This window comes from Burkholderia sp. L-4 (assembly GCF_056856535.1).
This window is the reverse complement of the sequence record NZ_JBXEOX010000002.1, coordinates 56,915-112,478: the sequence shown is the minus strand read 5'-3', so window position 1 is coordinate 112,478 and position 55,564 is coordinate 56,915. Positions and strand designations below refer to the sequence as shown.

General features: G+C 67.5%; 57 protein-coding genes and 2 pseudogenes (2 of these 59 cut by a window edge). 47 read left to right on the top strand and 12 right to left on the bottom strand.

Translation table 11 applies throughout. From position 1 onward, the window contains the following. The 7 genes in view from AC1VVG_RS17325 to AC1VVG_RS17295 are tightly spaced (at most 39 nt apart) and all read left to right on the top strand, a layout consistent with a single transcriptional unit that may run on beyond the window. Positions 1–798: the 3' portion of an amine dehydrogenase large subunit gene (locus AC1VVG_RS17325; RefSeq protein WP_482835935.1), read on the top strand. It extends 360 nt beyond the left edge of the window; the window shows 798 of its 1,158 coding nt (coding positions 361–1,158); its start codon lies off the left edge, out of view; it ends in the stop codon at positions 796–798. Between the two features lie 7 nt (positions 799–805). Continuing rightward, entirely contained in the window at positions 806–1,360 is a 555-nt protein-coding gene (locus AC1VVG_RS17320) for a MauE/DoxX family redox-associated membrane protein (RefSeq protein WP_034186111.1), read from the top strand. Continuing rightward, positions 1,357–1,983, top strand: a complete 627-nt coding sequence (gene mauD, locus AC1VVG_RS17315; protein WP_059556895.1) for a methylamine dehydrogenase accessory protein MauD — start codon at positions 1,357–1,359, stop codon at positions 1,981–1,983. Before AC1VVG_RS17320 ends, mauD begins: the two co-directional genes overlap by 4 nt. A 39-nt stretch (positions 1,984–2,022) precedes the next feature. Then, on the top strand, positions 2,023–2,556 hold the full coding sequence (locus AC1VVG_RS17310; RefSeq protein ID WP_034186113.1) for a methylamine dehydrogenase light chain: 534 nt from the start codon (positions 2,023–2,025) through the stop codon (positions 2,554–2,556). Next, positions 2,553–3,053 (top strand): c-type cytochrome, encoded by a 501-nt coding sequence (locus AC1VVG_RS17305; protein WP_034186114.1) that lies wholly within the window; start codon positions 2,553–2,555, stop codon positions 3,051–3,053. The genes AC1VVG_RS17310 and AC1VVG_RS17305 overlap by 4 nt, the downstream gene beginning before the upstream one ends. Continuing rightward, positions 3,050–3,592: a c-type cytochrome gene (locus tag AC1VVG_RS17300; RefSeq protein WP_049029095.1), complete on the top strand. Its 543-nt coding sequence runs from the start codon at positions 3,050–3,052 to the stop codon at positions 3,590–3,592. The genes AC1VVG_RS17305 and AC1VVG_RS17300 overlap by 4 nt, the downstream gene beginning before the upstream one ends. 33 nt (positions 3,593–3,625) lie before the next feature. Beyond that, on the top strand, positions 3,626–5,131 hold the full coding sequence (locus AC1VVG_RS17295) for an aldehyde dehydrogenase family protein (RefSeq protein WP_301742250.1): 1,506 nt from the start codon (positions 3,626–3,628) through the stop codon (positions 5,129–5,131). Between the two features lie 65 nt (positions 5,132–5,196). On the opposite strand, the gene AC1VVG_RS17290 is transcribed toward AC1VVG_RS17295, so the two are convergent. After that, positions 5,197–5,640: a DMT family transporter gene (locus AC1VVG_RS17290; RefSeq protein WP_034186116.1), complete on the bottom strand. Its 444-nt coding sequence runs from the start codon at positions 5,638–5,640 to the stop codon at positions 5,197–5,199. Positions 5,641–5,761: 121 nt separating this feature from the next. Between AC1VVG_RS17290 and AC1VVG_RS17285 the strand changes: the two genes are divergently transcribed. Then, positions 5,762–6,643 (top strand): LysR family transcriptional regulator, encoded by an 882-nt coding sequence (locus AC1VVG_RS17285; protein WP_034186117.1) that lies wholly within the window; start codon positions 5,762–5,764, stop codon positions 6,641–6,643. Between the two features lie 36 nt (positions 6,644–6,679). Here AC1VVG_RS17285 and AC1VVG_RS17280 read toward each other — a convergent pair whose 3' ends face one another. After that, entirely contained in the window at positions 6,680–6,847 is a 168-nt protein-coding gene (locus AC1VVG_RS17280; RefSeq protein ID WP_154233701.1) for a hypothetical protein, read from the bottom strand. Between the two features lie 336 nt (positions 6,848–7,183). On the opposite strand from AC1VVG_RS17280, the gene AC1VVG_RS17275 reads away from it, so the two are divergent. From AC1VVG_RS17275 to AC1VVG_RS17250, 6 genes are all read left to right on the top strand, one after another. Beyond that, positions 7,184–8,137 carry a choline ABC transporter substrate-binding protein gene (locus tag AC1VVG_RS17275; protein WP_034186118.1) on the top strand — a complete coding sequence of 318 codons (954 nt, stop codon included), beginning with the start codon at positions 7,184–7,186 and terminating at the stop codon, positions 8,135–8,137. A gap of 61 nt (positions 8,138–8,198) precedes the next feature. Further along, positions 8,199–9,128, top strand: a complete 930-nt coding sequence (cdhC, locus tag AC1VVG_RS17270; protein WP_034186119.1) for a 3-dehydrocarnitine:acetyl-CoA trimethylamine transferase CdhC — start codon at positions 8,199–8,201, stop codon at positions 9,126–9,128. Positions 9,129–9,213: 85 nt separating this feature from the next. Next, on the top strand, positions 9,214–10,179 hold the full coding sequence (locus AC1VVG_RS17265; protein ID WP_482835934.1) for an L-carnitine dehydrogenase: 966 nt from the start codon (positions 9,214–9,216) through the stop codon (positions 10,177–10,179). Positions 10,180–10,189: 10 nt separating this feature from the next. Next, positions 10,190–10,678 carry a thioesterase family protein gene (locus AC1VVG_RS17260; protein WP_034186121.1) on the top strand — a complete coding sequence of 163 codons (489 nt, stop codon included), beginning with the start codon at positions 10,190–10,192 and terminating at the stop codon, positions 10,676–10,678. A gap of 43 nt (positions 10,679–10,721) precedes the next feature. Continuing rightward, on the top strand, positions 10,722–11,678 hold the full coding sequence (locus AC1VVG_RS17255) for an alpha/beta hydrolase (protein WP_482835933.1): 957 nt from the start codon (positions 10,722–10,724) through the stop codon (positions 11,676–11,678). 22 nt (positions 11,679–11,700) lie between these two features. Then, positions 11,701–12,900, top strand: coding sequence for a TauD/TfdA family dioxygenase (locus tag AC1VVG_RS17250; protein WP_034186123.1), 1,200 nt, complete (start codon positions 11,701–11,703; stop codon positions 12,898–12,900). Between the two features lie 196 nt (positions 12,901–13,096). Here the strand turns inward: AC1VVG_RS17250 and AC1VVG_RS17245 are convergent, their stop codons facing one another. From AC1VVG_RS17245 to AC1VVG_RS17235, 3 genes are all read right to left on the bottom strand, one after another. Then, a complete protein-coding gene (locus AC1VVG_RS17245; protein ID WP_034186124.1) occupies positions 13,097–13,396 on the bottom strand; it encodes a DUF4148 domain-containing protein in 300 nt (99 codons plus the stop codon). Positions 13,397–13,610: 214 nt separating this feature from the next. Then, positions 13,611–14,597: an oxidoreductase gene (locus AC1VVG_RS17240; RefSeq protein WP_482835932.1), complete on the bottom strand. Its 987-nt coding sequence runs from the start codon at positions 14,595–14,597 to the stop codon at positions 13,611–13,613. A gap of 166 nt (positions 14,598–14,763) precedes the next feature. Continuing rightward, positions 14,764–15,054 carry a DUF3331 domain-containing protein gene (locus tag AC1VVG_RS17235; protein WP_034186125.1) on the bottom strand — a complete coding sequence of 97 codons (291 nt, stop codon included), beginning with the start codon at positions 15,052–15,054 and terminating at the stop codon, positions 14,764–14,766. A 665-nt stretch (positions 15,055–15,719) separates the two neighbouring features. On the opposite strand from AC1VVG_RS17235, the gene AC1VVG_RS17230 reads away from it, so the two are divergent. The 9 genes from AC1VVG_RS17230 to AC1VVG_RS17190 all read left to right on the top strand — a co-directional run bounded on the left by AC1VVG_RS17230 (position 15,720) and on the right by AC1VVG_RS17190 (position 24,927). Further along, positions 15,720–16,484: an SDR family oxidoreductase gene (locus tag AC1VVG_RS17230; protein WP_034186126.1), complete on the top strand. Its 765-nt coding sequence runs from the start codon at positions 15,720–15,722 to the stop codon at positions 16,482–16,484. A 57-nt stretch (positions 16,485–16,541) separates the two neighbouring features. Further along, entirely contained in the window at positions 16,542–17,384 is an 843-nt protein-coding gene (locus AC1VVG_RS17225; RefSeq protein WP_034186127.1) for an ureidoglycolate lyase, read from the top strand. A gap of 23 nt (positions 17,385–17,407) precedes the next feature. After that, positions 17,408–18,685, top strand: a complete 1,278-nt coding sequence (locus tag AC1VVG_RS17220) for an L-fuconate dehydratase (protein WP_034186128.1) — start codon at positions 17,408–17,410, stop codon at positions 18,683–18,685. Between the two features lie 43 nt (positions 18,686–18,728). Next, positions 18,729–19,505, top strand: a complete 777-nt coding sequence (locus AC1VVG_RS17215; protein ID WP_482835931.1) for an SDR family oxidoreductase — start codon at positions 18,729–18,731, stop codon at positions 19,503–19,505. 12 nt (positions 19,506–19,517) lie between these two features. After that, positions 19,518–21,056: a sugar ABC transporter ATP-binding protein gene (locus tag AC1VVG_RS17210; protein WP_482835930.1), complete on the top strand. Its 1,539-nt coding sequence runs from the start codon at positions 19,518–19,520 to the stop codon at positions 21,054–21,056. A 14-nt stretch (positions 21,057–21,070) separates the two neighbouring features. Continuing rightward, positions 21,071–22,108 (top strand): ABC transporter permease, encoded by a 1,038-nt coding sequence (locus AC1VVG_RS17205; protein ID WP_034186131.1) that lies wholly within the window; start codon positions 21,071–21,073, stop codon positions 22,106–22,108. 77 nt (positions 22,109–22,185) lie between these two features. Then, positions 22,186–23,127 (top strand): ABC transporter substrate-binding protein, encoded by a 942-nt coding sequence (locus AC1VVG_RS17200; protein WP_049029304.1) that lies wholly within the window; start codon positions 22,186–22,188, stop codon positions 23,125–23,127. 67 nt (positions 23,128–23,194) lie between these two features. After that, positions 23,195–24,085, top strand: a complete 891-nt coding sequence (locus AC1VVG_RS17195; RefSeq protein WP_482835929.1) for an L-fucono-1,5-lactonase — start codon at positions 23,195–23,197, stop codon at positions 24,083–24,085. A gap of 68 nt (positions 24,086–24,153) precedes the next feature. Further along, positions 24,154–24,927 (top strand): FadR/GntR family transcriptional regulator, encoded by a 774-nt coding sequence (locus tag AC1VVG_RS17190; protein ID WP_034186133.1) that lies wholly within the window; start codon positions 24,154–24,156, stop codon positions 24,925–24,927. Positions 24,928–24,950: 23 nt separating this feature from the next. On the opposite strand, the gene AC1VVG_RS17185 is transcribed toward AC1VVG_RS17190, so the two are convergent. After that, complete coding sequence (locus AC1VVG_RS17185; protein WP_482835928.1) at positions 24,951–26,192, bottom strand: NAD(P)/FAD-dependent oxidoreductase; 1,242 nt, start codon at positions 26,190–26,192, stop codon at positions 24,951–24,953. Between the two features lie 167 nt (positions 26,193–26,359). Between AC1VVG_RS17185 and AC1VVG_RS17180 the strand changes: the two are divergent. The 4 genes and pseudogenes from AC1VVG_RS17180 to yfiB all read left to right on the top strand — a co-directional run. Next, positions 26,360–27,034 (top strand): annotated as a pseudogene (locus tag AC1VVG_RS17180) (molybdopterin cofactor-binding domain-containing protein); the annotation flags it as partial. Between the two features lie 280 nt (positions 27,035–27,314). Further along, a complete protein-coding gene (yfiR, locus tag AC1VVG_RS17175) occupies positions 27,315–28,031 on the top strand; it encodes a regulatory sequestration protein YfiR (RefSeq protein WP_482835927.1) in 717 nt (238 codons plus the stop codon). Beyond that, a complete protein-coding gene (gene dgcN, locus AC1VVG_RS17170) occupies positions 28,028–29,296 on the top strand; it encodes a diguanylate cyclase DgcN/YfiN (protein WP_482835926.1) in 1,269 nt (422 codons plus the stop codon). Before yfiR ends, dgcN begins: the two co-directional genes overlap by 4 nt. 87 nt (positions 29,297–29,383) lie before the next feature. After that, positions 29,384–29,902: an outer membrane lipoprotein YfiB gene (yfiB, locus tag AC1VVG_RS17165; protein ID WP_034186139.1), complete on the top strand. Its 519-nt coding sequence runs from the start codon at positions 29,384–29,386 to the stop codon at positions 29,900–29,902. Positions 29,903–30,091: 189 nt separating this feature from the next. On the opposite strand, the gene AC1VVG_RS17160 is transcribed toward yfiB, so the two are convergent. Continuing rightward, on the bottom strand, positions 30,092–30,802 hold the full coding sequence (locus AC1VVG_RS17160) for an IclR family transcriptional regulator (RefSeq protein WP_034186140.1): 711 nt from the start codon (positions 30,800–30,802) through the stop codon (positions 30,092–30,094). Positions 30,803–30,967: 165 nt separating this feature from the next. Between AC1VVG_RS17160 and AC1VVG_RS17155 the strand changes: the two genes are divergently transcribed. The 10 genes from AC1VVG_RS17155 (at position 30,968) to AC1VVG_RS17110 (ending at position 42,065) form a co-directional block, all read left to right on the top strand. After that, positions 30,968–31,666 carry an RraA family protein gene (locus tag AC1VVG_RS17155; RefSeq protein WP_034186141.1) on the top strand — a complete coding sequence of 233 codons (699 nt, stop codon included), beginning with the start codon at positions 30,968–30,970 and terminating at the stop codon, positions 31,664–31,666. Next, positions 31,666–32,613, top strand: a complete 948-nt coding sequence (locus AC1VVG_RS17150; RefSeq protein WP_482835925.1) for a hydroxyacid dehydrogenase — start codon at positions 31,666–31,668, stop codon at positions 32,611–32,613. Before AC1VVG_RS17155 ends, AC1VVG_RS17150 begins: the two co-directional genes overlap by 1 nt. 21 nt (positions 32,614–32,634) lie before the next feature. Next, positions 32,635–33,564 (top strand): SMP-30/gluconolactonase/LRE family protein, encoded by a 930-nt coding sequence (locus AC1VVG_RS17145; protein ID WP_034186142.1) that lies wholly within the window; start codon positions 32,635–32,637, stop codon positions 33,562–33,564. An 85-nt stretch (positions 33,565–33,649) separates the two neighbouring features. Continuing rightward, positions 33,650–35,029: an MFS transporter gene (locus AC1VVG_RS17140; RefSeq protein WP_059556966.1), complete on the top strand. Its 1,380-nt coding sequence runs from the start codon at positions 33,650–33,652 to the stop codon at positions 35,027–35,029. A 46-nt stretch (positions 35,030–35,075) separates the two neighbouring features. Next, positions 35,076–36,227, top strand: coding sequence for a porin (locus AC1VVG_RS17135; RefSeq protein ID WP_049031329.1), 1,152 nt, complete (start codon positions 35,076–35,078; stop codon positions 36,225–36,227). Positions 36,228–36,237: 10 nt separating this feature from the next. Further along, complete coding sequence (locus tag AC1VVG_RS17130) at positions 36,238–37,284, top strand: amidohydrolase family protein (protein WP_124607630.1); 1,047 nt, start codon at positions 36,238–36,240, stop codon at positions 37,282–37,284. Continuing rightward, the gene (locus AC1VVG_RS17125) at positions 37,281–38,561 is read left to right on the top strand and encodes an MFS transporter (RefSeq protein WP_482835924.1); all 1,281 of its coding nucleotides are present in this window, start codon (positions 37,281–37,283) and stop codon (positions 38,559–38,561) included. Before AC1VVG_RS17130 ends, AC1VVG_RS17125 begins: the two co-directional genes overlap by 4 nt. Further along, on the top strand, positions 38,558–39,796 hold the full coding sequence (locus tag AC1VVG_RS17120) for an MFS transporter (RefSeq protein WP_124669636.1): 1,239 nt from the start codon (positions 38,558–38,560) through the stop codon (positions 39,794–39,796). Before AC1VVG_RS17125 ends, AC1VVG_RS17120 begins: the two co-directional genes overlap by 4 nt. An 11-nt stretch (positions 39,797–39,807) precedes the next feature. Continuing rightward, positions 39,808–41,130 carry an MFS transporter gene (locus AC1VVG_RS17115; protein ID WP_034186147.1) on the top strand — a complete coding sequence of 441 codons (1,323 nt, stop codon included), beginning with the start codon at positions 39,808–39,810 and terminating at the stop codon, positions 41,128–41,130. A 2-nt stretch (positions 41,131–41,132) separates the two neighbouring features. Next, complete coding sequence (locus AC1VVG_RS17110) at positions 41,133–42,065, top strand: amidohydrolase family protein (RefSeq protein WP_175026785.1); 933 nt, start codon at positions 41,133–41,135, stop codon at positions 42,063–42,065. 78 nt (positions 42,066–42,143) lie between these two features. Here AC1VVG_RS17110 and AC1VVG_RS17105 read toward each other — a convergent pair whose 3' ends face one another. Continuing rightward, positions 42,144–42,743, bottom strand: a complete 600-nt coding sequence (locus AC1VVG_RS17105; protein WP_482835923.1) for a hypothetical protein — start codon at positions 42,741–42,743, stop codon at positions 42,144–42,146. An 833-nt stretch (positions 42,744–43,576) separates the two neighbouring features. On the opposite strand from AC1VVG_RS17105, the gene AC1VVG_RS17100 reads away from it, so the two are divergent. The 5 genes from AC1VVG_RS17100 (at position 43,577) to AC1VVG_RS17080 (ending at position 48,559) form a co-directional block, all read left to right on the top strand. Further along, positions 43,577–44,695: a branched-chain amino acid ABC transporter substrate-binding protein gene (locus AC1VVG_RS17100; protein WP_006484706.1), complete on the top strand. Its 1,119-nt coding sequence runs from the start codon at positions 43,577–43,579 to the stop codon at positions 44,693–44,695. A 183-nt stretch (positions 44,696–44,878) separates the two neighbouring features. Then, positions 44,879–45,805, top strand: a complete 927-nt coding sequence (livH, locus tag AC1VVG_RS17095) for a high-affinity branched-chain amino acid ABC transporter permease LivH (RefSeq protein ID WP_034186151.1) — start codon at positions 44,879–44,881, stop codon at positions 45,803–45,805. An 11-nt stretch (positions 45,806–45,816) separates the two neighbouring features. Beyond that, positions 45,817–47,088, top strand: coding sequence for a high-affinity branched-chain amino acid ABC transporter permease LivM (locus AC1VVG_RS17090; RefSeq protein WP_049035043.1), 1,272 nt, complete (start codon positions 45,817–45,819; stop codon positions 47,086–47,088). Beyond that, positions 47,085–47,858: a high-affinity branched-chain amino acid ABC transporter ATP-binding protein LivG gene (gene livG, locus AC1VVG_RS17085; RefSeq protein WP_034186153.1), complete on the top strand. Its 774-nt coding sequence runs from the start codon at positions 47,085–47,087 to the stop codon at positions 47,856–47,858. Before AC1VVG_RS17090 ends, livG begins: the two co-directional genes overlap by 4 nt. After that, positions 47,858–48,559, top strand: a complete 702-nt coding sequence (locus AC1VVG_RS17080) for an ABC transporter ATP-binding protein (RefSeq protein WP_006484776.1) — start codon at positions 47,858–47,860, stop codon at positions 48,557–48,559. The genes livG and AC1VVG_RS17080 overlap by 1 nt, the downstream gene beginning before the upstream one ends. 89 nt (positions 48,560–48,648) lie before the next feature. On the opposite strand, the gene AC1VVG_RS17075 is transcribed toward AC1VVG_RS17080, so the two are convergent. After that, a complete protein-coding gene (locus tag AC1VVG_RS17075; protein WP_034186154.1) occupies positions 48,649–49,500 on the bottom strand; it encodes a LysR substrate-binding domain-containing protein in 852 nt (283 codons plus the stop codon). Positions 49,501–49,633: 133 nt separating this feature from the next. On the opposite strand from AC1VVG_RS17075, the gene AC1VVG_RS17070 reads away from it, so the two are divergent. The 4 genes from AC1VVG_RS17070 (at position 49,634) to AC1VVG_RS17055 (ending at position 52,986) form a co-directional block, all read left to right on the top strand. Then, positions 49,634–50,614, top strand: a complete 981-nt coding sequence (locus tag AC1VVG_RS17070) for a hypothetical protein (RefSeq protein ID WP_069245987.1) — start codon at positions 49,634–49,636, stop codon at positions 50,612–50,614. A gap of 29 nt (positions 50,615–50,643) precedes the next feature. Further along, the gene (locus tag AC1VVG_RS17065) at positions 50,644–51,633 is read left to right on the top strand and encodes a 2OG-Fe(II) oxygenase (RefSeq protein ID WP_301742236.1); all 990 of its coding nucleotides are present in this window, start codon (positions 50,644–50,646) and stop codon (positions 51,631–51,633) included. Between the two features lie 13 nt (positions 51,634–51,646). Beyond that, positions 51,647–52,570, top strand: a complete 924-nt coding sequence (locus tag AC1VVG_RS17060) for a DMT family transporter (protein WP_034186156.1) — start codon at positions 51,647–51,649, stop codon at positions 52,568–52,570. Between the two features lie 65 nt (positions 52,571–52,635). Next, positions 52,636–52,986 (top strand): VOC family protein, encoded by a 351-nt coding sequence (locus AC1VVG_RS17055; RefSeq protein ID WP_034186157.1) that lies wholly within the window; start codon positions 52,636–52,638, stop codon positions 52,984–52,986. Positions 52,987–53,021: 35 nt separating this feature from the next. Here AC1VVG_RS17055 and AC1VVG_RS17050 read toward each other — a convergent pair whose 3' ends face one another. The 3 genes and pseudogenes from AC1VVG_RS17050 to AC1VVG_RS17040 all read right to left on the bottom strand — a co-directional run bounded on the left by AC1VVG_RS17050 (position 53,022) and on the right by AC1VVG_RS17040 (position 55,310). After that, positions 53,022–53,429, bottom strand: a complete 408-nt coding sequence (locus AC1VVG_RS17050) for a DUF2000 domain-containing protein (protein ID WP_034186158.1) — start codon at positions 53,427–53,429, stop codon at positions 53,022–53,024. A gap of 47 nt (positions 53,430–53,476) precedes the next feature. Then, positions 53,477–54,319: pseudogene (locus AC1VVG_RS17045) on the bottom strand (AraC family transcriptional regulator); the annotation flags it as partial. Positions 54,320–54,392: 73 nt separating this feature from the next. Beyond that, positions 54,393–55,310, bottom strand: coding sequence for an AraC family transcriptional regulator (locus tag AC1VVG_RS17040; protein WP_069245984.1), 918 nt, complete (start codon positions 55,308–55,310; stop codon positions 54,393–54,395). A 101-nt stretch (positions 55,311–55,411) separates the two neighbouring features. Here AC1VVG_RS17040 and AC1VVG_RS17035 point away from each other — a divergent pair, with 101 nt between their 5' ends. Further along, a protein-coding gene (locus tag AC1VVG_RS17035) for an SDR family oxidoreductase (RefSeq protein ID WP_034186161.1) crosses the window boundary here: on the top strand, positions 55,412–55,564 show its beginning. The gene runs 597 nt beyond the window's last position; 153 of the gene's 750 nt are visible here — the first part of the coding sequence; the start codon lies at positions 55,412–55,414; its stop codon lies beyond the right edge, outside the window.

Genomic DNA, 55,564 nt, shown 5'->3' with positions numbered 1-55,564 from the left:
CACGCGGGCGAGATCGTGATTCCGGCCAAGCATGCGCAGCATGTGCCGTCGCCGTACAACACCGCGTTCAGCGCCGACGGCAAGCGGCTGTACGTCGCGAACATCACGCCGGCCGCGTCGGTGACGGTGATCGACGCCGTCACGAAACAAGTGCTGTCGGAGATCGACACGGCCGCCTGCGTGCTCGCGTATCCGTCGGGCAACGACCGCTTCACCGCGCTGTGCGAGAGCGGCAAGGCGCTGAGCGTCACGCTCGACGCGAACGGCAAGGAAACGAAGCGCACGATGTCGGACGCGTTCATCGACGTCGACAAGGATCCGGCCTTCGTGAACGCGTCGCGGTACAACGGCGGCTATTTGTTCACGACATACGGCGGCAACGTGCGCAGCGCGGATTTCGGCGGCAACCAGCCGGCGTTCGGCAAGCCGTGGCCGTTGCTGACGGACGCCGAGCGTACCGAAGGCTGGCGCCCCGGCGGCATGCAGCAGACGGCCGTGCAGGCGAGGCAGAACCGCTACTACGTGCTGATGCACAAGGGCGCCGACGGCTCGCACAAGGATCCCGGCACGCAGGTGTGGGTGTACGACCTGAAATCGAAGCAGCGTGTCGCGCGCTGGGATCTCGCGCAGCAGAAGGTCGACCCGCTCGTGTCGATCCAGGTCAGCGAGGACGACAAGCCGCTGTTCTACGGACTGACGGCGACGTCCGACCTCGTCGTGATGGATGCGCGCACCGGCAAGCTGCAGCACGTCGAGAAGCAGATCGGCAATACGTCGTCGCTGCTCGTCAACCCGTGAGGCCGCGATGACCCTCGATCCCGTACTCGCCACCAGCGCGCAAGCCGGCGCGGCCGTCGTCGTGCTGCTCGGCGCCTTCGCGAAGATGCGCCGGCCCGCCGCGTTCCGTCGGGCGCTCGCCGGCTACCGGCTGTTGCCCGATACGCTGACCGCGCCCATCGCGTTCGCGATTCCGCTCGCGGAAGCGATCGGTGCTGCAGCGCTGCTGTTTCCCGATACGCGCATGGCCGGTGCGCTCGGCCTGATCGCGCTGCTGCTGGCCTTCGCGGCCGGGCTCGCGATCAACCTGCTGCGCGGCCATACCGACATCGACTGCGGCTGTTCCGGCTTCACCGCCGCGCGCGCGGACGCGCCGCGCGGCATCGGCTGGCTGCATGTCGGCCGCGTGCTGCTGCTCGTCGCGCTGGCCGCGACCGCGTTCGTCGAACCGGGCACGCGCGCCGTCGTGTGGTTCGACTACCTGACGCTGTTCTTCTCCGCGCTGCTGATCGTCTGCGCGCTGCTCACCGTCGACGTGCTGCTCGCCAACGTCCCGCGCCTTGTCCACTTGAGGAATTCATGATGCAAACCGCTCTCACCGTTTCCACCGCCCTGCTGTGGGTGGCCGTCCTCGCGCTCGGCGCGATCTGCCTCGCGCTGGTGCGCCAGATCGGCATCCTGTACGAACGCATCATGCCGGCCGGCGCGCTGATGATCGACAAGGGGCCGGCGGTCGGCGCGATCGCGCCGACATTCGAACTGACCGACATTCGCGGCGCGCAGGTGAAGGTCGGCGGCTTCGATGCGGCCGGCAAGGCGACGCTGCTGTTCTTCCTGTCGCCGACGTGCCCGGTCTGCAAGAAGCTGCTGCCGCTGCTGCCGTCGCTGCAGGCGAGCGAAGCGACGCCGGTGAACATCGTGCTCGCGAGCGACGGCGACGTCGACGAACACGCGCGCTTCGCGCGCAAGCACGACCTCGGACGCTTCCCGTACGTGCTGTCGCAGGAACTCGGACTCGCCTACCAGATCGGCAAGCTGCCGTACGCGGTGCTGCTCGACGAAACCGGCACGGTGCGCGCGAAGGGGCTCGTCAACACACGCGAGCATCTCGAGAGCCTGTTCGAGGCGAAAGAGCGCGGCGTCGCGTCGCTGCAGGCGTTCGTGCACGGCGATCACAGCCACGACGCGCATGCGCAGCACGCATGACCGGCCGACCCACTTACAACGTCATGGGAGAACAACGACATGGGCCTGTTTGATTCATGGTTCGAGCGGTCGGCGCGCGGCGTCGCGCAGCACAGTTCGCGGCGCAGCGCGATGGCGAAGCTCGGCAAGGTGCTGGTGGGATCGGCGCTGCTGCCGTTGCTGCCGGTCGACCGCACCGCGTACGCGGCCGATGCGGCATCGGGCGCGTCAGGCGCCGCCGCGGGGGCGAGCGACGACCCGATGAGCTGCGACTACTGGAAATACTGCGCGATCGACGGCTGGCTCTGCAGTTGCTGCGGCGGCACGTCGAGCAGCTGCCCGCCCGGCACGACGCCTTCGCCGATCACGTGGATCGGCACCTGTCGCAACCCGCACGACGGTTCGGACTACATCGTGTCGTACAACGACTGCTGCGGCAAGACGTCGTGCGGCAAGTGCTTCTGCAACCGCAACGAGCGCGAGAAGCCGCTGTACAAGCTGTCGCTGAACAACGACATCAACTGGTGCATGGCGAACGGCAATTCGAATTACCACTGTTCGGTTTCGGTTCTGCTGGGAGCGGCAAAACAATGAACGTGATGCAGGCAGGAAAGATCGTCTTGACATGCATGACCGCGATGGCGGCCTTCGCGCTGCCGGGTGCGGCCGGCGCGCAGGAAACCGTGCATGACCCGGCCGGGAAAAGCCTGTTCGATGCCCAGTGCGCGGTGTGCCACCAGGCCGGCGGGAAAGGGCAGGACGGCCTCGCGCCGCCGCTGACCGAGTATCCGGGCAAGTACGCGGCGGCCGAGCCGGGGCGTGCGCAACTGATCGCGACGCTGCTGCACGGGATGTTCGGCGAGATCACGGTGCACGACAAGCGCTACAACTTCAAGATGCCGTCGTTCGCAAGCGCGAGCGACGACGACATCGCGCACCTGCTCAACTACGTCGTGTTCGACCTCAACGCGCAGCACGGCGACGCGAAGCCGTTCACGGCGGCCGATATCCGCGCGGCACGGGCGAAGCAGATGGACGGCACGGCCGTGCATGCGCAACGCGCGGTGGTGATCAAGGGGCTCGGCCTGTGAACGGCGCCGACGCGTCCCGCGCGCACGCCGGTGCCCCGGGCACGCGGGGCGCGTCGGCGCGGCTCGGCGGGGTATCGCGTCGCCTGTCGTCGTGGCTGCTGCTGGCGGGTGCCGTCGCGTCGGCGGTCGCACCGCCCGCGCATGCCGACGGCGCGGCCGACGCGACGCTCGCGCGACAGCACTGGGTGCTCAACTGCATGGGCTGCCATACGGCGACGGGCGGCGGCATTCCCGGCAAGGTGCCGCCACTCGCGAATTCGCTCGGCTATTTCACGCATCTGCCGGCCGGGCGCGAGTACGTGATGCGCGTGCCCGGCGCGTCGAATTCGGCGCTGTCGGACCAGGATCTGGCCGACGTGCTCAACTGGGTGCTCGTGACGATGAACCGCGATGCGCTGCCGCGCGACTTCCGGCCCTATACGGCCGCCGAAGTCGCCGCGCATCGCCGCCCCGCCTTCGCCGACGTCGCGACCGTGCGCGCCGGACTGGTCCGTGCGTTGCAGGCGCGCGGGATCGACGGCGTCACGGACCGTTACTGACCAGCTCATTCGACGAATCAAGGAAACGTGGACATGGAGACGAACGAAACCTTTGCGTTGCTCGACGCGACGCGCGCATTTCTCGCGAAGCCGAAGAAGATGCTGATCGGCGCGGAGTGGAGCGATGCCGCGTCGGGCCGCCAGCTCGATGTCGTGAACCCGGCCGATGGCACCGTGATCGCGCGCGTGCCCGCAGCGGACGAGTGCGACGTGCAGCAGGCGGTGGCCGCCGCGCGGCGCGCATTCGATGCGGGCCCGTGGCGCACCGCGAAGACCACCGACCGCGAGCGCCTGCTGCTCGTGCTCGCCGACCTGATCGAAGCGAACGCGCGCGAGCTCGCCGAGATCGAGTCGCTCGACAACGGCAAGCCGGTCACGGTCGCGCAGGGGCTCGATGTCGCGATGGCCGCGCAGTGCTTCCGCTACATGGCCGGCTGGGCGACGAAGATCGAAGGCAGCGTGATCGACGCCGGCATGCCGTACCTGCCGGACAGCGAGATCTTTACCTATACGCGCAAGGAGCCCGTCGGCGTGGTCGGCGCGATCATCCCGTGGAATTTCCCGCTGCTGATGGCGGCGTGGAAGATTGCGCCGGCACTCGCGACCGGTTGCACGGTCGTGCTGAAGCCCGCCGAAGACACGCCGCTGAGCGCGCTGCGACTGGGCGAACTGATCCAGGCGGCCGGGTTCCCGGACGGCGTCGTCAATCTCGTCACGGGCGACGGCCGCACGGCCGGCGCGGCATTGTCGCGCGATCCGCGCATCGACAAGATCGCATTCACGGGTTCGACGCAGACGGGCAAGACGATCGGCCACGCGGCGCTCGACAACATGACGCGGATGTCGCTCGAACTCGGCGGCAAGTCGCCGGTGATCGTGCTGCCCGACGTCGATCTCGACAAGGCCGCGCTGGGCGTCGCGAACGCGATCTTCTTCAACCAGGGGCAGGTGTGCACGGCCGGTTCGCGTGCGTATATCCACTCGAAGGTGTTCGACGGCGTGATCGAGCGCGTCGCGCAGATCGCCGCGAGCCTGAAGATCGGCCCGGGGATGGACCCGTCGACGCAGATCGGCCCGCTCGTCTCCGCGAAGCAGCGCGAACGCGTGTGCGGTTACATCGATTCGGGGTTCGGCGAAGGGGCGCGCGCGGCGGCGGGCGGCCGCGCGATCGACGGCCCCGGCTTCTTCGTCGAACCGACCGTGCTGGTCGATGCGACGCAGGCGATGCGCGTCGTGCGCGAGGAGATCTTCGGGCCGGTGCTTGTCGCGATGCCGTTCGACGATCCCGATACGGCCGTGCAACTCGCGAACGACACGCCGTACGGCCTCGGCGCGAGCATCTGGTCGAACGATCTGTCGGCGATCCACAAGCTGATCCCGCGTATCGCGGCCGGCACGGTGTGGGTCAATTGCCATTCGCTGCTCGACAACGCATTGCCGTTCGGCGGGATGAAGCAGTCGGGCTTCGGCCGCGAACTCGGCCGCGCCGTGATCGACCAGTACACGGAAAGCAAGTCGGTGATGATGAACTACGCGTGAGCGTCGTAACGTGCGCGTGCGTGGCCGGCGGGTCGGCACGCACGCGCGCGCCGACGGCCTTGCGTTCACGCGCGGATCAGCACGACCCCGAGGATCAGGCACGCCGCGCCGGCCATGCGGACCGGGCTGGCCGAATGCCGTTCGATGCCGAGCACGCCGAAGTGGTCGAACACGAGCGCGCCCGTCATCTGCCCGACGACGATCAGCGCGAGCGTCGTGGCCGCGCCCAGTCGCGGCACCATCAATATCGCGATGCCGACGAATAGCGCGCCGAAGAATCCGCCGGTCCAGCTGAACCACGTGCCGGCGCCGGGGAAGGGGCCGCTCAGGCGCGGATGCGGCGACAGCAGCGCGACGGCCAGCATCGCGGCCAGGCCGACAAGGTAGCTGACCGACCCGGCCCACCACGGCGAGCCGAGCTGCGCGCGGAGGTTCGCGTTGAGCACTTGCTGCAACGCGACGCTGATGCCGGCCGCCACGACCAGCAGATAGGACAGGAGGGTAGTCACGTCGATGAACGCTCCGTATCAACGGCCGGAACGGGGATGCCGGCACGGAAGGCTTTCATTCTGCGGAGCGCGCCGGTATAACACAAATATCGAATTCGGCGCGTATCCATCTCGTTTCGGCATGCCATCACTCCGGCAAATCCAGTATTTCCTGACCGTGGCCGATCTCGGCGGCTTCACGCCGGCCGCGGGCGCGCTCCATGTCGCGCAGTCGGCGCTCAGCCGGCAGATCGGGCAGCTCGAGGAGGAACTCGGTTTCCTGCTGTTCGACCGGGAGCCGAGAGGCGTGCGGCTCACGCCCGCCGGCGCGATCTATCGTGAACGCGTGGCATCGATCCCGGCCACGCTGACGGCCGCGGCCGAAGAGGGTTCGCAGCTGTCGCGCGGAGCGGCCGGCGTGCTGCGGCTTCTGCATTCCAGCACCGTTCCCGTCAGCAGCCTGATGCCCGATCTCGAGCGTTTCATGAGCGATTGCCCGGGCGCGCGCATCGATCTCGATCGCGCGTCGTCCGAGGATCAGGTATCGGAAATCGCGAGCGGCCATGCCGACATCGGGATCGTCCGCTTGCCGGTGCTGCGGCGCGACGCGCGTGTGCGTTTCGTCGAATGGGCCGCGGAACGCCTGTGCGTGGCGGTGCCCGCCGATCATCCGCTCGCGGGCCGCAAGCGCGTCGCGATCTCGCGGTTGCGGCGCGAGCCGTTCGTGTCGGCGGTGTATCGGGAGCGAGGCGGGCTCGCGCGCGTCGTGATCGATCTGTGCCTGAAGCGGGGCTTCGTGCCGGCCGCGGCGCGGATCGTATCGCCGAAGACGTCGATGCTGAATCTCGTCGCGGCGGGGCACGGCGTGGCGATCGTGCCGGAGCGGATGGCGAGTCTCGGGATCGACGGCGTCGTGTTCGTGCCGATGTCGGACGAAGACGCGAGATCGGCGTGCGCGCTGCTGCTGCCGGTCGAGCCGACGGTGCTGGCGGCGGCGTTCGTGCGAGTGGTGACGGCCGGCTGAGCGCGGCACGTCGCCACCGTGACGGCCAGCGCGGGCTCAGACGCGGTATCCCGATTCACGCATCAACCGGCGCGAGGCATCACTGCGCGGGCCTTCCGCGTCGAGCCGCGCGCGCAGCCGCGTGTCGGCCTTGACGAGCACGGCGCGGTGCATGACCGCAACGATGGCGAAAACGGCCACGACGAAAAGAGCGGTAAGGATCATGGGGTTCCTGAGTGGCCGGACACGCTGACGGCACCAGCATAGAGCCGATCCACGGCACCCGGCGAGGTGTCGGAAATCTGTCAGCGTCGCCAGCGCCGAATCGAAAGCCGCACGCCGCATCGGGGCAACCCGGTTTCGCCCCGAATCCGCGTCAAACACCCGCCCACCAAGCCTTGGGCAAAACCTAGTGGTTTCCACTCATAGTCGCAAACAGTCAAGAACAGGTCGCCGGCGGTCTTCTCGCGGCGAATATGGCTCGTTACTTTTACTCCCACGATGCAGGCCGGCGCCACTCCGCGCACCGGCTGCCGCGAGACCAACCGGGAGAACCGAACCATGAAGTCGACGAAGATCGCCGCGCTTGCCGCGGCCGTGCTGGCGACCGGCGCGTTCACGAACGCGGCGCTGGCCGAGACCGAGGCCGCGACCTGCCGCACCGTGCGTTTCGCGGATATCGGCTGGACCGACATCACGTCGACCACGGCGCTCGCGTCGACCGTGTTCGAGGCGCTCGGCTACAAGCCGACCACGACGATCGCATCGGTGCCGATCTCGTTCGCGGGTCTCAAGAGCAAGCAGCTCGACGTGTCGCTCGGCTACTGGTGGCCGGTGCAGCAGAAGCAGCTCCAGCCGTTCCTCGACAGCAAGTCGATCAACGTCGTCGAGCCGCCGAACCTGTCCGGCGCGAAGGCGACGCTCGCGGTGCCGAGCTACGAATACCAGGCCGGCCTGAAGACCTTCGAGGACATCGCGAAGCACCGCGCGGAACTCGACGGCAAGATCTACGGGATCGAGCCGGGCAGCAGCGCGAACGCGACGATCCAGAAGATGATCGACACGAACCAGTACGGGCTCGGCGGCTTCAAGCTCGTCGAATCGAGCGAGGCCGGGATGCTGGTGACGGTCGAGCGCGCGATCCGCGAGAAGAAGTGGGTCGTGTTCCTCGGCTGGGAGCCGCACCCGATGAACATCCAGCTCAGCATGAACTACCTGTCCGGCGGCGACGCGGCGTTCGGGCCGAACTACGGCGAAGCGCGCGTGTACACGCTGACGGCGCCCGACTTCATCGCACGCTGCCCGAACGCGGGCAAGCTCGTGACGAACCTGCGCTTCTCGACGCAGCTCGAGAACCAGCTGATGCAGTCGGTGATGAACAAGACGAAGCCGGCCGAGGCCGCGAAGGCCTACCTGAAGAAGAATCCGCAGGTGCTCGATCCGTGGCTCGCGGGCGTCAAGACGTTCGACGGCAAGGACGGCCTGCCCGCCGTGAAGGCGTATCTCGGCCTGTGACGGCCGGCGCCCGCGCCACCCCCGCAATGCGACACAACTTGAATTAAGCGAGGCACCCAGCATGAACCATGAAGTCATCATCACCTGCGCCGTCACCGGCGCGGGCGATACGGTCGGCAAGCATCCGGCGATTCCGGTCACGCCGAAGGAAATCGCGGCAGCCGCGATCGAAGCCGCGAAGGCCGGTGCGACGGTCGCGCACTGCCACGTGCGCGATCCGCAGACGGGCCGCGGCAGCCGCGACCCGAACCTGTACCGCGAAGTGGTGGACCGCATCCGCTCGGCCGACGTCGACGTGATCATCAACCTGACGGCCGGCATGGGCGGCGATCTCGAGATCGGCCCCGGCGAAGACCCGATGCGCTTCGGCAAGGGCACCGACCTGGTCGGCGGCCTCACGCGCCTCGCGCACGTCGAGGAACTGCTGCCCGAGATCTGCACGCTCGATTGCGGCACGCTGAATTTCGGCGACGGCGACTACATCTACGTGTCGACGCCCGCGCAGTTGCGCGCCGGCGCGAAGCGCATCCAGGCACTCGGCGTGAAGCCGGAACTGGAGATCTTCGACACGGGCCATCTGTGGTTCGCGAAGCAGTTGCTGAAGGAAGGGCTGCTCGACGATCCGCCGCTGTTCCAGCTCTGCCTCGGCATTCCGTGGGGTGCGCCGGCCGATACGGGCACGATGAAGGCGATGGTCGACAACCTGCCGCCGGGTGCGCATTGGGCCGGTTTCGGGATCGGCCGCATGCAGATGCCGATGGTCGCGCAGGCGATGCTGCTCGGCGGTCACGTGCGCGTCGGCCTCGAAGACAACATCTGGCTCGACCGCGGCGTGCATGCGACCAACGGCACGCTGGTCGAGCGCGCCCGCGAGATCGTCGAACGGCTCGGCGGCCGCGTGCTGACGCCGGCCGAGGGCCGCCGCAAGCTCGGCCTGCCGGCGCGCGGCGAGCGTCTGCTCGAACGTCGTGCGATCGCCGAATTCGCTTGAGTTTTCTTGCAAACCGACTGACACGGCGGCGCGCACCCAAGCGCGGCCGCCCACCGATTTCCCCTGATTTGAAGGATGCGTTGACATGGCTGTGAAGACCGACATCAAGACGTTCGCCGCCATCGGCACCGGCGTGATCGGCAGTGGCTGGATTTCCCGCGCGCTCGCGCACGGTCTCGACGTGGTCGTGTGGGACCCGGCGCCGGGCGCGGAGGAGCGGTTGCGCGCGAACGTCGCGAACGCGTGGCCCGCGCTCGAACGCGTCGGCCTCGCGCCGGGCGCCGATCCCGCGCGGCTGCGTTTCGTCCCGACGATCGAGGAATGCGTCGCCGACGCCGATTTCATCCAGGAAAGCGCGCCCGAGCGCGAGGCGCTGAAGCTCGAGCTGCACGAGCAGATCAGCCGCGCGGCGAAGCCCGACGCGATCATCGCGTCGTCGACGTCGGGGCTGCTGCCCACCGATTTCTACGCGCGGGCGACGCATCCGGAACGCTGCGTGGTCGGTCACCCGTTCAATCCCGTCTACCTGCTGCCGCTCGTCGAGGTGCTCGGCGGCGCGCGCACGTCGCCGGAAGCCGTCGAAGGCGCGATGGAGGTTTACCGCAAGCTCGGCATGCGGCCGCTGCACGTGCGCAAGGAGGTGCCGGGCTTCATCGCCGATCGCCTGCTCGAGGCGCTGTGGCGCGAGGCGCTGCACCTGGTCAACGAAGGCGTCGCGACGACCGGTGAGATCGACGATGCGATCCGCTTCGGCGCGGGCATCCGCTGGTCGTTCATGGGCACGTTCCTGACCTACACGCTGGCCGGCGGCGATGCGGGCATGCGACACTTCATGCAGCAGTTCGGCCCCGCGCTCGAACTGCCGTGGACGAAGCTGGTTGCGCCGACCCTGACCGACGCGCTGATCGACAGCGTCGTCGAAGGCACGACCGAACAGCAGGGCACGCGCAGCATCAAGGAACTCGAACGCTATCGCGACGAGTGCATCACCGAGGTGCTGAAAGCGATCGCCGCGGTGAAGGCGCAGCACGGCATGCGATTCGAGGACTAAAGGACAGGCGATGACGGGCGATACCCCGCTGACGATTTACCGCGACGTGGTGCGGCCCGAATGGGTCGACTACAACGGCCACCTGCGCGATGCGTTCTACCTGCTGATCTTCAGCTTCGCGACCGATGCATTGCTGGATCGCATCGGGCTCGACGACGCCGCGCGTCGCGAGCGGGGGCGCTCGGTCTACACGCTCGAAGCGCACGTGAACTACCTGCACGAGATCAAGGAAGGCACGCCGGTGCGCGTCGATGCGCGCGTGCTCGCGCACGACGCGAAGCGCCTGCACCTGTATCTCGAACTGTTCGCGCCAGGGCATGACGATCCGGTATCGGCGAGCGAGCAGATGCTGCTGCACGTCGACACGCGCGACGGTGCGAAATCGGCGCCGTTCGACGACGACGTGGCCGCGCGCGTGGCCGACTTGCATGCGTTGCAGCGCGATTGCGCGGCGCCTGCGTATGCGGGCCGCGTGATCGGCTTGCCGCCGCGCCGCTAGCGGCGACTTGCGTCCTTCAACGTTCGATCGCGGAGCGCGCACGATGCTCGAACCGGAAATCGCGGCGTTCGTCGCAGCCGTCGACGCGTGGTATCCGGCCGATGCGGCGGCGCGCTCGCCCGACGAGCAGCGCCGCCTCTACGACCGCTTCGCGGTCGCGTGGACGCCGGCCGCGCTGCCGCCCGGCATCGTGCGGCAGGACGCCGTGTGGCGCGCGGCGGACGGGCGCGCGATCGCGCTGCGGCGCTACACGTCCGCGCGCGGCGCATCGCGCGGCACGGTGCTGTTTTTTCATGGCGGCGGCTTCGTCGTCGGCTCGCTCGACAGCCATGCGCTGATCACCGCGCAACTCGCGGCCGACACGGGGCTCGACGTGATCGCCGTCGACTATCGTCTGGCGCCCGAACACCGCGCGCCGGCCGCGCTCGAGGATTGCCTGGACGTCACGCGCGCGGCGCGCGATGCCCGCTGGCCGTTCGGCGTGTGCGCGTATCCGCTGACGCTCGCGGGCGACAGCGCGGGCGGGATGCTCGCGGCGGCCGTCGCCACCGCGCTGCGCGATGCGGGCGAACGCAACGTCGACGGCATCGCGCTCGTTTATCCGATGCTCGGCTTCGAACCGCAATCGCCCGCGCGCGAGATCGAAGCGCGGGCGCCGATGCTGACGCTCGACGACGTGCATCGCTATCGCGCGCTGTACTGGGATGGGAACGTGTCCGACGTGCTGCGGGGCGGCGACCCGCTGTTGCGCGCGTCGGTGCCGCTCGAAGCGGCGCGTTTCGACGGCTTGCCGCCGGTGCTCGCGATCGGCGCGGAACACGATCCGCTGCGCGACGACGCGCGCGTGTACGTCGAACGGATTCGCGCGGCCGGCGGGGTCGCGCGCGACTGGATGGGACAGGGGCTGGTGCACGGCTGCTGGCGCGCGCTCGGGACGAGCCCGCAGGCCGCGCGCATGCACCGGATGGTCGGCGGGTTTTTGCTCGCACCACACGCGTAGCGGGCGTTTCCGGGAGGCAACGATGCAGGCAGCAGCGCAACACCGTATCGAGGACTGGCGGACGTTTTCGGCCGACGCGGCCATCGCGGCGGCGACGATCGGCGAGGGGGCGGTCGAGGTCGAATGGCGCGACGCGCGACGATCGCCGTTCCATTTCGACTGGCTGCGCGACAATTGCGCGTGTTCCGCATGCGTGCATGCGCTCACGCGTGAACAGGTGTTCGAGATTGCCGATGCGCGCGACGATCTGTCGGCGCTCGCCGTGCACGTCGAACCCGATGGTGCGCTGCATGTCGAGTGGAACGACGGGCATCGCAGCGCGTGGTCGCCGGGCTGGTTGCGGGCGCATGCATACGACGATGCGTCGCGCGCCGAGCGGCTGGCCGCGCACGAGCGGCACATCTGGGCCGGCGACGACGCGACGGCGATCGGCCTGTTCGCGTGGCGCGACGTGATGGAGGACGACGGTGCGCTGCTCGCGTGGCTCGCCGCGCTGCGGCGCACGGGGCTGACGCTCGTCGAAGGCGTGCCGGCCGAGCGCGGCCGCGTGGACGAGATCGCGCGTCGCGTCGGCCTGATCCGCGAAAGCAATTTCGGCGTGCTGTTCGACGTCGAATCGAAACCGCGCCCGGACAGCAATGCGTACACGTCGCTGAACCTGCCGCCGCATACCGACCTGCCGACACGCGAACTGCAGCCGGGCGTGCAGTTCCTGCATTGCCTGGCCAACGAAGCGACGGGCGGCGACAGCATCTTTCTCGACGGCTTCGCGCTCGCCGATGCGCTGCGGCGCGAGCATCCGGCCGATTTCGAACGACTGGCGTCGACGCCGTTCGAGTTCTGGAACAAGAGTGCGAACAGCGACTACCGCTGTTCGGCGCCGGTGATCGGGCTCGATGCGCGCGGCAACGTGACGGAGGTGCGCGTCGCGAACTTCCTGCGCGGGCCGCTCGATGCGCCGGCCGGCTCGGTCGCGGCCGTCTATCGCGCGTACCGGCGGTTCCTCGCGCTCGCGCGCGAGCCGCGTTTCCGCGTACACCGCCGGCTGCGGGCGGGCGACATGTGGGCGTTCGACAACCGGCGCGTGCTGCATGCGCGCACGGCGTTCGATCCGTCGACCGGCCGCCGGCACCTGCAGGGCTGCTACGTCGATCGGGACGAGTTGCTGTCGCGTTGGCGCGTGCTGTCGCGCTCGGTGCCTGCCGTCGTTGCGGCGCGCTGATCGGCGCACGCGGTTTCTTTTCGCCTGCCCGCCGGGAAGGGAAAAAGCACCCGGACGCCAGGCGCCCGGGCGAAGCCACCCGCTGCCGGGCGGCGGAGGTATGCGTTTCACAAACAAGACGAGCCCCGCGTAGGGGCTCGTCCGGACTGCGTTGCTTCATCGCGCGACGCGCGGCGCCCGCCGGGGGCGCATCGGCTTACTGGCCGAAGAAGATCGAGTCGCGTGCGTTCGACGATGCGGCTGCCGGGGCGCCCGAGTGGACGAGCGGAGCCGGCTGGGCGCCGTAGCCGCTGGTGTCGGCACCATGAATACGCGCTTCGGCGCTCTGGATGTCGTTCGGGTAGTACGGGCTCGACACGCCCGGCTTGTAGCCGGCTTGTTCGAGCTGGACCAGTTCGCCACGCACCTGGGCGCGGGTCACGGTGCTTTGAGCGAATGCGCCGAACGAAGCGGACAGGGCGACAGCGGCGACGACTGCGGAAACGAGCGATTTCATGGTGACCTCCGGTGTTTTATTGAGTTCGCTCTCGACACCATGTCTTGAGCGATTGATCAAATCTTAGTCACCGGCGTGTTCAGGGTAAACGCTGATTTTGACGATAGATTGTTTCCGGCGCGGTAACAGTGGCGCGATGAATCAGTCTTTCAACAGGCTTTCTTTTCGGCTTGCGCAATAAGTATGAAGAATATGGCGGGTAGCGTCGTGCGGTTCAGCGCGCTTCGGCCGCCGTGTCGAGCGGCCGGCCGGGCACGCGTCCGGCGGGCGCGCCCGAACTGAGGAAGCGCACGCCCGTCGCGGCTTCCGACGCTTCCCACAGCAGCGCCGCCGAGGCGACGTCGCGCGCCGCGCGCGGCACGCTCGCGGGCGCCGGCAGCCCGCGCGACTCGAACCAGCCGGACGGCCCGATGTATGCGCCGCCCGCGAGATCGGGCGACGTGGCGGCATGGATCGCGGGCAGCGCGCCCTGGTCGGCCGGTTGCGCGAGATAACGGTTCGCCGCGCGCATCAGCGCGGCGCGCGCGGGCGAACGGTCCATCGCGGGGCCCGCGAACTGCAGGTTGGTCGCCGCATAGCCGGGGTGCGCGGCCACGCTGATTCCCGCGAACGCCGCGCGCTCGAAACGGCGCTGCAGCTCGATCGCGAACACGAGGTTCGCGAGCTTGCTGTCGCAATAGGCGAGATAACGGTTGTAACGATGCTCGGCACGCAGGTCGTCGACGCGAATCCGGCCGCCGCGGTTGAAGCCGCTCGACATCGTCACGACGCGCGCCCGTCGCGCGGCGCGCAACGCGGGCAGCAGATGGCCGGTCAGCGCGAAATGGCCGAGGTGGTTGGTGCCGAACTGCATTTCGAAGCCGTCGTGCGTATGCCGCAGCGGCAGGAACATCACGCCGGCGTTGTTGCAGAGGATGTCGACGCGGCCGTGGCGTTCGGAGACGTCGCCCGCGAAGCGGGCGATCGAGGCGAGATCGGCAAGGTCGAGCGGATCGTCCTCGACGCGGGCGTCGGGATGGAGCCGGCGGATCGCGTCGGCCGCCCGGGCGGCGCGCGCGGCGTCGCGGCAGCCCATCACGACCGTCGCGCCTTTCGCGGCCAGCGTTTCCGCGAGCTGCCAGCCGAGACCGCTGTTGGCACCGGTCACGACCGCGACCTTGCCGCCCTGCGCCGGGACGTGGCGCGCGCTCCATGCATGCATGTCTGTCTCCATCGGCACGGCCGACCGGCCGCGGCACGTAATCGTTACATTGCGTGGTGTAACGATAGTGCGGGCGGGCGTGACAGACAAGCGGGGGAATTAGACCGGCGCTTCTAGGGCGGCGCAGTGCGTGGTGCGGCCTGCCCCGGCGCGCGGCCGGCAGGTTTTACCTGCTTCCGGCCAGCGCGAGCACCTCGGCGGCGGAGATCATCGCGGCCGCATTCGCGGGTGCCGGACGTTCGGCCGGGCGGAACACTTCGTCGCCGCGATGGATGACCTGGCGCGACAGCGCGCAGGTGCCGGTGCGTTGCGCGAAGCGGCGGCGCCAGCGCTGTTCACCGTAGTGACAGCGGCCGGGCTCGACCCAGCGGACGACGAGCAGCGTATCGGAACGTTCGAGGATTTCGACGTGGACGTCGGCGGGATCGAGCACAGGCAGGGATTTGGAGGCCTTCATTTTGCCGTTTCCTAAAGCTCGTGCGGTTTCGGCCTTGGCAGTGGATGTCACTACCCGATGGCGAATCCGTAGCGGTTTCCATGAGTGGTGCGCTAAATGTAAGCGTCTGTGACCGGAAAAAACATCCTGTCTGGCTCAAATTACCTTTTGCCGATTTAGAAACAATCCACGCTTATTTTCGTGGAAACCACAGACAAAAACGCCCCGGACGGGAAGTCCGGGGCGGAAAATCGGCCCGCGCACCGTGTCTGCTCGCCCAGTCACGGTGTCCATCGCCGGGGGACGGAGTGCCCGCAGGGATCGAAGGCGGGCGGAGAGGCGATGGGTGAAAAGCGCGGTCCGGCAACGCCATGATGGCGTGCTGATCCCGTTGAGACCCTGACGCGAACATGACTTTTTTGTCAGTTTGGCGAAGTGGCTGCGCGGGACGAGCCCGAAGATTCGGCTGAGAGGCCTGTCAGCATTGGGTTTGTACGATTTACGGAAGGGATTTTTAGGACTTGTCCTTCGCCGGATTTTTCTTCGTCCGCCCGATTTCTCCGCCCGGGTAAATACTGAATCCCGATTTCGTGACAAACGCGCGATTGCTTTCTATGATTGGTTGGACCTTTAGTCCTTTGTGCCAATCGGCCGACGGGTGGCCGGCTTTTTCGGGAGACGTGCTCATGAGATTGCAGGGCAAACGCGCGCTGGTGACGGCGGCCGGGCAGGGCATTGGCCGCGCGACCGCGCTGCGGTTCGCGAGCGAGGGCGCCGACGTGCTGGCGACCGACATCAACGAAGCCGCGCTCGTGCGGCTCGAGGCCGACGCCGAACGCGCGGGCGCCCGGCTGGCCACGCGGCGGCTCGACGTCACCGATGCGAACGACGTCGCGGCGCTCGCCGCGGGCGAACGCGCGTTCGACGTGCTGTTCAACTGCGCGGGCTACGTGCACCACGGCTCGATCCTCGACTGCGACGACGACGCGTGGGCGTTCTCGATGAACCTGAACGTCACGTCGATGTACCGGCTGATTCGCGCGCTGCTGCCCGCGATGCTTGAAGCCGGCGGCGCGTCGATCATCAACATGGCCTCGGCCGCGTCGAGCGTGAAGGGCGTGCCGAACCGCTTCGTCTACGGCACGTCCAAGGCGGCCGTGATCGGGCTGACCAAGGCGGTCGCCGCCGATTTCGTCGAGCGCGGCATCCGCTGCAACGCGATCTGCCCGGGCACGATCGAATCGCCGTCGCTGGAGCAGCGCATCGCGGACCAGGCGCGCACGCGCCACGTGTCGACCGACGAGGTGCGCCAGGCATTCGTCGCGCGCCAGCCGATCGGCCGCATCGGCCGTGCCGACGAAGTGGCCGCGCTCGCGCTGTACCTCGCGTCCGACGAAGCGTCGTTCACGACCGGCGCGATCCACCTGATCGACGGCGGCTGGTCAAACTGACCGTGTCAAACTGACCGCGCCTTCCCATTCACTTTCCGTTTCCGTTCCGACGACGCTATGAAACTGCTCAGATTTGGCGACAAACACCATGAAAAACCGGGCCTGCTCGATGCGCAGGGCCACCTTCGCGACCTGTCCGGCGTGATCGACGACATCGCCGGCGATGCGCTGACCCCCGCGTCGCTCGCGCGGCTGCGCGACATTCCGCCGTCGTCGCTGCCGCGCGTCGAGGGCGCGCCGCGGATCGGCGCGTGCGTCGGCCGCGTCGGCAAGTTCATCTGCATCGGGCTCAACTATTCGGACCACGCGGCCGAGTCGGGCATGGAGGTGCCGAAGGAGCCCGTCGTGTTCGGCAAGTGGACGAGCGCGATCTCGGGCCCGAACGATGACGTCGAGATCCCGCGCGGCTCGCGGAAGACCGACTGGGAAGTCGAGCTGGGCGTGGTGATCGGCCAGGGCGGCCGCTACATCGACGAAGCCGATGCGCTGTCGCACGTGGCCGGCTACTGCGTCGTGAACGACGTGTCGGAACGCGAATACCAGCTCGAACGCGGCGGCACGTGGGACAAGGGCAAGGGCAACGACACGTTCGGCCCGCTTGGGCCCTGGCTCGTGACGGCCGACGAAGTGCCCGATCCGCACGCGCTGCGGCTGTGGCTCGACGTCGACGGCCACCGCTACCAGAACGGCACGACCGCGACGATGGTGTTCCGCGTGCCGCACCTGATCAGCTACCTGAGCCGCTTCATGAGCCTGCAGCCGGGCGACGTGATCTCGACCGGCACGCCGCCGGGCGTCGGCCTCGGGCAGAAGCCGCCCGTCTATCTGCGCGCCGGACAGGTGATCACGCTCGGCATCGACGGGCTCGGCGAGCAGCGCCAGCGCACCGTGCAGGCCTGATCTCCTTTTACGGACGGTTCGTCATGCCTATCATTCGATCGATGCGCGTCCTCGACGTGCGCTTCCCGACCTCGCGCCAGCTCGACGGTTCCGATGCGATGAATCCGGACCCCGATTATTCGGCGGCCTACGTCGTCCTCGAAACCGATCGCGACGGGCTCGAGGGGCACGGGCTCACGTTCACCATCGGGCGCGGCAACGAAATCTGCTGCGCGGCGATCGACGCGATGCGTCACCTCGTCGTCGGCCTCGACCTCGACTGGATTCGCGAGGACATGGGCCGCTTCTGGCGTCACGTGACGTCGGACAGCCAGTTGCGCTGGATCGGCCCCGACAAGGGCGCGATCCATCTGGCCACCGGCGCCGTCGTCAACGCGGTGTGGGATCTGTGGGCCAAGGCCGTCGGCAAGCCGCTGTGGCGGCTCGTCGCCGACATGAGCCCGGAGGAACTGGTACGCACGATCGACTTCCGCTACCTGACCGACTGCCTGACGCCGGACGAAGCGCTCGAACTGCTGCGCCGGCAGGCGCCCGGCAAGGCCGCGCGGATCGCGGCGCTCGAGCGCGACGGCTACCCGTGCTACACGACGTCGGCCGGCTGGCTCGGCTACAGCGACGACAAGCTGCGCCGGCTGTGCCGCGAGGCGGTGGACGCCGGTTTCGACCATGTGAAGCTGAAGGTCGGCGCGAACCTCGAGGACGACATCCGCCGCGTGACGATCGCGCGCGAAGTGATCGGACCCGATCGCAAGCTGATGATCGACGCGAACCAGGTGTGGGAAGTCGACGAGGCGATCGACTGGGTGCGCGAGCTCGCGTTCGCGCGGCCGTGGTTCATCGAGGAGCCGACCAGCCCCGACGACGTCGAAGGGCATCGCAAGATCCGCAAGGCGATCGCGCCCGTGCAGGTCGCGACCGGCGAGATGTGCCAGAACCGCGTGCTGTTCAAGCAGTTCATCGCGCGCGGCGCGATCGACGTCGTGCAGATCGATGCGTGCCGGCTCGGCGGCGTGAACGAGATTCTCGCGGTGATGCTGATGGCCGCGAAGTACGGGCTGCCCGTATGCCCGCATGCGGGCGGCGTCGGGCTGTGCGAGTACGTGCAGCACCTGTCGATGATCGACTACGTGTGCATTGCCGGCACGAAGGAAGGGCGCGTGACCGAGTACGTCGATCACCTGCACGAGCATTTCGTCGAGCCGTGCATCGTGCGCGGCGCGGCGTACCTGCCGCCGACGGCGCCCGGCTTCTCGATCGAGATGAAGCCCGAGTCGCTGGAGCAGTACCGGTTCCGCGGCTGACACGCATCGAGCGTGCCGACAACATGAACGACGGAGACGCGAAGTGGATCTGAATCTGCAGGACAAGGTCGTGATCGTGACCGGCGGTGCGTCGGGCATCGGCGCCGCGATCTCGATGCGGCTGGCCGGCGAAGGCGCGATACCGGTGGTGTTCGCGCGGCACGCGCCCGACGACGCGTTCTGGCGCGCGCTCACGCGCGAGCAGCCGAACGCCGCGTGCGTGTCGGTCGAATTGCAGGACGATGCGCAGTGCCGCGACGCGGTCGCGCGGACCATCGCGCGTTTCGGTCGGCTCGACGGGCTCGTCAACAACGCCGGCGTCAACGACAGCGTCGGGCTCGATGCGGGGCGCGACGCGTTCGTCGCGTCGCTCGAACGCAATCTCGTCCACTACTACGTGATGGCGCATTACTGCGTGCCGCACCTGAAGGCGGCGCGCGGCGCGATCGTCAACATCTCGTCGAAGACGGCCGTGACCGGGCAGGGCAACACGAGCGGCTACTGCGCGTCGAAGGGCGCGCAGCTCGCGCTGACGCGCGAATGGGCCGTCGCGTTGCGCGACGACGGCGTGCGCGTGAACGCGGTGATCCCGGCCGAGGTAATGACGCCGCTGTACCGGAAATGGATCGACGGCTTCGACGATCCGGAGACGAAGCTCGCGGCGATCGCGGGCAAGGTGCCGCTCGGCCGGCGCTTCACGACGGCCGACGAGATCGCCGACACGACGGTGTTCCTGCTGTCGGAGCGCGCGTCGCACACGACGGGCCAGTGGCTGTTCGTCGACGGCGGCTATACGCATCTCGACCGTGCGATCAGCTGAGGGCCGCGAGCGATGCAACCCGACCTCCACCCGAACCTCGCGCCGCCGCTGATTGCATTGACCGGCATCGGCAAGCGCTTCCCGGGCGTGCAGGCGCTCGATGATTGCCGCTTCGACCTGCGCGCGGGCGAAGTGCATGCGCTGATGGGCGAGAACGGCGCCGGCAAGTCGACGCTGATGAAGATCCTCGCGGGCGTGTACCCGCGCGACGACGGCGAGATCCGGATGGACGGTCATCCGGTCGAGATCGCCGATCCGCGCGCCGCGCAGGCGCTCGGGATCGGCATCATTCATCAGGAACTGAATCTGATGAACCACCTGAGCGTCGCGCAGAACATCTTCATCGGCCGCGAGCCGCGCGGCCGTCTCGGCGTGTTCGTCGACGAAGACAAGCTGAATCGCGATGCCGCCGCGATCTTCCGGCGGATGCGGCTCGATCTCGATCCGCGCACGCCGGTCGGCCGGCTGACGGTCGCGAAGCAGCAGATGGTCGAGATCGCGAAGGCGCTGTCGTTCGATTCGCGCGTGCTGATCATGGACGAGCCGACCGCCGCGCTGAACAACGCGGAGATCGGCGAGTTGTTCCGCATCATCCGCGACCTGCGGGCGAACGGCGTCGGCATCGTCTACATCTCGCACAAGATGGACGAACTGCGCCAGATCGCCGATCGCGTGACCGTGATGCGCGACGGCAAGTACGTCGCGACCGTGCCGATGGCCGGCACGTCGATGGAGACGATCATTTCGATGATGGTCGGGCGCCAGCTCGAAACGGAAGCGCGCACGCCGCCCGATACGTCGTCGAACGACGTGGCGCTCGAGGTGCGCGGGCTGTCGCGCGGGCGTGCGATCCGCGATGTCGGCTTCACGCTGCGGCGCGGCGAGATCCTCGGCTTCGCGGGGCTGATGGGCGCGGGCCGCACCGAGGTCGCGCGCGCGGTGTTCGGCGCGGACCCGATCGATGCCGGTGAAATTCGCGTGCACGGCCGCACCGTGACGATCCGCACGCCGGCCGACGCGGTGAAGCACGGGATCGGCTACCTGTCCGAGGATCGCAAGCACTTCGGGCTCGCGGTCGGCATGGACGTGCAGAACAACGTCGCGCTGGCGAGCATGCGCCGTTTCTTGCATCGCGGTGCGTTCCTGGATGCGCGCAAGATGCGCGACACCGCGCAGTCGTACGTGCGGCGGCTCGCGATCCGCACGCCGTCGGTCACGCAGCCCGCGCGGCTGCTGTCGGGCGGCAACCAGCAGAAGATCGTGATCGCGAAATGGCTGCTGCGCGACTGCGACATCCTGTTCTTCGACGAGCCGACGCGCGGCATCGACGTCGGCGCGAAAAGCGAGATCTACAAGCTGCTCGACGCGCTCGCCGCCGACGGCAAGGCGATCGTGATGATCTCGTCGGAACTGCCCGAGGTGCTGCGCATGAGCCACCGGATTCTCGTGATGTGCGAAGGGCGCGTGACCGGCGAATTGCGTGCGGCCGACGCCACGCAGGAGAAGATCATGCAGCTCGCGACGCAGCGCGAGTCGACCGTATTGTCCTGATTCAGACGCTTACCATGTCCAACGATACGCATCCCGTCCCGCCCCTCGCTTCCGGCGATACGCCGGCCGCCGCGCCCGGTTTTCGCGCGCGCTTCTTCAACCCCGCCGCGCGCCAGAAGCTGCTCGCGTTCGCGAGCCTCGTGCTGCTGATCGTGTTCTTCAGCTTCGGTTCGCCGAACTTTCTCGAAGTCGACAACCTCGTGTCGATCCTGCAGGCCACCGCGGTCAATGGCGTGCTCGCCGTCGCCTGCACGTATGTGATCATCACGTCGGGCATCGACCTGTCGGTCGGCACGCTGATGACGTTCTGCGCGGTGATGGCCGGCGTCGTGCTGACGAAATGGGGGATGCCGCTGCCGTTCGGCATCCTGGCCGCGTTGTGCTTCGGCGCGTTGTCGGGCTGCGTGTCGGGCTTCGTGATCGCGAAGATGAAGGTGCCGCCGTTCATCGCGACGCTCGGCATGATGATGCTGCTCAAGGGCCTGTCGCTCGTGATCTCGGGCACGCGGCCGATCTACTTCAACGACACGCCGGGCTTCACGTCGATCGCGCAGGACTCGCTGATCGGCAACCTGATCCCCGCGCTGCCGATTCCGAATGCGGTGCTGATCCTGTTTCTCGTCGCGATCGGCGCGTCGATCGTGCTGAACCGGACGATCTTCGGCCGCTACACGTTCGCGCTCGGCAGCAACGAGGAAGCGCTGCGGCTGTCCGGCGTGAACGTCGATGCGTGGAAGATCGCCGTCTACACGTTCAGCGGCGCGGTGTGCGGGATAGCCGGCCTGCTGATCGCGTCGCGGCTGAACTCCGCGCAGCCGGCGCTCGGGCAGGGTTACGAGCTCGATGCGATCGCGGCCGTCGTGATCGGCGGCACGTCGCTGTCGGGCGGCGCGGGCAGCATCGTCGGCACCATCATCGGCGCGTTCATCATGAGCGTGCTGACCAACGGCCTGCGCATCATGTCGGTCGCGCAGGAATGGCAGACGGTCGTGACCGGCGTGATCATCATCCTCGCCGTGTACGTCGACATCCTGCGCCGGCGCCGCCGCTGACGCACGCCTGCACGCAGGCATCCGCTTCACCGCCGGCCTGGCCGGCGTCCAGAAGAATCCAACCAAGGAGACGCGAAGTGATCAGGAGCAAGGTGTTGAACGCGATCGTCGGGCTGACGTTCGCCGTCGGCGTCACGGCCGGCGCGCAGGCGCAGGAAGCCTATATCCCGCTGATCTCGAAAGGCTTCCAGCATCAGTTCTGGCAGGCCGTGAAGTCGGGCGCCGTGCAGGCCGCGAAGGACTACAAGGTGAAGGTGACGTTCGAGGGGCCGGAAACCGAGGCGATGGTCGACAAGCAGATCGACATGCTGTCGGCCGCGATCGCGAAGAAGCCGGCCGCGCTCGGCTTCGCGGCGCTCGACAGCAAGGCCGCGCTGCCGCTGCTGAAGAAGGCGCAGGCCGAGAAGATCCCGGTGATCGCGTTCGACTCGGGCGTCGACAGCGACATCCCGGTGACGACCGCCGCGACCAACAACAAGGCGGCCGCCGCGCTCGCCGCCGACAAGCTCGCCGCGCTGATCGGCGACGAAGGCGAGGTGGCCGTGGTCGCGCACGACCAGACGAGCCGTACCGGCATCGACCGCCGCGACGGTTTTCTCGAGCGGATGAAGGCGGCGCACCCGAAGGTGCAGGTCGTGACCGTGCAGTACGGCGAAGGCGACCAGCTGAAGTCGACCGAGGTGACGAAGTCGATCCTGCAGGCGTATCCGAAGCTCAAGGGGCTGTTCGGCACCAACGAAGGCTCGGCGATCGGCGTGGTCAACGGCGTGCGCGAGATGAAGCGCAAGGTCGTGATCGTCGGCTACGATTCCGGCAAGCAGCAGAAGGACGCGATCCGCAGCGGGCTGATGGCCGGCGCGATCACGCAGAACCCGATCGGGATCGGCTACAAGACCGTCGAGGCGGCCGTGAAGGCGATCAAGGGCGAGAAGCTGCCGAAGGTCATCGACACCGGTTTCTACTGGTACGACAAGACCAATATCGACGATCCGAAGATCGCGGCGGTGTTGTACGACTGAGCGTTGCGCACGAGCGGCGGCGATGACGCGCGCCGCCGCGACAGCGGCGACTGAACACGAGGGCACCATGGGCGCAGTGCGCATCGATTCCCATCAGCATTTCTGGCGTTATCGCGCGACCGACTATCCGTGGATCGGCCCCGGGATGGGCGTGCTCGCGCGCGACTACCTGCCCGACGCGCTGTGGCCGCAGATGCATGCGCAGGCGCTCGGCGCGTCGATCGCGGTGCAGGCGCGCGCCGGGCGCGACGAGACGGCGTTCCTGCTCGATCTCGCGCGCGACGACGCCCGCATCGCGGCGGTGGTCGGCTGGGAGGATCTCGGCTCGCCCGGGCTGGCCGAGCGGGTCGCCGCGTGGGGCAGCGCGAAGCTGCGCGGCTTTCGTCATCAGGTGCAGGACGAAGCCGACGCGGCCGCATTCGTCGCCGATCCCGGTTTCAATCGGGGCATCGCGTGGCTGCAGGCGAATGGTTACGTGTACGACGTGCTCGTGTTCGAGCGCCAGTTGCCGGACGTGCGCGCGTTCTGCGCGACGCACGATGCGCACTGGCTCGTGCTCGATCATGCGGGCAAGCCGGCGCTCACCGAGTTCGAGCGCGACGACACGGCGCTCGCACGCTGGCGCGCGTCGCTGCGCGAGCTGGGCGCGTTGCCGCACGTGGCATGCAAGCTGTCGGGGCTCGTGACCGAGGCGGACTGGCGGCGCGGCCTGCGCGCGCGGGACATCCGGCACATCGAGCAGTGCCTCGACGCGGCGCTCGACGCGTTCGGGCCGCAGCGGCTGATGTTCGGGTCGGACTGGCCCGTGTGCCTGCTGGCGGCCTCGTATGACGAAGTGGCGTCGCTCGTCGAACGCTGGGCCGAATCGCGGCTGTCGGCGGCCGAGCGCAACGCGCTGTGGGGCGGCACGGCCGCGCGTTGTTATGCGGTGCCGGGCGATGTGAGGCGCGGCATATAAAATAGGCGCGAACGGTCTGTGCGATTCGTCAGACCGTCCGGAACGAAACCGATTACCAGCGTCAACGTATGTCCATCCAGCCGATTCAGAACCGCCGCCTCTACCAGCAGATCGCCGACAAGCTCAGTGCGATGATCGAGTCCGGCGATTTTCCGCCGGGCAGCTATCTGCCGCCCGAGCGCGAACTGGCCGAGCAGTTCGGCGTGTCGCGCACGTCGGTGCGCGAGGCGCTGATCGCGCTCGAAGTGAGCGGGCTCGTCAGCGTGCGCGTCGGCGACGGCGTGAAGGTGCGTCATCCCGAAGCGGCCGCGGCGCCGGAGCCCGCGCCCGAACCCGTATCCCGTGCGACGGTCGCGCCGTTCTCGATCGTCGAGATCGATCCCGAACTCGGCATCGCGCTCGACCTCGATACCGAGATCCCGCCGTTCGCGCTGTTGCAGGCGCGCCGGCTGATCGAACCGGAAGCGGCATCGCTCGCGGCAAAGCACGGCTCGGACGCGCAGATCGAAGGAATTCACGAAGCGTTCCTGCGCAACCAGGAAGACAACCGCAGCGGCTCGCTCACGCACCCGGGCGACCGGCTGTTCCATATCCGCATCGCGGAAGCGAGCGACAACGCCGCGTATGCGCTGATGATCAAGCAGTTGCTCGCGCACAAGTACGACCTGATGTTCCAGCGGCTGCAGTCGCTGTACATGCCGAACGACATGCCGCACCGCTCGGAGCTGGAACACCGCGCGATCCTCGACGCGATCCGCGCGCGCGATCCCGACGCCGCGCGCCGCGCGATGGCCGAGCACCTCGACGAAGTCATCCGGATCTTCGGCCGCGCGCTCGACTGAGCGCGCGGTGACGGGTCATCTGTTCAGAAACGATCGGCGCGATACGGCGCCGGATCGGTGAACGGCGCTTCGCCTGTCATCATCTCGGCCAGCAGGCGGCCGGTGACGGGGCCGAGCGTGAGCCCGTGGTGGTTGTGGCCGAACGCGAACCACAGGCCGCGATGCGCGGGCGCGGGGCCGATCACCGGGCGCATGTCCGGCGTGCACGGCCGGAAGCCGAGCCACGGCTGCGGGTCGAGCCGTTCGCCGAAACCGAACACGGGCCGCGCGACGCGTTCCGCGCGTTCGAGCTGCACGCCGGTCGGCGGCACGCGACGCCGCGCGATCTCGACCCCCGTCGTCAGCCGCAGCCCGCGCCGCATCGGCGCGATCACGTAGCCGTATTCGCGATCGACGATCGGCGCCGACGGCACGCCGCGCGCGGACGGCGCGTAGTGCATGTGATAACCGCGCTTCTCGCGCAGCGGGATCTTGTAGCCGAACTTGCCGAACACGATGTCGGACCACGGGCCGAGCGCGACGACGACGGCCGGCGCGGCGGCCGGGCCGTCCTGCGTGTGAACCTGCCAGCCGGGCGACAGTGCGTCGAGGCTGGCGGCGTCGCCGCCGAGCAGCGTGCCGCCGCCCTGCACGAACAGTTGCGCATACGCTTTGACGAGCGCGGACGGATCGACGACGCTTTTCGGATCGAGCCAGTGCAGCGCGCCGCAGAAGCCGGGTGCGAGGCTCGGCTCGTGCGCGTGCAGCGCGGCCGCGTCGAGCGGCGTGATGCCGAGCCCGTGGCGGCGCGCGGTGAGGCCGGCCTCGGCCACGCCGCGTTCGAAGGCGGCCGGCGTGCGGAACGCTTCCAGCCAGCCGGTCGCGCGGATCAGTTCGCCGGCGCCGGCCCGCGCGATCAGCGCGTCGTGCTCGACGATGCAGCGCTCGATCAGCGGCAGCATGTCGCGCGAAGCGGCCGCGTGGCGCAGCGGCGCCGATTCCCACCAGAACCGCGCGAGCCATGGCGCGAACGCGGGCAGCGATGCGCTGTGCCAGTAGAGCTCGGTCGAGCGGTTCAGCGCATAACGCATGAGCGTGAACGGGCTGCGCGGGAACGGATACGGCTCGACCGACGAGCGTTCGATCAGCCCGGCGTTGCCGAAGCTCGTGCCTTCGCCGGGCGCGCCGCGATCGACAAGGGCAACCTTGCGTCCGCGATCCTGCAGATGCAGCGCGGCGGACACGCCGACGATGCCGGCGCCGAGAACGATTACGTCGAAATCCATCGATGGTGAAGGGCGGTTGGCGGGGCAGGGGGCGTGGTGTCGCGATCGTCGTGCCGCCGCGTGTTGGAGAACGTTCGACGTACAAGCATACTCGCCGCGGCGTGAAGGACCAAGCCGGCGGCGGTGCCGATACGCGGAACGTGGCCCGTGCACGATGATTCGCGATCGTCGCGGCGAGGCGGGCAGCATGGGTCGACGACCCGGCCGCGCGTGTCGTGCCGACGATTGCCGACGGCGATTCCGCGAAGGCGAAAGCGGCCCGTGCACGTACGATCGAGGCGTCGTATTCGATGCCGCACAAGGCCACGAATCCGCCGGAGCCGATCAACGTCACCGTGTGCGCGCGTAACGGCGGCACTCCCGTGCATTGCGTGACGCTGCACGAACGCGTGTCGGGCGGCAGCTTCGGTGCGCGCGAATTGACGTACTGGCTGTTCGACGCGACATGGTGTGCGGTGAAGGCGGGCAAGCCCGTGAAGCTGATGAACAGTCGCAAGGACGGCGCGGTGAAGATGAAGAAGCTCACGTGCGTGGCCGATTGCGGGAATGCGGCGTCGCCGGCCGGGGGCGACGAGTAATGGTACGGCGGGCTGATGTGGGGGCTCGGCCATGCGACGGTCGATCGCATCGATTTCCGGCACGGCCGCGTGCTGCAGTCGAACTTCGATACGTATCGCGTGATGCGGATGAGCGACATACCAGAGACCGACATTCACATCGTGCCGGGCGGCGTCGGCGAACTGTCGAGCCCGGCGGTGACGCCGGCGATTGCGAATGCGGGGTTCAGGCTGACGGGGACGCGCCAGCGGGAGACGCCGTTCGATTTGTCGGCGATCGCATAGCGCGCATGAACGTATGAAGTTTGCCGCCCGCGGGCATCCAATCCGCTGACCAATCTACCGGCGTCGACACCGGATCGACGCCGGTTATCGCCTTCGCTCGCATCGTCGTGACGCAGTACCGATTCCGCATACTTTCCGACGTTTTATCGGGTGTTTCCCACTGCTTGGTCATCCGAATTTTTACCTAAGATGAAGCCATCATGCGCGTAATTCGGTGCCTGCACGCGCATGGGAAGAGGCGAGGGGCAGCGCCGGAGCGACGCCAGCGGATGTTGCCATCATGGATGCGAAAGTGTGCGCGTCGGCTGTCGGTCTCGCGACTGCAGCGACGTCAGCGGGCGCGGCGCCCATCGCCGCGCGGACGGTGTCCGGCCGTCTCGGCCGAGCCGCTTCGCTGCGCCACGCGCTGTTCGCAATCGTTTGCTGGTTGGGCGCGGTGCCCGCCGTGCTCGCAGGGGCGCCCGTCGATACCGACGTTCCGGTCGATCCCATGCACCTCGCCGCCGCCGCAAGCCCTGCCGATCATGTCGATCACGCCGACTCGGCCCATTCCTCACACGACTCCGCCGTGCGCCAGGTCGTGCTCGGCATCGTCAGCTTCACGCGCTGGCCGACCACGCCCGTTCGCCTGCATCTGTGCGTCACGGGCCGGCCCGACTACGCGCGCGGCCTGACCGACACGCTGGAGGCCGGCTCGACGCTGGTCGACGTGCAGCGCGTACGTCCCGACGATCCGGCGCTCGGCATCGCATGCGACATCGTCTACCTCGGCACGCTGAGCAATGACGAACGCGCGCGGGTGAGAACCGCGGTGGCCGGTCATCCGGTGCTGACGATCTCGGAACACGATTCGTCCTGCACCGCGGGCGGCATGTTCTGCCTGAGTGTCGACGGCGATCGCGTGTCGTTCGACATCAATCTCGACGCCGTCGCGCGCAGCGGCGTGCGTGTGCACCCGAACGTGCTCAACCTCGCCCGGCGGCCGGTGACGCCATGACACGGTCCGCGCTCCCCGTTTCCGCTTCCCGCATGCCGCGCCCGACGCTGCAAAGCGTGCTGCGTCGGGCGCACCTGCGCCTCGCGTTCATCGCGATGACGATGGCGGCCGTGTCGTTGATCATCGTCGCCGTGATCGCGTTGCGCGCGTACGCGGGCAACAACCTGAACCTGCTCGCGCGCTCGCTCGGTTACACGGTCGAGGCGGCGCTCGTGTTCGGCGATCGCGTCGCGGCGAACGAGGCGATCGGATTGATCGCCAGCGACGAGGATGTCGCACAGGTGGTCGTCACGGACAGCAAGGGGCAACTGTTCGCGACGTGGCAATTGCCTGCCGGCAACGGCATCGCGCGGCTCGAACGCGCCGTGGCGGATGTGGCGCTGCCCGGGCCGGTGACCGTCCCGGTGCTGCACGACGGCATCATTGTCGGACACGTCGTCGTGCGCGGGCGCGGCCATCAGTTCTTCGGCTTCCTGCTTGGCGGCGTGGGCGGCATTCTCGGCTGCCTGGCCGTCAGCGTGTTCGGCGCGTATGTCAGCTCGAAGCGTCTGCTGCGCAACATCGTTTCGCCGCTGCGCGCGCTGGCGGGCGTCGCTCACGCGGTGCGGCGCGAGCGCGCCTTTGCGCGGCGCGTCGAACCGGTGGCGATCGCCGAACTGAACCAGCTCGGCGACGACTTCAATGCATTGCTCGACGAATTCGAGGACTGGCAGAACACGCTGCGCGACGAGAACGCGTCGCTCGAGCACAAGGCGACGCACGATGCGCTCACGGGGCTGCCCAACCGCGCGCAGTTCGAATCGCGCCTCGCGCTTGCGCTGTGCGACGCGACTTTGACGGGGCAGCGGGTTGCCGTCCTGTATCTCGACTGCGACCGCTTCAAGGAAATCAACGATTGTCTCGGCCACGATGCCGGCGACGCGGTGCTGGTCGGCATCGCGTCGCGGCTGCGTACGCAGGTGCGCGAGGCCGATCTCGTTGCCCGTCTGGGCGGCGACGAATTTGCGGTGATGCTGGCGGCGGTGCCCGAAGCGGGCAGCGTATGCCGGATCGCCGACGGGATTTTGTCCGGCATGGCGCCGTCGATCGAGCTGTCCGACGGCCGCATGGTGGCCACCATGATGAGTGCCGGCGTTGCGCTGTATCCCGATCACGCGTCGGACGCGAGCGGCCTGCTGCGGGCGGCGGATGCCGCGATGTACCGCGCCAAGCGTGCGCGGCCGGGCTCCTGGCAATTGGCGGAGGGGGTGGTCGGATCGGCTTGAGGATGAACGTTTCGCGCCGCGGGCGAGGCCGCGGCAGCGATTGACAAGAAGCGCGTTCAACAAGGGCGCACTCGAAGGGGATGCGAAATGAACCACTCGTTTCCTGTAAGCATGGAGCGGCTGTGCGTGGGAAGCGCATTGCTGCTGGGCATGCTGCTGGGGGGCTGCAAGACGCCGCCGCCGCCGCCGCTTCATCGCGGGCTGACGCAGACGCAGGTCACGGCGCTGAAATCAGCCGGGTTCCAGGAGACTGGACAGGGGTTCGAGTTCGGGTCCACCGGGCCCATTCTGTTTGATTTCGACCGGTACAACCTCAAGCCGGACGTGCGGCGGATCGTCGAACGGATCGGGCGGACGCTGCGGTCGTCGGGGATCAACGGCGTGCGGGTGTATGGCTACTCGGATGACAGCGGGACGGAGAAATACGATCTCGAGTTGTCGAAGCGGCGGGCGGAGGTGGTGGCCGCCGAGCTGGTCGACGTCGGGCTGGATGCGAAGCAGATCGCGATCGCGGGGAAAGGGAAGCGTGATCCGGTAGGGGATAACCGGACGCCGGCCGGGCGGGCGCAGAATCGGCGGGCGGCGATTGTGATTTCGCCGAGGTGACGGGCATCGTTGTTCTGCGTGAAGCGCGATGCCGGCAGGCAAGACAGTCCGCGTTGGCACGCTACGCACGCGTAGCGGAATGGCGCTGTATCGCCAGTTCCAGTCGTCAGCTCGAGCCAACGCGCGGCGACTTGGGCAACCGCTGTTGCTTCAGCGCCGACCTGAACCATGCGTTGGTCGCCGCAAGGATCAGGTGCCGTAGATGTTTTCGCAGAGCGCGACACTCGCGCCCAGCTTCCGGGACAGATCGGCGGCCGCATCCAGTTGCGGTCGATCCAGCTCGCCCGACTCGTATGCGGCGCTGAGACGAGACGCAGGACCGGAAAGCGTCAGTGCCGCCATGAACTTGTCGCCGGCGCCGAAGATCGGCACCGCGAACGCTGCCGTGTGCACGTCGCGCGCACCCGCGGTGAAGAGGGGCAGCGCAGGCGGCTTGTCATAGATCGGTTCGCCGAGTCCCCAGAAGCGGATCACCTGGCTGATGGCCGTGTCGTCGAGCGGCAGCATCGTCCCCGCGAGCCGCGTTTCACGCAGGCCTTCGGACGGCTCGGCCCGAAACAGGCAAAGCCGCTGCCCGCTGTCGTGCACGTAGTACGATGCGCTTTCCTTCGTCAGCGCGGCCAGCGCGTGCAGCGCCGGTTCAACCACCGTGGACAGATGGAACGACTGCTCGTACAGCTTGCCGAGGTACAGCACACGATGTCCCAGCGAATAGTTGCCGGATTGCGCGCGCACGACATAGCCCATTCGCTCCAGCGAGTTCATCAGCCGATAGACCGTCGTCTTGTGCATGCCGGATGCCTGCGACAGCATCGCGAGTGACTGCGATTCGGCACCGGGCTTGAAGCAGTCCAGCAGCGAAAGCGCCTTTTCCACGGCAACGACCCCTTCATTTCCCATCTCTTCTCTCCTGTCGACATGCAACAGGGATTGTACAGAGTAAAACGACGGTTTACCACGTAAAAGGGTAAACGCCAGTGCCATGATGCTCGCCCTCTGGTTATAGTGATTTCACGATGTACACCACTGTTGTACAGAGTACAACGCACAACCCGAGGTCGAATCATGAGCAAGCCACCCGTCAGCACTTCCCCGATCATTCGCGACATCGAACGCGTGTCGCCCGAACTCGTTCAGGCCGCCGCCCGCTATCAAGCGGCGATCCTGGCCGACGTCGCCGGCCGCCGCGGCACCGTGCATGGCCGCGTGCGGCCGCTGTCGCCGAAGATGAAGGTCGCCGGCCCCGCGATCACGGTCGAAGTCCGCGTGGGCGACAACCTGGCGATCCATGCGGCGCTCGCCGTCGCGAAGCCGGGCGACGTCGTCGTGGTCGACGGCAAGGGCGACATCTCGTGCGCGCTGCTCGGCGAAATCATGGCGGCGCAGGCGAAGGCGAGCGGCATCGCCGGCATCATCATCGACGGCGCGGTGCGCGATGCGCATGAACTGGCCAACGGCGACTATCCGATCTTCTCGGCCGGCCTCAATCCGTGCGGCCCGACCAAAAGTGTCGCGGGGCGCGTGAATGCGCCGATCTCGCTGGGCGGCACGGCGGTCAATCCGGGCGACCTGGTGGTCGGCGACGCCGACGGCGTCGTCGTCGTTGCGCGCGCCGACGTCGCGCGCATCGTCGATCTGGCGCAGAAAAAGCTCGATGCCGAAACGGCGCGTATCGCGGCGATCCACAAGGGCGACGTTCGTCCGGGCTGGATCGAGAAGGAACTGCGCGCAGCCGGCATGCTGGCCGAAGGCGAGGCGCTGTGATGCAGACCGCTTCGCATAAGCCCGTCGTCCTCGTGACCGCCGCCGACCTTGCGGCTCAAGCGCTCGACATGCTCACGCAGTTCGACGTCGTGTTCGCCGGCAAGCAGCCGACCGAAGACGACATCGTCGCGCTCTGCATCGCGCACAAGCCGGTCGCGATCATCGTCCGGTACGGCAAGATCAACGCGCGCATCATGGACGCCGCCGAAAACCTGCAGGTGATTTCGAAGCACGGCAGCGGCATCGACGTGATCGATCAGGACGCCGCCGCCGCACGCGGCATCGCGGTGCGTGCCGCGGTCGGCGCGAATGCGGCCGCCGTCGCCGAGCACGCATGGGCGCTGCTGCTCGCGTGTGCGAAGTCGGTTCCGCAGCTCGATTCCCGCATGCGCGAAGGCCATTGGGACAAGTCGACGCACAAGTCCGTCGAACTCGACGGCCGCACGCTCGGCCTCGTCGGGCTCGGCGCGATCGGTCGGCGCGTGGCCGCGATCGGCGCGGCGTTCGGCATGAAGGTTGTCGCGTTCGATCCGTTCGCGAAGGAAGTGCCCGCCGGTGTGAAGCGGGTGCCGCTCGACACGCTGTACGCGGAGTCGGACGTCGTGTCGCTGCATTGTCCGTTGACGGCCGACAACCGCCGGATGCTCGACCGCGACACGCTCGCGCGTTTCAAGCGCGGCGCGATCCTCGTCAATACCGCCCGCGGCGGCTTGATCGACGAAGCCGCGCTTGCCGACGCACTGACGAGCGGTCACTTGCGCGCGGCCGGGCTCGACAGCTTCGACGTTGAACCGATGGCGGTGCCGCACCCGTTCCAGCAGATCCCCAACGCGATTCTGTCTCCGCATGTCGGCGGCGTGAGCGATGCCGCGTACGTGAACATGGGCAAGGGCGCGGCCGCCAACCTCCTCGCGGTGCTGGACGAACGCGCGCACAGCGCGGCTTGAACCCTGGACATCGAGGTACGCATGTTTTATCTGACGAATCCCGACGTGCGCGAGGCCGAAGTCTTCACGCGCATGCCGGAGAAGTTTCGCAAGCCGGACGTCCGCACGGAATGGGCGCGCGCGAATCGCGGCGGAATGGTCACGGATTCCTTTCTCGAAGGGCCGGTCTGGGATCCGGACGGTTACCTGTTCGTTACCGACATTCCGCACGGGCGCATCTTCCGCATTTCACCGTCAGGTGACTGGGAACTCGTCGCCGAATACGACGGCGAGCCCAACGGGATGAAGCGCTTCGACGCGTCACACCTGATCATCACCGACTACCGGAACGGCGTGATGCTGCTCGATATCGAGCGCGGTGAAGTCCGCCCGTATCTCGAGCGCCGCAACACCGAGCGCTTCAAGGGCGTGAACGACCTGACGTTCGACTCGGCCGGCAACCTCTATTTCACCGACCAGGGGCAGACCGGCCTGCACGATCCGACGGGCCGCGTGTACCGGCTGTCGCCCGACGGCAAGCTCGACATGCTGCTCGATACCTGCCCGAGCCCGAACGGACTCGTCCTGTCGCGCGACGAGAAGGTGCTGTTCGTCGCGATGACGCGCGGCAATGCCGTGTGGCGCATGCCGCTGCAGGCCGACGGCTCGGTCACGAAGGTCAGCCAGTTCTTCACGTCCTACGGACCGAGCGGCCCCGACGGCCTCACCGTCGATCTCGACGGCCGCCTGTTCGTCGCGAATCCGGGGCTCGGCCGCGTGTGGGTGCTCAACCACTGCGCGGAGCCCGTCGAGATCCTGACCGGACCGAAAGGCGCGTCGCTCACGAGCGTGTGCTTCGGCGGCCCGGACATGAAGACGCTTTTCATCACCGAAGCGACGTCGGGTTCCATCCTGAAAGCGGACATGACCGTTGCCGGCCCGCTGCCGAAACAGGCAGCGAAGCAGGACTGAGACCACGAGCCGGGAAGCCGCGCGTCGGCTTCCCGCCCGCATGCCGAAAGATCGCGCCGCCAGCCGCGCGACGAAGGAGACAAGCATGACCATTTCGCACGTGTTGCATGCCGGCGAGGACGCACCGCGCGCCGCCGCGCAAGCCGCGGAGCGTCTGGCCGCCGACGATTACGCGGCCAGCGAGCGCACGCTCGCCAAGGCGTTCCGGCGCATTCTGCCGTTCATTTTCGTCTGCTACGTGATCAGTTATCTCGACAGGACCAACGTCGGTTTTGCCGCGCTGACGATGAACAAGGATCTCGGTCTCACGGCCGAGCAGTTCGGCATCGGCGCCGGCCTGTTCTTCATCGGCTATTTCCTGTTCGAGATTCCGAGCAACCTGATCATGCAGAAGGTCGGCGCGCGCGTGTGGATCGCGAGAATCATGATCACGTGGGGCCTGTTCTCGATGGCGACGGCGTTCGTCGTCGGACCGAAGAGCTTTGCGGCGGCGCGTTTTCTGCTCGGGCTCGCCGAGGCGGGGTTCACGCCCGGCATCTATCTGTATTTCACGCACTGGTTTCCCGGCAAGTGGCGCGCGAAGGTGACGGCCGCGTTCCTCGTCGGCATTCCGGTCGCGAACATGATCGGCTCGCCGGTTTCCGGCGCGCTGCTCGAACTCGGCGGCCTGCACGGGCTGCGCAGCTGGCAGTGGCTGTTGCTGATCGAAGGCGTGCCGGCCGTGATGCTCGGCATCGCGTGCCTGTTCGTGCTGGCCGACCGTCCCGAGAAAGCCGCGTGGCTCAGTGACGAAGAGAAGGCATCGCTCGCGAAGCGCCTCGCGTTCGAGCAGCGCGACATCGGCGCGAAGCACGGCAGCAACCTGCGCGATGCCATGACGAACTGGCGCGTGTTCGTGCTTGCGTTCATCAACTTCTGCGGGATCGTCGGCTCGCTTGGCGTCGGCCTGTGGATGCCGCAGATCATCAAGCAGTTCGGCGTCGAACACGCGGTGGTCGGCTGGCTGACGGCCATTCCGTATGCAATCGGTGCCGTCGCGATGCTGTGGTGGGCGCGGGTCGCCAATCGTGCGGCCAACCGCATTCCGTATGTCGCCGGCGCACTGGCCGTCGCCGCCGTGGCGTTGTGCGCGAGCGCCTTCATTCATGCGCCGGTTTTCAAGCTGATCGCGCTGTGCGTCACGGTGAGCGGGATCCTCGCGTTTCAGGCGACCTACTGGGCGATCCCGTCCGGATTCCTGACCGGCCGGGCCGCCGCCGGCGGCCTCGCGCTGATCGTGTCGGTCGGCAACCTCGGCGGCTTCGTCGGACCGTCGCTGATCGGTGCGCTCAAGCAGTTCTCCGGCGGTTTCACCACGCCGCTCGTCGCCGTGTCGGCCGTGCTGCTGCTCGGTGCGCTGACCATTGCATGGCTCGGCGATCCGGGCTCGTGCGCCGGCGAAGCGCTCGCCGCCCGCAGGACGTGAATATTTCTTCGTCAGACCCACCCACAAAAAACAGTTTGGAGACTCCATGTTGTCGAATCAGGCCAGCCAGAATGCCCGCCCGAAATCCCGCTTCGTGCTCGGCGCCGTCACCGTCGCGAGCGCGGCGTTGGGGGGCGGTGTCGCACATGCGCAAAGCAGCGTCACGCTGTACGGCATTGCCGACGTCGGCATCGAACACATCAACAATACGAGCACCGGCGGCGCGCAGACGCGCGAAGCATCGGGCAACCTGTCCGGTTCGCGGTGGGGACTGAAGGGCGTCGAGGAGCTCGGCGGCGGCATGAAGGCCATTTTCCAGCTGGAAGACGGCTTCAACATCAATGACGGCACGACCGCGCAGTCGACGAAAGGCCTCGGTGCGAACGCCGCCACGACGTCGCGGATTTTCGGCCGGCAGGCGTGGGTGGGGCTGTCTTATCGAGGGCAGCAACTGACGTTCGGCCGCCAGAACTCGCTCTTCTACGAACAGGCCGTGGCGTTCGACCCGATGGGCGCGTCGTCGCGCTATTCGGTGCTGTCGCTCGACTACGCGGCGGCCGCGCGTATCGACAATTCGGCGAAATACACCGGCGTGTTCGGTCCGCTCACGGCGCAAGCGATGTACAGCACCCGCTACGACACCGGATACGGCGCCGAGGTGCCGGGCGCGCAGCTCACCGGCCGCTTCTTCAGCGGCGCGTTGAGTTTCGCGCAGGGGCCGCTCGCCGCGAGCGTGTCGTACGAGCAGCGCAACAGCAACACCGTCGCGACGAACACGGGCACCGAGCGTCGCGCGACGGCCGCCGCGTCGTATGCGATCGGACCGGTGAAGGGATTCGCCGGTTATCGCTACCTGCATGCGTCGAACGCGTTCCTGCCGGCGAACCCGATCCGTGTCGCGAACGGCGCCGAAGCCAGCGCGGCGAACCTGTACTGGGCCGGCGCGCAATACGCGGTGTCGCCGGCGTTCGTGGTCACGGCAACGGCGTATTACCAGGACGTGCATTCGACCAGTGCCGATCCGTGGCTCGCCGTGCTCTGTGCGGACTATCTGCTGTCGAAGCGCACCGATGTCTACGCGACGGCCGGTTTCGCGCGCAACAAGGGCGGCTCCGCGCTTGGCGTGAACGGCTACGGCACGGTCGCACCCGATCACAACCAGACGGGCGTGGTGATCGGCATGCGCCAGAAATTCTAAGGCGATCGCGATGCAGACCGTTCACGCGCCCCATCTGCCCGTCAGGCCCGAGTGGCTCGCATTGCGCGACGAGCCGGTGCTCGAACCCGAGCTTGCCATCGTCGACGCCCATCATCACCTGTGGGACCGCCAGACCGGGCGCTATCTCGCGGACGAATTCGGCGCGGACGTGCGCAGCGGGCATCGGGTCGTGTCGACGGTCTACGTGCAGTGTCGCTCGATGTTGCGTGCCAGCGGGCCGGATGCGCTCAAGCCGGTCGGCGAAGTGCAATTCGCGAGCGGCATCGCCGCGATGTTCGAAAGCGGCGCATACGGCCCCGCGCGATGCTGCGAGGCCATCGTAGGCGGCGCCGATCTGTCGCTCGGCGCGGCGCTCGATGCGGTGCTCGACACGATGCTGCAGGTGTCCGGCGGACGACTGCGCGGGATCCGCAATCCGCTCGCGTGGCATGCGAGCCCCGACGTGCGATCGAGCCCGGTCACGCCGCCGCGCGACCGGATGTCGGATCCGGCTTTCCGGCGGGGCGTGACGACGCTCGCTCGCTACGGATTGTCGCTCGACGCCTGGGTCTATCACACGCAGCTCGACGACCTGTACGAACTCGCGCGCGCATGCGAGGACGTCGTCGTGGTCATCGACCATTTCGGCGGCCCGGTCGGCGTGGGCCCGCATGCCGGCCGGCATGCGGAAGTCCGTGCGCAATGGCAACGGCAACTCGCGCGTCTCGCCGCGCTGCCGAACACGCGCATGAAGCTCGGCGGCGCGGGCATGAGCGTGTTCGGTTTCGATTTCGCCGCGCGCGACCTGCCGCCGTCGTCGCAGGAACTGGCGGCCGCGTGGCAGCCGTATTTCGATACCTGCGTCGAATGCTTCGGCGTCGATCGCTGCATGTTCGAGAGCAACTTCCCCGTCGACAAGGGGATGTTCGGCTATCGCGTGCTGTGGAACGCCTTCAAACGACTCGCGTCGGCGATGTCGGCCGATGAAAAGGCCGCGCTGTTCAGCCGGACGGCCGCATCGACGTATCGCGTCGCAATTCCCGGAGACAACCCATGAAGACGAGTGCAACCGTGGCGACGCAGGAGAGGGCGTCCGCTGCCGCGGAAAAAGGCGGTACGCGCATGACCCGTATCGAGCGGCGTTCGCTGACGCTCGCGGGGCTCGGCTGGACCTTCGAGAGCTACGACTCGTTCCTGCTTTCGCTGCTGCTGCCGACGCTCGCGCTGCAGTTCGGGCTGAGCAAGGCGCAGCTCGGTTTGTTCACGAGCGTCACGGCGGCCGGACAGATCGTCGGCGGCATTCTGTTCGGCTTCGTGTCGGACCGGATCGGGCGCGTGCGCACCGCGCTGCTGTGTGTCGGCATCTACTCGCTGTTTTCCGGCCTGATCGCATTTGCGCCCGACGCGCATTCGTTCGCCGCGTTGCGCTTTTTCGGCGCGCTCGGCATGGGCGGCACCTGGACCGCCGGCGCGGCGCTCATCGCGGAGACCTGGCATCCGAGCCGGCGCGGCAAGGGCGGCGCGCTGATGCAGATGGGCTTGCCGGTCGGCGCGATCCTCGCGATCGTGATCTCGGGCATCGTCGGCGCCGCGCATGGCGGATTGGCCGGCGACAGCTGGCGTCTGCTGTTCCTGATCGGCGCGTCGCCGTTCTTCATCCTGTTCTGGGTCGCGCGCAAGACGCCGGAATCGCCGATCTGGCTCGAACGCCGGCACGCGAAGCTGCACGCCCGCAAGCTCGACACGGCCAGTCACGAGAAGCTGAACGTGCGCGGCCTGCTCACCGCCTTCTGCTTCATCTTCTTCCTGCAGTACCTCTACTGGGGCGTATTCACGTGGACGCCGACGTTCCTCGTCACGGTGAAGCACCTCGACTTCGTGCATAGCCTCAAGTTCGTGCTTGCGCTGCAGTTCGGCGCGATTGCCGGGTTTCTGCTGTTCTCGGCATGGGTCGACCGGCTCGGCCGGCGGCCGATGTTCCTGGCCTATCTGCTGGTCGGCGCGATGGCCGTGGGCGTGTACATCGTGTCGGCGAATCCGTGGCTGCTGATGACCGCGATCTTCCTGACCGGCTTCAGCGTGAACGGCATCTTCGCGGGCGCCGGCCCGTTCCTCGCGGAGATCATCGGCAACACGGCATCGCGCGGGTTCTTCATGGGCCTCGCGTACAACGGCGGGCGGCTCGGCGGCTTCATCGCGCCGTTGATCATCGGCGCGCTGGCGTCGACGTCGGGCGGTTTCGTGCTCGGTCTCGCGACGACGATCGTCGCGTTCGTCGCCGCGGCCGCGGTCGTGCTGTTCGCGCCCGAAACGCGCGGAAAGGCGCTGTCATGAGCGTGGCAACGCGAGCGGGGTGGGTGAGCACGCTGTTTCCGGCGCTGTCCGAGGCGTCGCTGCGGCGCTATCTGAGCGGGCAGGTCGCGTCGGTGCTCGGCAGCTGGACGCAGAACGTCACGCTGAATCTGCTGGTCTATCACCTGTCCGGCTCGGGGGCGATCCTCGCGCTGCTCAACTTTCTGCTGTACGGGCCGCAGTTGATCGTCGCGCCGGTGGCAGGCTCCCGCATCGGTTCGGCCAACGCGCGCCGCGTGACGCTGTGCGTGCTGACGGCGTCGCTGCTGCTGACCGGCAGCCTCTTCACGTTGTCGCTGCTCGGCCTGCTCGGCGTGAAGCTGATCCTCGCGCATGCGCTCGCGATCGGCGTGTCGAGCGCGGTGGAAACGCCCGCGCGGCAGGTGCTGCTGCTGACGAGCCTGCAGGACGCGACGCATACCTCCAACGCGGTCGCGATGAACACGATGGTCTACAACGTCGGGCGCATGGTCGGCCCGACCATCGCCGGATTCGTCTATCCGACGCTGGGGCCAAGGACGTCGTTTGCGATCTATGCGCTCGCGCTGTGCTTCATGGCGGCGTGCGTGCGGTCGATCCGGACCGCGTCGGCGGGCCGCCCGTCGCGCGCGGAGAGCGGCCTGCGCGATGCGGTCGGCTATGTCCTGTCCGATGCGTTCTCGGCCCGCTATCTGCCGATTCTCGCGTGCATCGGCCTGTTCGCCGGCAGCTACCAGACGCTCGTGCCGCTGCTCGCGGACCAGGGTTTTCACGATGCGGCGCGCTTTACCGGCGTGTTCTTCGCGTGCGCCGGCGCCGGCTCGTTGAGCGCGGCGGTGCTGCTGTCGTCGGCATTCGGGCCGCGCGCGTCGCACCGGTTCATCGCGTATGCACCGTGGACGGCGGTCGGCGCGCTTGCCGTGCTGGCCGCGACGACCGATGCGGCCGGATCGATTCCCGCGTTTTATGCGCTCGGCTTCAGCCTCACGTTCGCGGCCACGTCGACGAACGCGACCATTCAGCGCCAGTGCCCGGATCACGTGCGCGGCGGGCTCGTCGGGATGTACGGCATGGCCTACAACGGCACGATGCCGTTCGGTTACCTGCTCGTCGGCAGCGCATCCGAGGCGCTCGGCGTGCGACACACCTTCGCGGCAATGGCCGCCGTGCTCGCGTGCGGCGTCATGGCGGTCATCGCGTGGCAACGGTTCACAGGAACGCGCCCAGGCGCACAATAAACGGAGACAACATGCAAACCGGGTTCATGGAAGCGTCCGCGATCGAGCGCCGGACCATACGAAAGGTCGTCTGGCGACTCATTCCCTTTTTGATGATCTGCTACCTGCTTGCCTTTATCGACCGGGGCAACGTGGGGATGGCGTCGCTGCAGATGAACCACGACCTCGGGATGTCGGCGACGGTCTTCGGCTTCGGCAGCAGCCTGTTCTTCATTTCCTACTTCTTTTTCGAAGTGCCGAGCAATCTCGCGCTGCAGAAATACGGCGCGCGGATCTGGATCGCCCGGATCATGATCACCTGGGGCATCGTGTCGGCGGCGACCGCGCTCGTGCACAACGCGACGACGTTCTACGTGCTGCGTTTCCTGCTGGGCGCGGCCGAAGCCGGCTTCTTCCCGGGCGTGCTGCTTTATTTGTCGTACTGGATTCCCGCGCAGTATCGTGCGCGCATCGTCGCGACGTTCATGGTCGCGATTCCGGCCGCGAGCTTCATCGGCTCGCCGATCTCCGCGCTGCTGTTGCAGATGGACGGCGTCTGGGGCCTGCGCGGATGGCACTGGCTGTTCATCCTCGAAGGCATTCCGACCGTGCTACTCGGCATCGCATGCCTGTTCATGCTGACGAACAAGCCGGAGAACGCGAGGTGGCTCGACGACGACGAGCGCGCGTGGCTCTCGGGCGCGCTTGCCGCCGGCCACAAGACCCGCAAGAAGGTGCCGTCGCTGCCGCTCACGCAGCTGTTCCGCAACCGCTACGTGCTGTGCCTCGCGCTCGTGGACACGTGTGCGTCCGCGGCGGGCAGCACGCTGTCCGTGTGGCAGCCGCAGCTGCTCAAGTCGTTCGGCCTGACCGTCATGCAGACCGGCCTGCTGAACGCGGTGCCGTACGCGGTGGCCTCCGTGCTGATGGTTTACTGGGGCCGGCGTTCGGACCGTGTCGGCGAACGGCGCTGGCACACGGCCGTGCCGATGCTGCTGATCGGCGTGGGCCTGTTCGCGACGTCGCTGAGCGGCTCGCTGCTGCCGACGGTCTGCATGCTCTGCGCGGTGCTGGTCGGCGCGTATTCGTTCAAGGGGCCGTTCTGGGCACTCGCGACCGACATGCTGTCCAACAGCACCGTGGCGGCCGGGCTCGCGACGGTCAATGCGATCGCGAACCTGCTCGGCGGCGGGCTGATGGTGAACGTGTACGGGTGGGTGAAGGCCGCGACGGGCAGCTACGCGCTCGCCTTGATGCCGCTCGCGATCCTCACGCTCGTGAGCGTCGCGACGCTGCTGCTGCTCACGCGCAATCATGCGGCCGGCAAGCTGGTCGGCAAGACGGGGACCATCTGATCATGGCACGCATGGCGAGGCGTGAATTCCTCCGGATCGCCGGCGCGACGCTGGCTTCGGCTGCATTGCCGAGGCCGGCCGCCGCCGACGAAACGTGGTCGAGCGGCATCGAGCCGCCGGCGTTCCGGCTGCCCGACGGGGCGATCGACTGTCACATGCACATCTACGACGACCGGTTCCCGGTCGCGCCGGGCACGACGCTGCGACCGCCGAATGCGACCGTCGCGCAATACCGGCGCGTGCAGGCGCGGATCGGCGTGAAGCGCAACGTGGTCGTGACGCCGTCGACGTACGGGACGGACAATCGCTGCACGCTCGCGGCGATCGCGCAGTTCGGCGGCGACGCGCGCGGTGTCGCCGTCGTCGACGGCACCGTGAGCGACGACGAACTCCGGGTGCTCGATCGCGGCGGCATCCGTGCGATCCGGTTCAACCTGAGCTATCCGGGCGCGACGACGCTCGACATGCTGGCGCCGCTCGCCGCGCGTATCGCGAACCTCGGATGGCACATCGAGCTGGTGGTGCAGGGCGCGCGGCTGCCGGAGCTGGAGCCGCATCTCGCGGCGCTGCCTTGTCCGCTCGTCATCGACCATATCGCGCACGTGCCGCAGCCCGGCGGGCTGGCGTCGGCCGCGCTTCGTACCGCGCAACGCCTCGTCGACAAGGGCCATACGTGGATCACGTTGTCCGGCCCGTACGTCGACAGCAAGACGGGCGCGCCTGCCTACGAGGACGTCGCCCCGGTCGCGAAGGCGCTGATCGGCATGGCGCCGGAGCGCATGCTCTGGGGCACCGACTGGCCGCACCCGACGCAGAAGACGGACAAGCCGGACGACGCGAGCCTGCTGGACGTGATCGCCGGCTGGATCGGGCGTCCGGACTGGCAGCAGCTGATATTCGTTGCGAACCCCGCGAAGCTGTACGGGTTTGCATAGCGCGGACAGGATGAGGTCGCGAACGGGCGCGCATGCGCGGACTTGGATTGACGCGCCGCGCGGCGTTACCACCCTGCGTCACCAGGCGATATTGCAGGACGACCACGACGTCCCCGCGCCTCCGGTAGCCGTGCAATGCGTGCCCGCGCCGTTGTCGAAAAACGTCCGTGTTTCCGGTTGCGGTACGGACGGATCGTACGGATTCGGCGTCCCGTGCGGACCGCGTGCGGCATCGTACGGCCGCGTCGGCGCATACGCCTCGCCGCTGCCGACCGGTTTCGAACCGTTGTTCCGCAGGTATTCGTTCCAGTTCCGTGCGCGCTGTTCGGATCCGGGCAACGCGCGCCCGAGGCTGTCGCTGCCGCCCGCGCCGAGCGCGACGCGATTCGCAGGCAAGACGAAGCCGGATGCATGTCCGGCCGGCGTTTTCGCTTCGAGCGTATTGCCGGACACTCGCAACGGCCGCGTATCGGGCGTATCGAACGGGCTGCGTTCCGCGGGCACGGCATACTGCGCGCGTCGAGTGACGCGCCGCGCACGCACCTCGTCGCGACCGGCAGCACGACGCTCCGAGCGAAACACATTGGCGCCGGCCGACCGATCGGCCAGCGTGCCGCGCTCCGAGGCATCGGCTACGGAAACGGAAAGCGTCCACACGAACGCAGCGGCGAAAGACAAGCGAAGAGCGTGACTCATCAGCGATCCCAATCAGGTGATGTGCATGGAGAAAAACGGCAGATCACTGGCTGGCGAGACTGAACGACGGACGGGCGTTGGTGCGGCCCTGAAGCGACGCGGCGAAGCGCGGTGGCGCGGTTCGCGGGAAGGCTGGCTGGATTGCAGAAGCGAGTTCGTATTATTTCATGAAAATAACAATTTGCTTTCTGTGACGATGAAATCGTCGGCGAACGGAAGGTTTTACCGCTTCGCGCGAACGCCCCTCATTGGTGCTTGCTGCCCCAATCGTCAGTTGATTGATTTTTCGCGATCGGCCTCCTGGCACCCTCCGATCGTGCCGGACTCGGCGAAGAATCGCCCAAACCCTTGCACGACAAGGCACCGATCTATCCCGCCACCTGTTATCGCAACCCGATTGCACCCCACGCAAACGTTCCCGCCCCACCGGGGTTGCGCCCTCGTCGCCACCGTACAACACCCAAACCCTACGTGTTTTCCCTCAGTCGACAGGCATTTTTGACAGACGATTTAAAAACGCCCATATAATTTCGACTGCCTTGCCAATGGCTGTCGGACCATCCCTCCGAACCAGCGATCTGGCAAGCGGGGCAGGCGAAACGCTTGCGCAATGCAAGACGCATCACGATGTCTTTCCGAACCAGACGTCCCCCTCCGGGGACTGCAAGAGCCGGGCCCCGCTACGCAACATTCCGCTGGAGTTCCGTCTTCTATGTGTCTCGGGCGTGTCCCATGTCCTCGCCCCGGGTGCTGTTCGATTGCGCAAGTCATGCCGCCTTTGCCCGTATGACTAAACAACATCGAGGAGCTCCCAGATGACGCTGTCCCGTCTTACGTCCATTTCCGTTGCCGCCGTGCTGTTCGCCGCCGGCGCCGCCGCCGCGCAAGCGGAAACCGTGAAGATCGCCATTGCTGGTCCGATGAGCGGCTCGGTCGCCCAGTATGGCGACATGGTGAAGGCCGGCGCGCTGACCGCGATCGAACAGATCAACGCGGCAGGCGGTGCGGGCGGCAACAAGTTCGAAGTGGTGATGATGGACGACGCGTGCGAACCGAAGCAGGCTGTCGCCGTCGCCAACAAGATCGTCAGCCAGAAGATCAAGTACGTGATCGGCCACGTGTGCTCGGGTTCGACGATCCCGGCCTCGGACATCTACGAGAACGAAGGCATCGTGATGGTCACGCCGTCGGCGACCGCGCCGCAGCTGACCGAAGGCAAGAAGCGCCACTTCATCTTCCGCACGATCGGCCGCGACGACCAGCAAGGGCCGGCCGCCGCGCACTACATCATCAACAACGTGAAGCCGAAGAAGGTCGCCGTCCTGCACGACAAGCAGTCGTACGGCCAGGGCATCGCGTCGTCGGTGAAGAAGGACCTCGAGGCCGCGAAGATCCCGGTCGTGCTGTTCGAAGGCATCAACGCCGGCGATTCGGACTACTCGGCGATCATCACGAAGCTGAAGTCGCAGGGCGTCGATTTCGTCTACTTCGGCGGCTACCACCCGGAAATGGGCCTGCTGATGCGCCAGGCGCGCGAGCAGGGCGTGAAGGCCACGTTCATGGGGCCTGAAGGCGTGGGCAACAAGGACGTGACGGCGATCGCCGGCCCGGCCTCGGAAGGCATGCTCGTCACGCTGCCGGCCGACTTCTCCGCGGACCCGGCCAACGCGGCGCTCGTGAAGGCGTTCGCGGACAAGAAGCGCGACCCGAACGGCCCGTTCCAGATGCCGTCGTACGCAGCGGTGAAGATCATCGCCGACTCGATCGCGGGAGCGAAGACGACCGACCCGACGAAGGTCGCCGCGTACATGCACAAGACGACGTTCGACACGCCGATCGGCAAGGTCGCGTACGACGCGCAGGGCGACCTGAAGGCGTTCAAGTTCGTCGTCTACACGTGGCACAAGGACGCGACGAAGACCGCCGCCAAGTAATACGGCGTACCCGCCCGCGCGCCCGCCCTGTCCGAGACCCGGACGGGGCGGGCGCGTATTGGCCGCGCATCGGCCCATCGCGCGGCCAACGGGCGGCCCGAGACGACACCGTGCGTTGCGCGCGGCCGAACGCCGTGATCCGGCGGCGGCAGGCGACCCAGCGCCAACGGGAGCTTCCCGCACATGACTGACTTCTTTCCGCAATTCGCCCAGCAGCTGGTCAACGGCCTGACGCTGGGCGCGATCTATGCGTTGATCGCCATCGGCTACTCGATGGTCTACGGCATCATCGGCATGATCAACTTCGCCCACGGCGAGATCTACATGATCGGTGCGTACGTGGGCCTCGTGACCCTCACGGCCATCGGCATTTCCGCCGGTTATCCGCTGCCGCTCGTGCTCGGCGCCGCACTGATCGTGTCGGTGATCGTCACCGGCCTGTACGGTTTCGCGGTCGAGCGCGTCGCGTACCGCCCGCTGCGCGGCGGCCCGCGCCTCGTGCCGCTGATCTCCGCGATCGGCATGTCGATCTTCCTGCAGAACTACGTGCAGATCGGCCAGGGTGCGCGCGACGTGTCCGTGCCCGTGCTGATCTCCGGCGCGTTCGACATCCATCTCGGCGGCGACTTCGACGTGACCGTCCCGTATTCGCGCCTGATGATCGTCTGCGTGACGCTCGTGCTGATGATCGCGCTCACGCTGTTCATCTCGCATTCGCGGATGGGCCGCGCGTGCCGCGCATGCGCCGAGGACATGAAGATGGCGAACCTGCTCGGCATCGACACGAACCGCGTGATCTCGTTCACGTTCGTGCTCGGCGCGATGCTGGCGGCCGTCGGCGGCGTGCTGATCGGGCTGACGATCGGCAAACTGAATCCGTATATTGGTTTCGTCGCGGGCATCAAGGCGTTCACCGCCGCGGTGCTCGGCGGGATCGGCAGCATCCCGGGCGCGATGCTCGGCGGCGTGCTGCTCGGCCTCGCCGAAACCTTCGCCGCGGGCTACATGCCGGCCGAGTACAAGGACGTCGTCGCGTTCGGGCTGCTCGTGCTGATCCTGCTCTTCCGCCCGACCGGCCTGCTCGGCAAGTCGGACATCGAAAAGGTCTGAGGGAGACGCAGATGAGTCAAGTCATTTCCGTTCGCCGCCCGGCCGCCGACGCTTCGCTCGGCCAGGCGCTGAAAAATGCCGTGGCCGCCGCGTTGCTGACGGCGATCCTCACGATCCCGGTGCTCGGCCTGCAGCTGAAGCTCGACGGCTACCAGGTCGTGCTGACGCCGCATTGGCGGCCGGTGTGGATCGCGGTCGCGGCCGTGTTCCTGTTCCAGTTGTTCAAGCCGTGGCTCGTGCGCGCGAAAGCGGCCGTGAAACTGCCGGCGGCGCCCGCGATGGGCGCGCGGCAGCAGCGCGCGATCATCTGGGTGCTGCTCGCGGTCGGGCTCGTGTGGCCGTTCTTCGGCTCGCGCGGTGCGGTGGACGTCGCGACGCTCGCGCTGATCTACGTGATCCTCGGCCTCGGGCTGAACATCGTGGTCGGTTTCGCGGGCCTGCTCGATCTCGGCTATGTCGGGTTCTACGCGGTCGGCGGTTATACGTACGCGATGCTGAACCAGTATTTCGGGCTGTCGTTCTGGGCGTGCCTGCCGATCGCGGCGATCGCCGCGGCGACGTTCGGCTTCCTGCTCGGCTTCCCGGTGCTGCGCCTGCGCGGCGACTATCTCGCGATCGTCACGCTCGGCTTCGGCGAAATCATCCGCCTGCTCGCGAACAACCTGACGAGCCTCACCGGCGGCCCGGACGGCATCTCGGGCATTCCGAAGCCGACGGTGTTCGGCTTCGAGATGGCGCGCTCGGCGAGCGTCGAAGGCGCGAAGACCTTCCATGAACTGATCGGGCTGGAATACAGCGGCGAGCACATGGTGATCTTCCTGTACCTGATCGCGCTGGTGCTGGTCGGCTTCACGCTGTTCGTGACGAGCCGCCTGATCCGCATGCCGATGGGCCGCGCGTGGGAAGCGCTGCGCGACGACGAGATCGCGTGCCGTTCGCTCGGCCTGAACCCGACGCGCATCAAGCTGTCGGCATTCACGCTCGGCGCGGCGTTCGCGGGGATCGGCGGCGCGTTCTTTGCGGCGCGCCAGGGCCTCGTGAATCCGGAATCGTTCACCTTCATCGAATCGGCGCTGATCCTCGCGATCGTCGTGCTCGGCGGGATGGGGTCGCAGCTCGGCGTGATTCTCGCGGCGATCCTGCTGACCGTGCTGCCGGAAGTCGCGCGCGGGTTCGCCGAGTACCGGATGCTGATCTTCGGTCTCGTGATGGTGTTGATGATGATGTGGCGTCCGCAGGGCCTGCTGCCCGCGAGCCGTCCCCACGTGGAGCTGCCGCGATGAGCGTGAATACGGAACTGTTGAAGGTCGCCGGGCTGCAGATGCGCTTCGGCGGGTTGCTCGCGGTGGACGGCATCGATTTCGACGTGCGCCGCGACGAGGTGTTCGCGATCATCGGGCCGAACGGCGCGGGCAAGACCACGGTGTTCAACTGCGTCGGCGGCTTCTACAGGCCGACCGGCGGCGCGGTCGAACTCGACGGCCACCCGATCGCCGGGCTGCCGAGCCACAAGATCGCGCTGAAGGGCCTCGTGCGGACGTTCCAGAACATTCGGCTATTCAAGTCGCTGACCGTCGTCGAGAACCTGCTCGTCGCGCAGCATCGCAAGGTGAAGGCGGGGTTGCTGCACGGGCTGTTCGCGACGCCCGCGTATCGTCACGCGGAGAAGGCGGCGCTCGAGCGCGCGGCCGTGTGGCTCGACCGGATGGGGCTGACATCGGTCGCCAACCGCCCGGCCGGCACGCTGTCGTACGGGCACCAGCGGCGTTTGGAGATCGCGCGCTGCATGATCACCGATCCGCGGCTTTTGATGCTCGACGAGCCGGCAGCCGGCCTCAACCCGCAGGAAAAGATCGAGCTGCAGCACCTGATCGACACGCTGCGCCGTGAATTCGGCGTATCGGTGCTGCTGATCGAACACGACATGAGCCTCGTGATGGGCGTGTCCGACCGCATCCTCGTGATGGAGCACGGCCGGCCGATCGTGATCGGCACGCCGGAAGCGGTTCGCAACGACCCGCGCGTGATCAAGGCGTATCTGGGGGAAGAGTGATGCTGAAGCTGGAACAGGTCCATACGCACTACGGCGCGGTCGAGGCGCTCGCGGGCGTGTCGATCGAGGTGAACAAGGGCGAGATCGTCACGCTGATCGGCAGCAACGGCGCCGGCAAGACGACGCTGATGATGACCGTGTGCGGCACGCCGCGCGCCTCGTCGGGCCGCGTGCTGTTCGAGGGCAACGACATCACCGCGATGTCGACGCACCAGATCATGCGGCAGGGGATGGCGATCTCGCCGGAAGGGCGGCGCGTGTTCCCGAGCCTGACGGTGCTCGAAAACCTGAAGATGGGCGGCTTCTTCGCGAGCCGCCACGAGATCGACGACGGCATCGAGCACGTGTTCAAGCTGTTTCCGCGCCTGAAGGAGCGCGCGGCGCAGCGGGCCGGCACGATGTCGGGCGGCGAGCAGCAGATGCTCGCGATCGGCCGTGCGCTGATGAGCAAGCCGCGCCTGCTGCTGCTCGACGAGCCGACGCTCGGTCTCGCGCCGCTCGTGATCGCGCAGATCTTCGACATCATCCGGACGATCCGCGACGAAGGCGTCACGGTGTTTCTCGTCGAGCAGAACGCGAACAAGGCGCTCGGTGTGGCCGATCGCGGCTACGTGCTCGAAACGGGGCGCGTGGTGCTGGCGGACACGGGCGCGAACCTGCTCGCGAACGACCGTATCAAGCAGGCGTATCTCGGCGGCTGAGCGACGGGAAGCCGCCGGCCTGCAACGGGCCGGCGGTGTCCGGCTCTCGACGTTTCCGCATGCAGGGCCGGTTCCCGGCCTTGCTTTTCCTACCCGATCCTGAACGTGCTTTTCAGTACGTCGCGCAGATGCAGCGCGGCGCGATTGCTGTCGTCCGTCAGGATCGTGATCAGATGCGGCGGCAGATCGGGCAGCACGATCCCGGCGACATGGCTCGTCAGGTTGCCCGACACGCGATCGTGCTCGATCAGCCCGACCGCGAGGCCGTTCGCGATGCAGGCTTCGACCGCGGGCGAGCTGGCGCTCTCGAGCAGCATCCGGTGCGCAATCTTCGCCTTCTTCAGCGCGTTCAGCGCGGTGTCGCGATACGGGCAGCCCTGCAGCTGCACCGCGATCGGCAGCGGCGCATCGGGATTGAACTTGAACGTGCGCGCGGCGACCCACACCGGATGGGTCTTGCTGAGCAGCTCGGCGTGCGGCGGCGCTTTCGACACGACGGCGATCGTGATGTCGAGCTGGCCGCGCGCGAACAGCTGCTGCAATTCTTCGCTGGAGCGCGCCTCGACGGTCAGTTCGAGCAGCGGCCGGTCGGCGGCGAAGCGCGGCAGGAATTCCGCCATGAAGTGCGCCGCGTACGAATCCGGGATGCCGAGCCGCAGCTTGCCGGTCAGCATCTGCGGCGACAGCGATTCGACGAGCCGGTCGTGGCTCAGCAGGAACTCGGTGGTGTCGCTCAGCAGCTTGTGGCCGAACTGCGTGAGTTCGACGGCCTGGTTGTTGCGCGTGAACAGGCGCTGCGCGACCATTTCCTCCAGCTTCTGAATCTGCGCGGTGACCGACGACGGGCTGCGGTTCACGTGAGCGGCCGCATCCTTGAAGCGGCCGAGCTTCGCGACGGCGTGGAAGGTTCGCAGCAGGTCGACGTCCAGGGTGCGCGGCATGATTTGGTTTTTCCGAATCAGTGATTCAGGTAATGTCGATTGACGGAATTATTGGGCATCCCATATTCTCGGGTCAACAGGCAGACAACGGCAGGCAGCCGGTCGGGCGTTGCACGCATCCGGGGAACGATTCATGTCGATCAATGATTTTGTCGTAGATGCATTGGTGCGGGACAGGAAGCTGAAGGCGGAGTCGGTATGGACGGTCGAGAATCACGAAAAGTATTCGACGCTGAAGCGCACGGACGATGACGCGCGGCGGAGGGCAGCGGGGCGCGAAGTCTTCTCGCTGATGCGAAACCTGAACGAGCTGGGCGTGCGGAGCCCGGCGCTGTGTGCGGATCGCGACGGCAACGGTTCGTTGCGCGAAGCGATCGGCGCGTTGAGCGAGCGGCTGGCCACGTTGTCGCGCGGCCGCGATGTCCACTACATCGAGCTCGGGCCCGAGCCGGTCAAGACGACCGAGCTGATGAGGGCCGTCAGCGGCGGCGGGCCGGACCATCTGCGCTACACGGCCGTCGACATCAACGAGTCGTCGGAAGACGCGATGCGGCACGCGATCATGCCGTTCCTGAAAACGCCCGGCTGTTTCAACTACATCGCCGACGATTACCGGAACGTGCAGTGGAACCACATCCACTTGGGCCAGGACGTGACGTTCATCACGATGCTCGGGTTCCAGGAGGGCAACGAGTTGCCGGTGACGATCGGCCGGCTGATCCGCACGCTCGGCGGGAAGTCGACCTACGTCGTATCGGAGATGCAGTTGCTCGTGGAGGGGCGCGAAGAGCCGATCTACAACTTCTACCGCAACGAGAACATGGTGCGGTTCTCCGAAATCGTCAGCCGGCAGCAGGGCTTCGAGCCGCTCGGCGAGCATCATGTGTCGATCGTGCGGCTCAATCTGCTCGGCGACCAGTTTCACGTCGCGGTCACGCTGCAACCGGTGTCGAGGGCGGGCGCCGACGGGCATCTGATCACCAACGTCTGCCTGAAGTACACGCCGGAGCAATTCCGCAACGTGCGCCTGAGCCACGGCAATTGCCGCGTGATCGAGGAGCTGCGCAGCGGGGACGGCAGCGTTGTCTACCAGATCGCGCAGTTCAAGGGCTGAATGCCGGAATGCCGACAGCGAGGCACGCGATGAACAAGGGAAATGCATTGCCGGTGTTTGCGCGCGGGTTCGACCGGGTGAGGCTCGCGTTGCGGACGTCGCTGTCGGCCGGCGTGAACGTCGACGGCACGCTGGACGCAGCGACGGAACCGATGCGCTGGACGAGCGCGTGCCTGCGCGACGGTTACGAGGTGCGATACCGCCGCAACCTCGACGATCTCGGCTATCGCGAGGTGCCGATGCGCGGCACGCGTTCCGATTCGCTGAACGCGGTGTGCCATCTGCGCGGGCTGTTCTCCGACGAGGCGGTGAGCGCGTTGCGCGAGATCGGCCGCGCGCTGGAGCGCAGCGCGTCGAGCAGCAACTGGATCATCTCGAAGCGCGTGCGCGCGGTGACGAACCGGTCGCGCTTCATCGACGACATGATGCACGACCGCGCGTTCCTGATGCGGGTGTCGCGTCTTGCCGGCGCCCCGCTGATTCCGTATCCGATGGTCAATGCGCGGTCGCAGTTCAATTACTACTATCCGACGGACTCGCGCGAAGGCGGCAACGCGCCGCTCGGCATGTGGCATACCGACGGCACGAGTTTCGTGCTGAATGTCGTGCTGTCGGATCGCGCCGATTACGAGGGCGGCAACTTTCTGTTCTACGAATCGACCGCGGAAACGTTCGATCGTCACGACAGGGAACGCCGGCATGTGAAGACCGCGAACCTGGACCGCGCGGGCGACGCGCTGCTCATCTACGGCAGCAAGCTGTTCCATGGCGTCGAGCCGGTCGAGGCCGGACGCCGCATGTCGCTGGTGCTGTCGTTTCATTGCCCGTACACGCGCGAGGACGACAACGGGTTCTGGCATCTCGCGTCGGACGACGGCATTCCGCGCACGATCGTCAACTGGCTGGCGCTGCAGCGCGCCCTCCGGGACGACGCCGAATTGCAGTACCGACGCCTGGGGCTCGAACCGATTCGCCCCGAAGACCTGGACGACCAGCGCCTGTCTCCGGCCCCCTTCTGAGAGCCGTCGCCCCATGCAGCTATTCCTGCTTCAGCTCGTTTTCGTGTTGTCGTGGAGTTCCGGTTTCATCGGCGCGAAGCTCGGCGCGGAGACGGCCGGTGCGTTCAACCTGCTGTTCTGGCGGTTCCTGCTCGTCACGCTGTGCCTGGCGGTCGTCCTCAACCGGCGGCTGGGGCGCCTGACGCTCGAAAAAATCCGCTATCACGCGGTGATCGGCTTCCTGTCGCAGTTTCTTTACCTGACCTGCGTGTACATCGCGATTCAGCATGGGCTGCCGCCGGGCATCGCCGCGATCGTCGCGGCGTTGCAGCCGCTCATCACGGCCGCGATGACGTCGCTCGAGGGCAGCGAGCGCAGCGGGGCGCGCCAGTGGGCCGGGCTCGTCGTCGGGTTCGTCGGCGTGGGCATCGTGATCGGCGGGCAATATGCGTTGCCGGCCGGGTCGGTCGGGATCGTCATGTACCTGTTGCCGCTGGTGTCCGCGCTGGGGCTGTCGATCGCGACGATCTATCAGCGGCGGCGCGCGCTGACGGCCGCGCGCAGCAACGAGGACGGGCTGTTCCTGCCGCTGTTCGTGCAAGGGTGCGTGAGCCTCGTGCTGTTCGCCGCGTGCGGGATCGTCACGGGCAACCTGCATGTGCCGACACAGCCGAACGTATGGGTGTCGGTCGTGTGGCTGACGGTGTTCTCGACCTTCATCGCGTACCTGTCGCTGTGGGCGCTGCTCAAGCGCATGCCTGCGACGCGCGTGGCGACCCTCGTCTATCTCGAGCCGCCGGTGACGCTGTTGTGGGCCGCATGGATGTTCGGCGACCGGATCGAGGTGACGACCTATCTCGGCATCGTCGTCGTCGCGATCGGTGTGTGGCTGGCGGGCAGGCACGTCGAGCGGCCCCCGCGGGCGCGGCGGGCGGAGATGAAGGCGGCCGGGCGCTGACGGGCTGGCCGCGCGGGCGATTCCGGTGTAGCGTCGCGAGACAACCCGACTCGCGAAGGAACCCGATGAAAGTCAAACGGATCGTCGCCAACATCGACACACGGTCGGTCGACGACGCAACGCGTTTCTACCGGCAGATCTTCGGTCTCGACCTGCTGATGGATCACGGCTGGATCGCGACCTACGGCAATGCCGAGCAGATGGACGTACAGATCAGCTTCGCGTCGCAGGGCGGATCGGGCACGCCGACCCCCGATCTGTCGATCGAGGTCGACGACGTCGACGAAGCGCTCGAACGGGTTCGCGCGGCCGGCATTCCCGTCGAATACGGGCCGGCCGACGAGCCGTGGGGCGTGCGGCGCTTTTACGTGCGCGATCCGTTCGGCAAGCTCGTCAACGTGCTCGCGCATCGCTGACCCGACGCGTCGGGCAAGCTTTCGCGCGGCGACGTTCAGGCATGCAACGCCAGCCCCTTCACCGCCTTGTCCACGGCCTTCTTCGGCCCGTGCAGCGCCAGACCGACTAGATCGGGATTGGCCGCATCCTCGGCGCGAAACGCCGCTCGGTTGGCTGCGTCGTGGCCGGTCGAAAACATCGCGCGCACGTAGGGCACGATCGTCAGTTCGCGCGATAGCGCCTGCCGGTGCGCGGCCTGCAACCCGTTCAGGTCGGCCGCGAATACCAGCATCGGCTGGCCGAGCATCCGGCCGTAGCGGCGGCCGGCCGCATCCTCGTAAGGTTCGCCGAGCGCGTCGGGCGCGCCGGCCGCGACCCCCGTCGCGAGAAACGCGACCACGTTGAGTTTTTGCCATGCGGCGAGATCGTCGCGCACGATCAGCGCTACTTTCGTATCGAACATGCTTGCTCCTGGTTGGAGCGTCCATGATCGGATGCCGCGCGCGATCGGTCTGGAACGTTTGTGCAGAGTTGCCGGTACGCGGCCGGCGTGATCCGGTACGCGCGGCGGAACCAGCGGCCCAGATGGCTCTGGTCGGCAAACCCGACGTCCGCGGCCGCCTGCGCGGGCGTGCGGCCGGCCGCCAGCAGCCGGCGCGCGGCGCGCAGCCGCAGGCGGACGAGGTAGGCGTGCGGCGACGTGCCGAAGGCGCGCTGGAACATCCGCGTCAGCCGGAACCGGTCGATGCCGGCGACGCCCGCCAGTTCATCGAGGCCGATATTGCCGTCCATGTGTGCATGCAGCAGGTCGCGCACGCGGGCGATCGCGGGCGGCACGACGCCGCTTTCCAGCGCGGGTGGGCCGCGCAGTTCGCCGCCGAGCCGCGTCAGCAGGCGGTCGAGCGTCTGGTCGCGGGCGAGCCGGCCTTCGTTGTCATGGATCGCGAAGAATGCGTTGCGGATCGCGTCGACGAGGCTGCGGTCGTCGACGAGCGTATGGCCGAACGTGGCTTCGACGCCGCCGAGGCCCGGCAGGTCCAGCCGGCGCGCGGCGCGCTCGACCCACGCTTGCGGCAGGTACAGCATGCCGTAGGTGAAGCCGCCGGCCTCGGGCGCGTGGCCGTCGTGCATCGCGCCCGGCTCGATCAGGATCGCGCGGCCCGGCACGCTGGTATGCAGCGACCGGTGGCACTGGAAGCGCTGCACGCCCTGTTCGGTGAAGCCGACCAGCATGTCGTCGTGATCGTGCGCGTCGTACGCATGGCCGTTGAAATGCGCGTGCAGGCTTTCGATGCCGGTTTCCACATCGCGCCGTGCGACGAGCCAGTGGTCGGTCGTGGCGGTTGTCGTCATCGGATGCCTCGCGCGTGGTCGTTGCGTGACCGATAGTGTACGCAGGTCGCGGGATGGCGGCGGCGGGCGCGGCTCATGCGTCGTTCGCCGCCGCCTGTGCTTCACGCGCATATTGCGCGGGCGGCCGGCCGACGTGCCGCGTGAAGGCGACGCTGAACGTGCTGGCCGAGCTGTAGCCGACGCGCCCCGCGACCTCCGCGATGCGGCCCTCGTTGCGGCGGAGCAGGTCCTTCGCGAGCGCCATGCGCCACGTCAGCAGGTATTCCATCGGCGCGACGCCGACCGCGCGGCTGAAGCGTTCGAAGAACGTCGAGCGCGACAGCGCGGCTTCCTTCGCGAGTTCGACGATCGTCCACGGGTGCGCGGGGCGTTCGTGCATCTGGCGGAGTGCCGCGGCCAGGCGGTTGTCGGCAAGGCCGCGCACGAGGCCCGGCGACGCGTTCGTGCCGGACGTGAAGCGCAGCGCCTCGATCAGCAACACTTCGAGCAGGCGCGCGAGCACGATCTCGCGGGCAGGCCGCTGCGCGCGCGATTCGTCCCGCACCAGTTGCACGAGCGTGGTCAGCCGCGGTTCGCCGCGCACGTGCACGAAGCGGGGCAGCAGCGACACCAGCAGCGAGGCGTCGGGCGAACCGAAGCTGCAGTTGCCCGCCATCATCCGCGTGTCGACCGGGTTGGCCGGATCGCCGATCCGGTATTCGCCGTGCTCGAGCGCGACGGGCGGTGCGGTCTCGACGCCCGGCGCCGGCGGTTCGAGGCTGGACATCGCGACGCCGTGCGCGGCCGGAATCAGCATGAAATCGCCGGACAGCAGCTCGATCGGCGCATGCCCGTCGATCGCGATCCGGCACCCGCCGTCGAGGATCGCGCAGTAGAACGGCTCGCCGGCGACCGTGCGGCTGATTGCCCACGGGCTCGCGCCGCGCACGTACTTCGAGTACCGCGCGCCCGGTTGCAGCAGCGTCACGACTTCGGTCAGCGGGTCGATCATCGCCGGACTCTCGCAAATGAAAAGCGGATTTTAGATTGTAGCGAATACGGATTCAGCCATCTATCGTACGAACACCTGCCCCACCCATCACAGGAGTTTGCATGAAGACCGTATTGATCACCGGCTGTTCCTCCGGCTTCGGCCTCGAGATCGCGCGCCATTTCCTGGCCCGCGACTGGCGGGTCGTCGCGACGATGCGCACGCCGCGCGAGGACGTGCTGCCGCCGTCGGCTAACCTGCGCGTGCTGCCGCTC

Coding starts and splice junctions, on each gene's coding strand:
- AC1VVG_RS17235 (WP_034186125.1), bottom strand. CDS start 15,054: ATGAAGGCCTCCAAATCCCTGCCTGTGCTCGATCCCGCCGACGTCCAC.
- AC1VVG_RS17220 (WP_034186128.1), top strand. CDS start 17,408: ATGCCTATCATTCGATCGATGCGCGTCCTCGACGTGCGCTTCCCGACC.
- AC1VVG_RS17205 (WP_034186131.1), top strand. CDS start 21,071: ATGTCCAACGATACGCATCCCGTCCCGCCCCTCGCTTCCGGCGATACG.
- AC1VVG_RS17150 (WP_482835925.1), top strand. CDS start 31,666: ATGCAGACCGCTTCGCATAAGCCCGTCGTCCTCGTGACCGCCGCCGAC.
- AC1VVG_RS17155 (WP_034186141.1), top strand. CDS start 30,968: ATGAGCAAGCCACCCGTCAGCACTTCCCCGATCATTCGCGACATCGAA.
- mauD (WP_059556895.1), top strand. CDS start 1,357: ATGATGCAAACCGCTCTCACCGTTTCCACCGCCCTGCTGTGGGTGGCC.
- AC1VVG_RS17050 (WP_034186158.1), bottom strand. CDS start 53,429: ATGTTCGATACGAAAGTAGCGCTGATCGTGCGCGACGATCTCGCCGCA.
- AC1VVG_RS17245 (WP_034186124.1), bottom strand. CDS start 13,396: ATGAAATCGCTCGTTTCCGCAGTCGTCGCCGCTGTCGCCCTGTCCGCT.
- AC1VVG_RS17210 (WP_482835930.1), top strand. CDS start 19,518: ATGCAACCCGACCTCCACCCGAACCTCGCGCCGCCGCTGATTGCATTG.
- AC1VVG_RS17130 (WP_124607630.1), top strand. CDS start 36,238: ATGCAGACCGTTCACGCGCCCCATCTGCCCGTCAGGCCCGAGTGGCTC.
- AC1VVG_RS17255 (WP_482835933.1), top strand. CDS start 10,722: ATGCTCGAACCGGAAATCGCGGCGTTCGTCGCAGCCGTCGACGCGTGG.
- AC1VVG_RS17310 (WP_034186113.1), top strand. CDS start 2,023: ATGGGCCTGTTTGATTCATGGTTCGAGCGGTCGGCGCGCGGCGTCGCG.
- livH (WP_034186151.1), top strand. CDS start 44,879: ATGACTGACTTCTTTCCGCAATTCGCCCAGCAGCTGGTCAACGGCCTG.
- cdhC (WP_034186119.1), top strand. CDS start 8,199: ATGAACCATGAAGTCATCATCACCTGCGCCGTCACCGGCGCGGGCGAT.
- AC1VVG_RS17065 (WP_301742236.1), top strand. CDS start 50,644: ATGAACAAGGGAAATGCATTGCCGGTGTTTGCGCGCGGGTTCGACCGG.
- AC1VVG_RS17320 (WP_034186111.1), top strand. CDS start 806: ATGACCCTCGATCCCGTACTCGCCACCAGCGCGCAAGCCGGCGCGGCC.
- yfiR (WP_482835927.1), top strand. CDS start 27,315: ATGGATGCGAAAGTGTGCGCGTCGGCTGTCGGTCTCGCGACTGCAGCG.
- AC1VVG_RS17250 (WP_034186123.1), top strand. CDS start 11,701: ATGCAGGCAGCAGCGCAACACCGTATCGAGGACTGGCGGACGTTTTCG.
- AC1VVG_RS17055 (WP_034186157.1), top strand. CDS start 52,636: ATGAAAGTCAAACGGATCGTCGCCAACATCGACACACGGTCGGTCGAC.
- AC1VVG_RS17080 (WP_006484776.1), top strand. CDS start 47,858: ATGCTGAAGCTGGAACAGGTCCATACGCACTACGGCGCGGTCGAGGCG.
- livG (WP_034186153.1), top strand. CDS start 47,085: ATGAGCGTGAATACGGAACTGTTGAAGGTCGCCGGGCTGCAGATGCGC.
- AC1VVG_RS17115 (WP_034186147.1), top strand. CDS start 39,808: ATGCAAACCGGGTTCATGGAAGCGTCCGCGATCGAGCGCCGGACCATA.
- AC1VVG_RS17195 (WP_482835929.1), top strand. CDS start 23,195: ATGGGCGCAGTGCGCATCGATTCCCATCAGCATTTCTGGCGTTATCGC.
- AC1VVG_RS17090 (WP_049035043.1), top strand. CDS start 45,817: ATGAGTCAAGTCATTTCCGTTCGCCGCCCGGCCGCCGACGCTTCGCTC.
- AC1VVG_RS17280 (WP_154233701.1), bottom strand. CDS start 6,847: ATGATCCTTACCGCTCTTTTCGTCGTGGCCGTTTTCGCCATCGTTGCG.
- AC1VVG_RS17140 (WP_059556966.1), top strand. CDS start 33,650: ATGACCATTTCGCACGTGTTGCATGCCGGCGAGGACGCACCGCGCGCC.
- AC1VVG_RS17135 (WP_049031329.1), top strand. CDS start 35,076: ATGTTGTCGAATCAGGCCAGCCAGAATGCCCGCCCGAAATCCCGCTTC.
- AC1VVG_RS17160 (WP_034186140.1), bottom strand. CDS start 30,802: ATGGGAAATGAAGGGGTCGTTGCCGTGGAAAAGGCGCTTTCGCTGCTG.
- dgcN (WP_482835926.1), top strand. CDS start 28,028: ATGACACGGTCCGCGCTCCCCGTTTCCGCTTCCCGCATGCCGCGCCCG.
- yfiB (WP_034186139.1), top strand. CDS start 29,384: ATGAACCACTCGTTTCCTGTAAGCATGGAGCGGCTGTGCGTGGGAAGC.
- AC1VVG_RS17285 (WP_034186117.1), top strand. CDS start 5,762: ATGCCATCACTCCGGCAAATCCAGTATTTCCTGACCGTGGCCGATCTC.
- AC1VVG_RS17060 (WP_034186156.1), top strand. CDS start 51,647: ATGCAGCTATTCCTGCTTCAGCTCGTTTTCGTGTTGTCGTGGAGTTCC.
- AC1VVG_RS17125 (WP_482835924.1), top strand. CDS start 37,281: ATGAAGACGAGTGCAACCGTGGCGACGCAGGAGAGGGCGTCCGCTGCC.
- AC1VVG_RS17070 (WP_069245987.1), top strand. CDS start 49,634: ATGTCGATCAATGATTTTGTCGTAGATGCATTGGTGCGGGACAGGAAG.
- AC1VVG_RS17240 (WP_482835932.1), bottom strand. CDS start 14,597: ATGCATGCATGGAGCGCGCGCCACGTCCCGGCGCAGGGCGGCAAGGTC.
- AC1VVG_RS17145 (WP_034186142.1), top strand. CDS start 32,635: ATGTTTTATCTGACGAATCCCGACGTGCGCGAGGCCGAAGTCTTCACG.
- AC1VVG_RS17275 (WP_034186118.1), top strand. CDS start 7,184: ATGAAGTCGACGAAGATCGCCGCGCTTGCCGCGGCCGTGCTGGCGACC.
- AC1VVG_RS17225 (WP_034186127.1), top strand. CDS start 16,542: ATGAAACTGCTCAGATTTGGCGACAAACACCATGAAAAACCGGGCCTG.
- AC1VVG_RS17120 (WP_124669636.1), top strand. CDS start 38,558: ATGAGCGTGGCAACGCGAGCGGGGTGGGTGAGCACGCTGTTTCCGGCG.
- AC1VVG_RS17295 (WP_301742250.1), top strand. CDS start 3,626: ATGGAGACGAACGAAACCTTTGCGTTGCTCGACGCGACGCGCGCATTT.
- AC1VVG_RS17110 (WP_175026785.1), top strand. CDS start 41,133: ATGGCACGCATGGCGAGGCGTGAATTCCTCCGGATCGCCGGCGCGACG.
- AC1VVG_RS17040 (WP_069245984.1), bottom strand. CDS start 55,310: ATGATCGACCCGCTGACCGAAGTCGTGACGCTGCTGCAACCGGGCGCG.
- AC1VVG_RS17265 (WP_482835934.1), top strand. CDS start 9,214: ATGGCTGTGAAGACCGACATCAAGACGTTCGCCGCCATCGGCACCGGC.
- AC1VVG_RS17230 (WP_034186126.1), top strand. CDS start 15,720: ATGAGATTGCAGGGCAAACGCGCGCTGGTGACGGCGGCCGGGCAGGGC.
- AC1VVG_RS17305 (WP_034186114.1), top strand. CDS start 2,553: ATGAACGTGATGCAGGCAGGAAAGATCGTCTTGACATGCATGACCGCG.
- AC1VVG_RS17075 (WP_034186154.1), bottom strand. CDS start 49,500: ATGCCGCGCACCCTGGACGTCGACCTGCTGCGAACCTTCCACGCCGTC.
- AC1VVG_RS17260 (WP_034186121.1), top strand. CDS start 10,190: ATGACGGGCGATACCCCGCTGACGATTTACCGCGACGTGGTGCGGCCC.
- AC1VVG_RS17185 (WP_482835928.1), bottom strand. CDS start 26,192: ATGGATTTCGACGTAATCGTTCTCGGCGCCGGCATCGTCGGCGTGTCC.
- AC1VVG_RS17100 (WP_006484706.1), top strand. CDS start 43,577: ATGACGCTGTCCCGTCTTACGTCCATTTCCGTTGCCGCCGTGCTGTTC.
- AC1VVG_RS17190 (WP_034186133.1), top strand. CDS start 24,154: ATGTCCATCCAGCCGATTCAGAACCGCCGCCTCTACCAGCAGATCGCC.